The sequence below is a fragment of the Telmatospirillum sp. J64-1 genome, from assembly GCF_006980715.1.
GTDB classification, from domain to species: domain Bacteria; phylum Pseudomonadota; class Alphaproteobacteria; order Rhodospirillales; family Magnetospirillaceae; genus Oleiliquidispirillum; species Oleiliquidispirillum nitrogeniifigens.
The window spans coordinates 112,280-165,306 of record NZ_SBHN01000003.1 but is presented as its reverse complement, the minus strand read 5'-3'; the positions used below and the strand labels follow the sequence as shown (position 1 = coordinate 165,306).

Here is a 53,027-nt window from a genome sequence, read left to right as displayed (position 1 = left end):
GTCGCCGCTGGCAAGATGGTCTTCCCCTTTATCGATGTGGCCCGCCTGGCCGCCGATCCCTTCGCCGGGCTGACCCCGCGCGAGCGGGAATTGCTGTCTTCGCTGGCGGGCGGGCTGACCAACCAGCAGATGGCGCAGCAGCTCGACATCTCGCTGAACACGGTTAAGTTCCACCTGAAGAATCTCTACGACAAGCTGGGCGTCTCGAACCGCGCCCAGGCCGTGGCGTTCTATCTCAAGGGACGCGACGGACGGTGAAATCCGGGTAGGGGAGGCCCTGCCCGCAAGAGAGAGGGTGCCGACACCCAAGGGTGTTGTGTCTCGAGGGGCCGTTTTCCCATGATGCAGAAAAGCAAAGAAAGCGGGAGAGGCATGAGCATCGTCCAAGAGGATCTGGCGGTGGCGCCCGGCCTCACCTGGGGCTTGCGCGCCGTGACCGAAGCCGCAGCCCGTGCCGCCTGGGATTGTATCGGCCAGGGCAACAAATGCCAGGGCGACCGCGCCGCCATCGACGCCATGGGCGACGGCTTGGACCGGCTGGGCATCAACGGCCTGCTGGTCATCGGCGAGGGCAGCCAGGAGGAATCCCCCCGGCTGTACAGCGGTGAACGCATCGGCGATCCGGCCCAGCCGCCCCGCTACGACATAGCCGTCGATCCGGTGGAAGGCACCAGCTATCTCGCCAAGGGCATGACCAATGCCATGGCCGTCATCGCTATGGCCCCGCATGGCAGCCTGTTCGATCCCGGTCCCGCCTTCTACATGGAAAAATTCGCCGGGCCGCCGCAGGTGCGCGGCCTGATCGACCCGGACTCGCCGGTCGAGGAAAAGCTGAACGTGCTGTCCCGGACGCTTGGCAAGAAGGTGGGCGAGCTAACCATCTATGTGCTGGAAAAGCCGCGTCACCGCGACCTGGTGGAACGGCTGCACCGCGCCGGCGCCCGTGTCGCCCTCTATCCCGCCGGCGACGTGGCCGGGGCGGTGATGGCGGCCATTCCCAATTCCGGCATCGATGCGCTGATGGGCACGGGCGGTACGCCCGAAGGCATGCTTTCGGCCTGCGCCATCCGCGCCATGGGCGGCGAATTCCTGGGCCGTATCGACCCGCAGCTCGCCAGCGAGAAGCTGGCCGTGCTGGAGCAGGGGATGGACATCCAGCGCTGGTGGCGCTGCGAGGAATTGGTGACGTCCGACCAGGTGCATTTCTGCGCCACCGGAATCACCACCGGTCTGCTGCTCGAAGGCGTGGAACGCTGCCAGGACAGCGAGAAGACCCATACCATGATGGTCAGCGGCACCACCGGCGAGCGCCAGTTCCTGACCACCTATCACCGGCTGCGCAAGGCTGGGGCGGACTAGGCCGGGCCTTTGGCCTGTCGGAATGCTGGCAAAGCCGGTGCCGCCCGCAGAAAACGTCACCCCCGCGAAGGCGGGGGTCCATGTTGGGGATCGCAAAGATATAAGCCGCGAAATATGGATGCTGCGGCTCCATGGACTCCCGCTTTCGCGGGAGTGACGAGGAAAGGGGTTTGTCGGCATCCTGCCCGGCCTTTGCCCTGCCAGTCTCTTCGAGACGTCGCTTTGCGGCTCCTCAGGGCGAAGCTAATTTATGCTTTCTCATCAATCCTATAAACCTGATGCGGAAGAGCCCCGCGGGGGCCTCTCGGTGCATGCGCCTGCAGAGGCTCGAAACTGCTCTAACCATCTTTGACGCGAATGTTATATAAGGGCACCGCGCCTTCTGGAGGAACGGATGCCCCTCAACCCGAACATCACCCGGCCCATCATCTTGGGAATCGTCGGCGATTCCGCTGCGGGAAAGACGACCTTGACCGCAGGGGTGGCCCAGATTCTGGGGCAGGAGCGCGTCCTCACCATTTGCACCGACGACTACCACCGATACAGCCGTGCCGAACGCGAACAGAATGGCATCTCGGCCCTTGATCCGCGCGGCAATTACATCGACATCCTGGAACAGCACATCCGTGCCCTGCGCAACGGCGAGCCGATCCTGAAGCCGGTCTACGACCACCGGGACGGCACGCTGGGGCGGCCGGAATATGTCGAGCCCAAGGAATACATCATCCTGGAAGGGCTGCTCGGCTATTCCTCGCGGGCGATGCGCGATTGCTACGATGTGAAGGTCTATCTGGAACCGGACGAGAATCTGCGCGTCAAATGGAAAGTGCAGCGTGACACGGCCAAGCGCGGCTATGGACTGGAGGAGGTTCTGCGCTCTTTCGAGCGGCGGAAGTCCGACAGCATCAATTTCATCAGGCCCCAGCGCACCTTCGCCGACATGGTGGTCAGCTTCCATCCGCCGGAACACAACCTGGATGAAAGCGGAGCCCGCCTGAATGTGCGCCATGTCCTGCGCCCCACCTTGCCCCATCCCGACCTCACGCCGATCCTGGACGCGGGCGCGAAAAGTGGGTTCCGCATGGACTTATCGCGCGATGTTGATGGAAAGCCGGTCGATGTTCTTGAAATTTCCGGCGATATCGACGACAAGCGCGCAAAGGCGATGGAAGAGCTCCTGTGGAGCCTTATCCCCGAAGCAGGGCATCTGCGTGCCAATCTGGGCCAGTTCACCGATAACGAGAACCGGACCGGCATCAGCCACCCGCTCGCCTTGTCGCAGCTATTGATCACCTTTCACCTGGTGAAGGCCGCCCTTGGACACTATGCGATCTAAAAAGGATCAGATCTCGATGACAGCCCAGCTTGCCACGGCTCCGTCTCAGGCCAGCCATGCCGAATTGGCCAATGCCATCCGCTTCCTTTCCGTGGATGCGGTGGAAAAGGCCAAGTCCGGCCATCCCGGAATGCCCATGGGCATGGCGGATGTGGCGACGGTTCTGTTTACGCGCTTCCTGAAATTCGACGCCAATCATCCCCGCTGGGCCGATCGCGATCGCTTCATCCTTTCCGCCGGCCATGGCTCGATGCTCCTCTACTCGCTGGCCTACCTGACCGGCTACGAGGATATCAATATCGAGCAGATCAAGAATTTCCGCCAGCTCGGCGCCCGTACCGCCGGTCACCCGGAATTCGGTCATGTCTCGGCGGCCGAAACCACCACCGGGCCGCTGGGCCAGGGTATCGCCAATGCCGTCGGTTTCGCCCTGGCGGAAAAGATGCTGGCCGCCCGCCACGGCTCGGACATCGTCGACCACTACACCTATGTCATCGCCGGTGACGGCTGCCTGATGGAAGGTATCAGCCAGGAAGCCATCTCGCTGGCCGGCCATCTGCGCCTGAACAAGCTGATCGTGCTGTGGGACGACAACCATATCTGCATCGACGGCGACACCGAGATGGCCGTCTCCGACGACCAGCTGATGCGTTTCCAGGCCTCCAACTGGGATGTCTGCCGCGTCGACGGCCATGATCCGGAAGCCATCGCCGCCGCCATCGATGCCGCCCGCAAGTCCGACAAGCCCTCGCTGATCGCCTGCCGCACCACCATCGGCTATGGCGCCCCGACCAAGGCCGGTTCGGAAAAGACCCATGGCGCGCCGCTGGGGGCCGACGAGATCGCCGGTATGCGCGAAAAGCTGGGCTGGCCCCATGCGCCCTTCGAGGTGCCGGACTCCATCCTGACCGCCTGGCGCCTGGCCGGGTCGCGCGGGGCCGATGCCCGCCGCGCCTGGGAAGGCCGGGTCGAAGCCATGCCGGCCGAGGCCAAGGCCGAATTCCTGCGCACCCTGTCCGGCCGCCTGCCCGCGGGCTGGCAGGACAAGCTGACCGCCTTCAAGAAGAAGGTGTCGGAAGAACAGCCGAAATGGGCGACCCGCAAGGCCAGCCAGGAAGTGCTGGAAGTCCTGACTGCCGCCATTCCGGAACTGGTGGGCGGCTCGGCCGACCTGACCCATTCCAACCTGACCATCACCAAGTCCACCCGCTCGGTCACCCCGACCGACTTCTCGGGCCGCTACCTGCATTACGGCGTGCGCGAGCACGGCATGGCCGCGGCGATGAACGGCCTGGCCCTGCATGGCGGTTTCGTGCCCTATGGCGGCACCTTCTTCGTCTTCTCCGACTATCTCCGTCCGGCCTTGCGCATGTCCGCCCTGATGGGTCAGCGGGTTCTCTATGTGTTGACCCATGATTCCATCGGGCTGGGCGAAGATGGGCCGACCCATCAGCCGATTGAACATCTTGCGTCCCTGCGCGCGATGCCCAATGTGCTGGTTTTCCGCCCCTGCGATGCGGTCGAGACGGCTGAATGCTATGAAGTGGCGCTGTCGAACGAAGGCGGTCCGAGCGTCTTCGCCCTGTCGCGCCACAACATCCCGACCGTGCGTCAGGACCATGTGGAAGAGAATCTGTCGGCACGGGGTGCCTATGTGCTGTCCGAACCCGACCAGCCGCGCCAGGTGACCATCCTGGCGACCGGGACCGAAGTGCCTGTCGCCCTGGTCGCCCAGGCCATGCTGCATGAAGTCGGTATCGCTACTGCCGTTGTTTCTATGCCTTGTTGGGAACTGTTCGCGCAGCAGCCGACCGATTACCGTCGCAAGGTTCTGGGGTCTGGCCTGCGCATCGCCATCGAGGCAGGCAGCACCTTCGGGTGGGAGCGCTGGGTCGGCGACGAAGGCGCCGTGGTCGGCATGAGGAGCTTCGGGGCTTCCGGCCCGGCCGAGCAGCTCTACGCCCATTTCGACATCACCGCCCAGTCGGTTGCCGATATCGCGATGGCCCGCCTGGGTAAGGCCAAATAAGGGAGAGAAATTCAGATGGCACTCATTTCGCTTCGCCAACTGCTCGACCATGCGGCTGAGAACGGCTACGGGATTCCGGCGTTCAACGTCAACAACATGGAACAGGTCAAGGCGATCATGGAGGCCGCGGCGGCCACCGACAGCCCGGTCATCCTGCAAGGCTCGGCCGGTGCCCGCAAATATGCCGGCGAACCCTTCCTGCGCCACCTGATCCTCGCCGCCACCGAGGCCTTCCCGCATATCCCGGTCTGCATGCACCAGGATCACGGCACCTCGCCGCAGGTCTGCATGCGCTCCATCCAGTCGGGCTTCAGCTCGGTGATGATGGACGGCTCGCTGATGACCGACGGCAAGACCCCGTCTTCCTATGAATACAATGTCGACGTCACCGCCAAGGTGGTCGACATGGCCCATGCCTGCGGCGTGTCGGTCGAGGGCGAACTGGGCTGCCTGGGCTCGCTCGAAACCGGCCAGGCCGGCGAGGAAGACGGCGTCGGCGCGGAAGGCACGCTCGATCACAGCCAGATGCTGACCGATCCCGAGCAGGCCGCCGATTTCGTCGCCAAGACCAAGGTGGACGCCCTGGCCATCGCCATCGGCACCAGCCATGGCGCCTACAAGTTCACCCGTCCGCCGACCGGCGACATCCTGGCCATCGGCCGCGTCAAGGAAATCCATGCCCGCATCCCCAACACCCATCTGGTGATGCACGGCTCGTCCTCGGTGCCGCAGGAATGGCTGCAGATCATCAATAATTACGGTGGCGACCTGGGCCAGACCTATGGCGTGCCGGTGGAAGAGATCGTGGAAGCCATCAAGCATGGCGTCCGCAAGATCAATATCGACACCGACCTGCGCATGGCCTCGACCGGTACCATCCGCAAATTCCTGGCTGATCATCCCAAGGAATTCGATCCGCGGAAGTATCTGAAGGAAACCACCAAGGCCATGTCGGAAATCTGCAAGGCCCGCTACGAAGCCTTCGGTGCCGCCGGCTGGGCCAGCAAGATCCGTCCGCTGTCCCTGGAAACCATGAGCGAACGCTATGTCTCCGGCGACCTGGAACCCCAGGTCACGGCCATGGCCGCCCAGTAAGTCCGGGCACAGGCGAACAAAACGAAACGGCGGCTCCGCAAGGAGCCGCCGTTTTGCTTTTCTGGTCTGCTTGAACATCCTTGTCTCGTCGCTCCCGCGGAGGCGGGAGCCCATGTCAGGTCCAGAAAGGAGCCGTGACATGGATTCCCGCTTTCGCGGGAATGACGAGTGAAATGTGGATACGGGCAGGGCCCAGAGATACCTTACTCGGTGACGAAGCGCGGACCCTGGCGGCTGGCCTGCTGGCCGGCCTGGATCTTGTTCCAGACCTTCTGGGCGATGTCCCGGTAGGCCTGGGCATGCGGGCTTGAGGGTTTGCTGACGACGATCGGCTCGCCCCGGTCCGAGGTGCTGCGGATATCCACATGCAGCGGCACTTCGCCGAGGAAGTCGCAGTTCAGGCGCTTGGCTTCGGTCTGGGCGCCGCCATGGCCGAAGATATGCTCCTCATGGCCGCATTTGGGGCAGACGTGGTAGCTCATGTTCTCGATGATGCCGAGAATGGGCACGTCGACCTTGCGGAACATGTTCAGACCCTTGCGGGCGTCCAGCAGGGCGATGTCCTGCGGGGTCGAGACCACCACCGCGCCGGCCAGCGGCACGCGTTGGGTGATGGTGAGCTGGGCATCGCCGGTGCCGGGCGGCATGTCGATGACCATGACGTCGATCTCGCCCCAGCGCACGTCGCGCAGCATCTGCTCCAGCGCACCCATGACCATCGGGCCGCGCCAGACGATGGGGCTGGCCTCTTCCACCATGAAGCCCATGGACATGACCTTGATGCCATAGCCTTCCAGCGGCAGCATGGTCTTGCCGTCCGGCGAGGTCGGCTGTTCGCCCGACAGGCCCAGCATGCGCGGTGCCGAGGGGCCGTAGATGTCGGCGTCGAACAGGGCGACCTTCAGGCCCAGCTGCGACAGGGCCAGGGCCAGGTTGATCGAGGTGGTGGACTTGCCGACGCCGCCCTTGCCCGAGGCGACGGCGATCACCGACTTGACGGTGGGCAGCAGGCTGTCGGGCTGGGCCGCGCCGTGGCTATGGCCGTGGCCGCCGCCATGGCCGCAACCCGGGCCGTGCTGGTGTCCGCCCTGTTGCTGCTGTTGGCCGCCGCCCTGGCGCTGGGCGGTCAGCACGGCCGAGGCGGTCAGCACGCCCGGTAGGGCATCGACGACCTTTTCGGCCTGTTTGCGCAGTGGTTCGAGATGAGGGCCGCGCTGGGGATCGACCTCGATGGCGAAGGCGACATGCCCGTCCTTGACGGCCAGTCCCTGCACCATCCCAAGGCTAACGATATCTGCCTTTTTATCGGGGTCCAGAACCCCACGCAGGGCTGTAAGGACCTGTTCTTCCGTGACCTGCGCCATGCTTGAAAACTCCTTGCCTTTTCACATATCCCCTGGACGCTTTGGTGTTATAGGCTTCCCTTCTTTGCGGGGAGCTTTAGTGTATGAAGCGCGGATGGCACTCTAGCTGACCGTGATATAGGGCGCAGCACCAATTTTGCTGTGGATTTTGCTATGGTGCTAAGCTCAGACTTGTAAAAAAGTGTCCGGTCTCTCTGACGGGACACTCAATGAAAGGGAAGGATACTCGATGCCTTGGACTCCTCAAGGCGGGGGCGGCGGCCCCTGGGGTAGCGGCGGAGGTAATAGCGGCGGCGGTGGCCCGTGGGGCCGCCCCGGCGGCGGTGGTGGCGGCGGTGGCGGCGGCGGTCCGCAGCCGCCGGATATCGAAGAGCTGATCCGCAAGAGCCAGGACCGCTTCAAGCGCCTGATGCCCGGCGGCTTCGGCGGCGGCCGTGCCCTGGCGCTCGTGGCGCTGATCGGCTTGGCCCTGTGGGGGGCGACCGGCTTCTATCGCGTCAACCCCAGTGAACAGGGTGTGGTCCTGCGCTTCGGCAAGTGGGTGGATACCACCGGTCCCGGCCTGCATTACCATTTGCCGTCTCCCATCGAGACGGTGATCAAGCCCAACGTCACCCAGACCAATCTGGTGCAGATCGGCTATCGCGCCCAGGGCGGGGAAATCCCGCGTCCCGGCATGCGCGCCGCCGGCGTACGCGACGTGCCCGAAGAAAGCATCATGCTGACGGGTGACGAGAACATCGTCGATATCGATTTCTCGGTCTTCTGGGTCATCAACGATGCCGGGCAGTATTTGTTCAACATCCGCGATCCGGACGGCACCGTGCGTGCCGCCGCCGAATCGGTGATGCGCGACATCATCGGCCAGACGCCGATCCAAAGCGCCCTGACCGCCGGCCGTGCCGAGATCGAAATCGCCACGCGCGACCGGCTTCAGGCATTGCTCGACGAATACGGTGCCGGGGTGACGATCACCCAGGTCCAGCTGCTGAGCGTCGACCCGCCTGCCCCGGTCGTGGATGCGTTCAACGACGTGCAGCGTGCCCGCGCCGACCAGGAGCGTCTGCGCAACGAGGCCGAGGCCTATCGCAACGACATCATCCCGCGTGCCCGAGGCGAAGCCGAACGGATCGTTCAGGAGGCCGAGGCCTACCGCGAGCAGATCGTCAACGCGGCGGAAGGTGACGCCCAACGCTTCCTGTCGGTCTACCAGGCTTATGTCGGTGCCGAGGACGTGACGGCCCGCCGCCTGTATCTGGAGACCATGGAAGAAGTCATGCGCGGCACCAGCAAGATCATCATCGATCCTGCCGCCGAGAACGGCGGCCGGGGCGTGGTGCCCTATCTGCCCTTGCCTGAATTGCGGCCCCGTCAGGGTCAGCCGCCGGCTCCGGGCCAGCAGGCCCAGGGTCAACAGCAGCCCTCGCCGACGGCGGCGCTGGCTCCCGGAGGTGCCCGATGAACAAGATGTTCGTTCTCGGCGGCCTGCTGGTCGTCGGCGCAGTCGTCGCCGCTTCGGCGCTGTTCGTCGTGCGTCAGCCGGAACAGGCGTTGGTCCTGCGCCTGGGTGCGCCGCGCGCGGTCATCACCGAGCCGGGCCTGCACGTCAAGGTGCCCTTCATCGAAGACGTGCTGGTCTACGAGAAGCGCGTCCTGTCGCTGGACCTGCCGGCCGAGCAGGTGCTGCTGGCCGACCAGCGTCGCATCGAGGTGGATACCTTCACCCGCTTCCAGATCGAAGACCCGCTGCGCTTCTATCAGACGGTGCGCAACGAGGACGTGGCCCGTGCCCGTGTCCGCGATCTGGTCTCCGGTTCGCTCCGCCGTGTTCTCGGTGGCGTGATGCTGCAAAGCGTCCTGTCGGGCGAACGTGTTGCGATCATGAACGAGATCCAGCGCCAGGTGACGGCGGAAGCCGATGGCCTGGGCATCAACGTGATCGACGTGCGTATCCGCCGCGCCGACCTGCCGGAGGAAACGAGCCAGGCCATCTTCGCCCGGATGCAGTCCGAGCGTGAGCGTGAAGCCCGCGAGGCCCGCGCCCAAGGTCAGGAACGCGCCCAGCAGATCCGCGCCCGCGCCGAACGCGAGCGCACCGTGCTTCTGGCCGAGGCCCAGCGCCAAGCCCAGATCCTGCGCGGTGAAGGCGAGCGCAACGCCAACGCCATCTGGGCCCGTGCGGCGACGCAGGACCCGGAATTCTTCAACTTCTACCGCTCGCTGCAGGCCTACCGCACGGTGTTCAACGACGACAATACGTCGCTGATCCTGTCGCCTGACGGCGAGTTCTTCCAGCATTTCGGCATCTCGCCGCGGAACGGGGGAGAAGGTCCCCTGACCCAACCCACCGGCGGACGCTGATCCCTTGACTTCGACCCCTTCCGGCCTTCCGGGAGGGGTCTTTTTCCTTCCCTGTCTATGACTTTGTTCCTTACAGCCCTTTTTCTTGCGATCACCTTGGAAGGCCTGCTTTATGCTCTGTTCCCCGGCGGCATGAAGCGCCTGCTGGTACAGATCATGGCAGCCCCGCCGCAAACGCTGCGCTGGGGCGGCGTTTGCATGGCTATGCTGGGCGTAGCCATGCTATGGCTGTTACGTGGCGGGGCGCCGTGACAACGGCGGTCGGATGCGGCCGAAGAATCGAGTGTTTTTTCCCTTTGCTTGAAGCGCAATGGGCACAAGACTAAATTTGGCCGACTGGTAATGCCGGAAAAACAGAAAGCCCGGTAAAGTGCGAGGGAGAGTATCGGTGAGAGAAGCAAGATACAGAAAGCAGGCTCAAGCCCGTGTTGCCGCCGCGCCTGTGCCGCGTCTGGCACTCTGGCTGCTTAGCGGCTTGGTCGCCCTGGCACTGCTTTTGACGGCCGTGCAGGTGCAGGCGCGCCCGGCGCCGGAGAGCTTCGCCGATCTGGCGGAGCGCCTTCAGCCGGCGGTGGTCAATATTTCGACCACGCAGACCATGCAGGGGCCCGAGCGCATGCCCGAGACGCCCCAATTCCCGCCGGGTTCTCCCTTCGAGGATTTCTTCCGCGAATTCTTCGAGAACCAGCCCGGCGGCCGTCCGGACGCGCCGCCGCGCCGTTCCACCTCGCTCGGGTCGGGGTTCATCATCGATCCCGAAGGCTATGTGGTGACCAACAACCACGTCATCGCCGATGCCGACGAGATCAGCGTCATCCTGCATGACGACACCGTGCTGAAGGCCGAGATCGTCGGGCGTGATGCCAAGACCGATCTGGCCCTGCTGAAGGTCAACAGCAACAAGGAACTGCCCTCGCTGCAATGGGGCGATTCCGATGCCACCCGCGTCGGCGACTGGGTGTTGGCCATCGGCAACCCCTTCGGCCTGGGCGGCACCGTCACCGCCGGCATCGTCTCGGCGCGCGCCCGCGACATCAATGCCGGTCCCTATGATGATTTCATCCAGACCGACGCCTCCATCAACCGCGGCAATTCCGGCGGCCCGATGTTCAACATGAACGGCGAGGTCATCGGCATCAACACCGCCATCTTCTCGCCCTCGGGCGGCAGCATCGGCATCGGCTTCGCGGTGCCTTCCGCCCTGGCCAAGCCGGTCATCGACGACCTGCGCGAACATGGCCGGGCGCGGCGCGGCTGGCTGGGTGTGCGCATCCAGTCCGTGACCGAGGAAATCGCCGAGAGCCTGGGCCTGGAGGATGCGCGCGGCGCCCTGGTCGCCAGCGTCACCGAAGGCGGCCCGGCGGAGCAGGGCGGCATCCGTGCCGGCGACGTCATCCTGCAATTCGCGGGTCGTGAAGTCCCCGACATGCGCCGTCTGCCGCGTATCGTCGCCGAAACGCCCATCGACCGCAGCGCCGAGGTGGTGGTGTGGCGCGACGGCCGCCGCCAGACACTGAATGTCGTGGTCGGCGAACTGCGCGAGGAAGACGAGGAACCGGTCGTCCGCACCAGCGAACAGGCCCCCCGTTCCGAACCCGGACAGATTTCGGTTGCCGGGTTGGGCATGAGCGTTGCCACGGTCACGCCGCAGATCCGCGAGCGCTTCTCGCTGGCCGAGAACGCCAACGGCGTGGTGGTGGTTGCCGTGGAATCGACCGGTGCCGCCGCCGAAAAGGGCATCCGCCCCGGCGACCTGATCCTGGAAGTCAGCCAGGAACAGGTGACCGCACCCAATGACGTGGTCAGCAAGATCGAAGCCGCCCGCAAGGCCGGGCGCCGTTCCGTCCTGCTGCTGATCGAGAACGAGCGGGGCTTGCGCTTCGTCGCCCTGCGCGTCGACAACGAACCCCAGACCCAGCCCGGTCCCCAGCCGCGCCCGCAGCGCAACTGAGGTCGGCTGAGTTCGTAAAAGAAAAGCCCCGGCAGCGATGCCGGGGCTTTTTTACATTGCGCGCAATCCTTTTTCTTCGTCACTCCCGCCAGCTTTTGGTAAGCCACCAAGACACAAGGACACCAAGGCTTTGGTCAGGAGGCTGACAAAGTCGATGCCGTCCGCAGAAAAGCGTCACCCCCGCGAAGGCGGGGGTCCATGTCGGGGGGCGTGAAGATATAAGCCCCTAAATATGAATGCTGCGGCTCCATGGACTCCCGCTTTCGCGGGAGTGACGAGGAGTAAGGCGTTTGTCAGAAGTCTGACCAAAGCCTTGGTGCCTTGGTGTCTTCGTGGCCCCCAGCATTATGAGAGCGTCACTGTGACGATGTGCTGCGGACGGTCGTTGTCTACTCGACGAAGTCTTCGGCCTTGTAGCCCTGGGCGTAGAGCAGGGCGGTCAGGTCGCCGTGGTCGATGCGGACGCGGGCCTCGGCCGAGACGATGGGCTTGGCGTGATAGGCGACGCCCAGCCCGGCGGCGCGGATCATGTCCAGGTCGTTGGCGCCGTCGCCGACCGAGGCGGTCAGCGCCAGCGGGATCTTGCGTTCACTGGCGACACGGATCAGGGTTTCCAGCTTGGTGGCGCGGTCAAGGATGGGCTCGGTGACCTCGCCGGTCAGCTTGCCGTCCCGGATGACGAGGTCGTTGGCGAGATCCATGTCGAAGCCGCAATGGGCGGCGACGCGCGCGGTGAAATATTTGAAGCCACCCGAAACCAGCACCGCATAGGCGCCGTTGGCGCGCATGGTCTGGACCAGCTTGCGGGCGCCGGGCATGTATTCCAGCCGGGCGAAGGTCTTGTCCAGCGCCGAGACGTCCAGTCCCTGGAGCAGGCCCACGCGCTCGCGCAAGGCCGCCTTGAAATCCAGCTCGCCGTTCATGGCGCGCGCGGTGATGGCTGCTATATGCTCCTTCAGCCCGGCATAATCGGCCAGTTCGTCCAGCGTTTCGCCGACCACCATCGTGGAATCCATGTCGGCCACCAGCAGGCGCTTGCGCCGGCCTTCGGAAGCCTGGGCCACCACATCGAAGGGCTGGCCGTCCAGCCGTCCGCGCACGGCGGCCTCGGCCTGTTCGGGCGCCAGCATGGCGAAGGGAATGTCGCAGGCGATGCCCCGGTCCAGCCAGGAAGGCTGCGCGGTATCGGCTCCCAAATCGTTGAGGGCCGCGCGCGCTGCGGCGGCGATGCCGTCTTCGAGCCCGCCGGTGGCGGGGTTGGCGATCAGGGTCAGAACATAATCCATCGGAGCATCCTACCGTCTCGGTCCCGGTTGCTTTACGGTGTGGCGGATCGATTGGCAAGAGCCGAAGGACGAGGGAAGAGAATGAGGCGCAAGGCGGTGGTGATCGCGGGGCCGACGGCCAGTGGAAAGTCGGCGCTGGCATTGCGCGCCGCGGCTGAATTCGGTGGAACGGTCATCAATGCCGATTCCATGCAGGTCTATGGCGTGCTGCGTGTGCTGACGGCGCGTCCGTCGCCCGAGGACGAGGAAACGGTCCCCCACCGCCTGTACGGCGTGCTGCCGCCTTCCAAAGTCTGCTCGGCCGGGCGCTGGCAGGAAATGGCGCGGGCCGAGGTCGAGGCGGCCTGGGAGGCGGGCAGGGTGCCGGTGATCACCGGCGGCACCGGCCTCTACATCCGCAGCCTCGTCGAGGGCCTGTCGCCTATTCCCGACATTCCCGAAGACATTCGCGCCGAGGCCCGGGCGCTGTTCGAGCGTTCGGGCAACGAGGCCTTCCACCGCCTGCTGGCGCAGCGCGACCCGGTGATGGCGGCCCGCCTGCATCCCGGCAATTCGCAGCGCCTAGTGCGCGCCTGGGAAGTGATCGAGGCGACGGGACGGTCGCTGGCGGAGTGGCAGGAGGAGCCCAATCTGGGCGGGCTGGACGCCGATGTGCTGACCCTGGTGCTGGCGCCCGAGCGCGAGGCGCTTTACGCCGCCTGCGACGGGCGCTTCATGAAGATGGTGGAGCAGGGGGCGCTCGACGAGGTGGCGGCGCTGGCGGCGTTGCGCCTCGATCCTGCCTTGCCCGCCATGAAGGCCCTGGGCGTGCCGGAATTGCTGGCCCATCTGCGCGGGGAGATGAGCCTGGAACAGGCCGCCGCTGCCGCCCAGCTCGCGACCAGACGCTATGCCAAGCGGCAGCTGACGTGGTTCCGGAATCAGATTCCTGACGCAAAAATGGTACAAACGCAATTTTCGGAAAGAATGTGGGGTGATTTCTTTTCCTTTATTCACCGGTTTCTGTTGACCCAGTAACCATGAAAGACTAGCTTGTCGCCTCCGCCCTTGCTGTTGGCGCGGAGGATGACGCGTGTTCGCGAGTATGTTCAAAGAAAGGGTGCAATGATGGCACAGGAGACGTTGACCGGCGCTGAAATGGTCCTCAAGGCTCTGACCGATCAGGGTGTTGAGGTAATTTTCGGGTATCCCGGCGGCGCCGTACTTCCCATCTATGACGAGATCTTCAAGCAGAACAAGATTCGTCACATCCTTGTTCGCCACGAGCAGGCCGCTGTTCATGCCGCGGAAGGTTATGCGCGTTCCACCGGCAAGGTCGGCGTGGTTCTCGTGACGTCGGGCCCTGGTGCGACCAATGCGGTGACCGGCCTGCTGGATGCCATGATGGATTCCATTCCGGTGGTCTGCCTGACCGGTCAGGTGCCGACTCATCTGATCGGCAACGACGCCTTCCAGGAAGCCGATACCACCGGTATCACCCGTCCCTGCACCAAGCATAATTATCTGGTGAAGGATGGGAACGCACTGGCCCGGACCATCCACGAGGCCTTCTATGTCGCCCAGACCGGCCGTCCCGGCCCGGTGGTGATCGACCTGCCCAAGGACATCCTGATGGGCAAGGGCAGCTATGAAGGCCCCAGCAAGGTCCAGCACAAATCCTACCGTCCGCAGATCAAGGGCGACCTCAACCGCATCGAGGAAGCGGTGGAGATGCTGTCCAAGGCGCGTAAGCCGCTGCTCTATTGCGGCGGCGGCGTGATCAATTCCGGCCCGGCGGCCAGCCAGTTGCTGACCCAGTTCGCCAAGATGACCAATTTCCCGGTCACCCTGACGCTGATGGGCCTGGGCGCCTTCCCCGGCAGCGATCCCCAATTCCTGGGCATGGTCGGCATGCACGGCACCTACGAGGCCAACTGGGCCATGCATGACTGCGACGTGATGGTCTGCATCGGCGCCCGCTTCGACGACCGTGTGACCGGCCGCCTGAACGCCTTCGCTCCGAATTCCAAGAAGATCCACATCGATATCGACCCGTCCTCGGTCAACAAGAACGTGCAGGTCGATTGCGCCATCATCGGCGATGTCGGTCATGTGCTCGAGGACATGATCAAGGTGTGGAAGTCGCGCCAGGCCAATGTGGACGCGGCGGCGCTGGATGCCTGGTGGAAGCAGATCGGCGAATGGCGCGCCCGCGATTGCCTGCGCTACCAGCAGGGCGACCAGATCATCAAGCCGCAATACGCCCTGCAGCGCCTGAATGAACTGACCAAGGGCCGCGAGACCTATTTCAGCACCGAAGTCGGCCAGCACCAAATGTGGGCCGCCCAGTTCCTGACCTTCGACAAGCCCAATCGCTGGCTGACCTCGGGCGGCCTGGGCACCATGGGCTACGGCCTGCCCGCCGCCATGGGCGTGCAGGTCGCCCATCCCGACGCCCTGGTCATCGACGTGGCCGGCGAGGCCTCGATCATGATGAACATCCAGGAAATGAGCACCCTGATGCAGTATCGCCTGCCGGTGAAGGTGTTCATCCTGAACAACCGCTACATGGGCATGGTGCGCCAGTGGCAGGAATTGCTGCATGGCGGCCGCTATTCCGAAAGCTATTCGGAATCCCTGCCTGATTTCGTCAAGCTGGCCGAAGCCTTCGGCGCCGTGGGCCTGCGCGCCGACAAGGTCAGCGAGGTGGACGACGTCATCAAGGAGATGATCGAGGTGAACCGCCCGGTGATCGTCGATTGCGCGGTCGACCAGACGGAAAACTGCTTCCCGATGATCCCGTCGGGGGCGGCCCATAACGAAATGCTGCTGGGTCCGGCGGATCAGGTGGCCAAGCCGATCTCCGAAGACGGCATGGTTCTGGTCTAACGGCCGCGACTCAGGGGGACTAAGCTGTGATGATGCAGAAGGAAGAAATCGTTCGCCATACCTTCTCGGTTCTGGTGAACAACGAAGCGGGCGTGCTGGCGCGGGTCATCGGCCTGTTCTCGGGGCGCGGCTACAATATCGACAGCCTGACGGTGGCCGAGGTCGATGTGCATGAGAAGCTCTCGCGCATCACCATCGTCACTTCCGGCACGCCGATGATCATCGAGCAGATCAAGGCGCAGCTGGGCCGTCTGGTGCCGGTGCACAAGGTCCGCGATCTGACGGTGGAAGGGCCGCATGTGTCGCGCGAACTGGCCCTGGTCAAGGTGGTTGGAAGCGGCGAGAAGCGGGTGGAATCCCTGCGCATCGCCGATATCTTCCGTGCCCGCGTGGTCGATTCGACGAATGAATCCTTCGTCTTCGAGATCGTCGGCGCGACCGAAAAGCTCGATGCCTTCATCAATCTGATGGAACCGCTGGGTTTGGCGGATGTGTCGCGGACCGGCGTCGCCGCCATCGCCCGCGGCCCGAAGCCGCTGTAAACCGCCTTTCCCCGCGGCGTCGCGCCTTGCGCGCGGCGCCGCAAAGGGGTAGGAAAAACAGCGACGGATTTAAGCTCAAGGGCCGGTCTCGGCCTCGGTATAAAGAAAAGGCCGCATCGGCCGGGTGAAAGGAAGAGTTCTCTCATGCGCGTCTATTACGATCGGGATGCCGACGTCAATCTGGTCAAGTCCAAGAAGGTCGTCATCGTCGGCTACGGCAGCCAGGGTCACGCCCATGCCCTGAATCTGCGCGATTCGGGTGTGAAGGATGTGGCCGTGGCGCTGCGTCCCGGTTCGCCTTCGGCCAAGAAGGCCGAGGCCGAGGGCCTGAAGGTCATGTCCCCCGCCGAGGCCGCCAAGTGGGGCGACCTGGTGATGATCCTCACCCCCGACGAGCTGCAGGCAGAGCTGTACAACGACCATCTGCGCGACAACATGAAGGAAGGCGCGGCCCTGGTCTTCGCCCACGGCCTGAACGTCCACTTCAAGCTGATCGAGCCCCGTGCCGACCTGGACGTGTTCATGATCGCCCCTAAGGGCCCGGGCCATACCGTGCGCGGTGAATACCTCAAGGGCGGCGGCGTGCCCTGCCTCGTGGCCGTGGCGCAGAACGCCTCGGGCAACGCGCTGGAACTCGCTCTCTCCTACGCCTCGGCCATCGGCGGCGGCCGTTCGGGCGTCATCGAGACCACCTTCCGCGAAGAATGCGAAACCGACCTCTTCGGCGAGCAGGCGGTGCTTTGCGGCGGCCTGACCAAGCTGATCCAGGCCGGCTTCGAAACCCTGGTCGAAGCGGGCTATGCCCCGGAAATGGCCTATTTCGAGTGCCTGCACGAAGTGAAGCTGATCGTCGACCTGATCTATGAAGGCGGCATCGCCAACATGCGCTACTCGATCTCCAACACCGCGGAATACGGCGACTACGTCACCGGCCCGCGCATGGTGACCGACGAGACCAAGGCCGAGATGAAGCGCGTGCTGGAAGACATCCAGTCCGGCCGCTTCGTGCGCGACTGGATGCTTGAGTGCAAGGCCGGCCAGCCCTCCTTCAAGGCGACCCGCCGCCGTCAGGCCGAGCATCCGATCGAGGAAGTGGGCGAGCGTCTGCGCGGCATGATGCCGTGGATCGCCAAGAACAAGCTGGTGGACAAGTCCAAGAACTAATCCACCTTCCGATGAAGGGGGTGCCGCGGCATCCCCTTTTTCGTTGCAGCATGGCCGGGGATGGTTGAGCTACAACCACATCTGCGTCGTGAGAGCCCTTTGCGCTTTGTTCCCGGCCTCGATCCCGCTTCACCGAGGGAAGGTGGCGGGGGTTAAGCGGAAACGGCCGCAAGCTGGAAACTGGTGTTGACAAGCGCCGCCAATCCATCCTCACTATAGAGGTGTTGGGGCAGCGTTTTTTCCTGTTTCTGGCGGTCCCAACCAATGGCAGGCGGAGAATATGGCCGGAGCACGAATGAAGGAGTTGGCGCAACACCATGCCGGATGGCGTGTGGTTCGCGCGCGCGCCTTCGCGCTGGCTCTCAACCTGCTGCCGAACAGTGACCGGGCCCTACGACTTAGGTGCCCCTGAACGTCGCTTTTTTCACCGCCGGTGCTGCCGGGACGGGTGGGAAGGCGTTCAGGGGGGAAGTTCAAGCCTTGAGTCGGAACGTTTTCTAAGGGACCCGTCACATGACTGACAGCATGGATAAAAACCGCGTCATCATCTTCGACACCACCCTGCGCGATGGCGAGCAATCGCCGGGCGCCTCCATGAACTTGGAGGAGAAGCTCAAGATCGCCAAGGTGCTGGAGGATATGGGCGTCGACGTGATCGAAGCCGGCTTCCCCATCGCCTCGAACGGCGATTTCGAGGCCGTCAACGAGATCGCCAAGACCGTCACCAACGCCACCATCGCCGGTCTGGCCCGCGCCACCAAGGCCGATATCGAGCGCTGTGCCGAGGCCATCAAGCCGGCCGCGCGGGGCCGCATCCACACCTTCATCTCCACCTCGCCGCTGCACATGAAGTACAAGCTGCAGATGGAACCGGAGAAGGTGCTGGCGAAGGTCGTCGAGAGCGTCTCCTATGCCCGCAATTTCACCGATGACGTGGAATGGTCGGCCGAAGACGGCTCGCGGACCGAACACGATTTCCTGTGCCGCTGCGTCGAGGCCGCCATCAAGGCCGGTGCGCGCACCATCAACATCCCTGATACCGTGGGCTATGCCGTTCCCGACGAATATGCCGCGCTGATCCGCATGCTGTTCAACCGGGTGCCCAATATCGACCAGGCCATCATCTCGGTCCATTGCCACAACGACCTGGGCTTGGCCGTGGCCAATTCGCTGGCCGCCGTGCAGGCCGGTGCCCGCCAGGTGGAATGCACCATCAACGGCCTGGGCGAACGCGCCGGCAACGCCGCCATGGAAGAGATCGTGATGGCGCTGCGCACCCGCGCCGATCACATCCCCTATACCACCGGCATCAAGACCGAGCACATCACCAAGGCCTCGCGCTTGGTGTCCACCGTGACCGGCTTCGTGGTGCAGCCCAACAAGGCCATCGTCGGCGCCAATGCCTTCGCCCATGAATCGGGGATCCACCAGGACGGCATGCTGAAGAACGCCCAGACCTACGAGATCATGACCCCCGAATCGGTGGGCCTGACCCGCTCGACCCTGGTCATGGGCAAGCATTCCGGCCGTGCCGCCTTCAAGTCGAAGCTGAAGGAACTGGGCTACGAACTGGGCGAGAACGCCATCGAAGACGCTTTTGTGCGCTTCAAGGATCTCGCTGACCGCAAAAAAGACGTATTCGACGAAGATATCGTGGCTTTGGTCGATGACGAGGTGCTGCGCAGCAACGACCGCATCCGTTTCGTTTCGCTGGAAGTGGTCTGCGGCTCCAAGCATCGCCCGCCGCGTGCGACGCTGGAACTGGAAGTCGATGGCGAGACGAAGCAATGCGAGTCCACCGGCGACGGCCCCGTCGATGCGACGTTTAACTGTATTAAAGAACTCGTGCCGCATAATGCCCGCCTGCAGCTCTATCAGGTCCATGCCGTGACCCAGGGCACCGATGCGCAAGCCGAGGTGACGGTGCGACTGGAAGAAGACGGCAAAACCGTCAATGGCCAGGGCGCCGATACCGATACTCTTGTCGCTTCTGCCCGTGCCTATGTGACGGCTCTGAACAAGTTGTTGGTGAAACGCGAGAAAACCGCTCCACAGGCGCTCTCAGCCTGATATAACGGCTGCGACGCAACATTGACCTTGGTGGACAATGCCGGAGGAAAAGCTCCGGCATTGTTGCAACCATACGAACGTAGGTGAGGACGAATGTTTTCCAGAGTGACGGGTTGGATGTCGGCGGACATGGCGATCGACCTCGGGACCGCGAACACCTTGGTCTATGTAAAAGGCCGCGGCATCGTCCTCAACGAGCCTTCGGTGGTCGCCATCGCCGAGGAAAAGGGCAAGAAGAAGGTCCTGGCCGTTGGTGACGAAGCCAAGATGATGCTGGGCCGCACGCCGGGTTACATCCAGGCCATCCGCCCCTTACGCGACGGGGTCATCGCCGACTTCGAAGTCGCCGAAGAGATGATCAAGCACTTCATCCGCAAGGTGCATAACCGCCGCAGCTTCGCCAGCCCGCTGGTCATCGTCTGCGTGCCGTCGGGATCGACCGCCGTCGAGCGCCGCGCCATCCAGGAATCGGCCGAAAGCGCCGGTGCCCGCCGGGTCTTCCTGATCGAAGAGCCGATGGCCGCCGCCATCGGTGCCGGTCTGCCGGTGACCGAGCCCACGGGCTCGATGGTCGTCGATATCGGTGGCGGCACCACGGAAGTGGCCGTCCTCTCGCTGGGGGGGATCGTCTATTCCCGTTCGGTGAGGGTCGGCGGCGACAAGATGGACGAAGCCATCATCGCCTATATCCGCCGCAACCATAACCTTCTGGTGGGTGAGGGCTCGGCCGAGCGCATCAAGAAGGAAATCGGTTCCGCCTGCCCGCCCGAGGATGGCGAGGGCCGGATCATGGAAATAAAGGGCCGCGACCTGATGAACGGCGTGCCCAAGGAACTGGTGATCAGCGAACGCCAGATCGCGGAAAGCCTGGCCGAGCCGGTCGGAGCCATCATCGAGGCGGTCAAGGTGGCGCTGGAACATACCGCCCCGGAACTGGCCGCCGACATCGTGGACAAGGGCATCGTGCTCACCGGCGGCGGCGCCCTGCTGGCCAATCTGGACTTCGTGCTGCGTCATGCCACCGGCCTGCCGGTCTCGATCGCGGATGATCCTTTGTCTTGTGTCGCCTTGGGTACCGGGCGTGCCCTGGAAGAAATGCCTAAACTCAAGAATGTACTTTCGACCATGTACTGAGCCCCCGCACGGGACCCTAAGTACTGATCCTGTCGCAAGGATCATGGCGGCGGCGCCAAGGTGGCGCCGCCCGTGATGGAGGACTGGCTTGAAGCAGCACTCCGGCTCTCCCGTCGGGCGGCTGGCCCATTTGCGCCTTCTGGTGCAGCGCTTCGCCTTTCTCGCCCTGGTCGGCGCGGCTTTTGGGCTGATGCTGTTGGGTAAGGCGGATATGGTCTTGGTCGAACGTATGCGCATGTCGGTGGCCGATGCCCTGGCTCCGGTTCTGGACGTCATGGCACGGCCGGCGGCAGGTATCGCCGATATCGTCGAGAATGTGCATGAACTGGCGAATCTGCGGGCGGAGAATGCGCGCCTGCGGGAAGAGAACGCCAAGCTCCTGCACTGGCAGACCGTGGCCCGGCGGCTGGATGCGGAAAACCGCATCCTGGCTGAGAAGCTCAACTACCTGCCGGACCCCGAAGCCGCCTATATCACCGCCCGCGTGGTGGCCGATACCGGCGGCACCTTCGTTCACTCCATGCTGATCAATGCCGGTGCGCGCAACGGCGTGCGCAAGGGGCAGGCGGTGATGTCGGGCGAGGTGCTGGTGGGCCGCATCGCCAGTGTCGGCCAGACCTCGGCGCGCGTCCTGCTGCTGACCGACCTCAATGCCCGCGTTCCCGTGGTCATCGAATCCTCGCGGGTCAAGGCTATCCTGTCCGGCGACAACAGCGACCGTCCACGCCTGAGCTATCTGTCGGGCGACCCGCTGGCCGGGCCGCCGTCGGTGGCGCCGGGCGAGAGAATCGTCACCTCGGGCCATGGCGGCGCCTTTCCGCCGGGCATCCCGGTGGGCGTGGTCGCCTCGGTGACGGACGGCGTGGCGCGCGTGCAGCCCTTCATTCATCGCCACGAGCTTGAATTCGTCACCGTCGTCGATTACGGCCTGGGCGCGGTGCTGCCGGGCTCGAACGGCGCCGAGGATACCCGGCGCGGCGGGAGTACCTCCTAGTGAAGCCCGGCCTGCTCCACCGCATGGACCTCTGGGCCCGGCATCTGTTGCCGGTGGGGCTGACGCTGTTCCTGCTTCTGATGACGCTGGTGCCCAGCCGGGTGCCGGGGATGTCGGGCCTGATGCCCGCCCTGGTGCTGATGGCGGTCTTCTACTGGGCCATCTACCGCCCCGATCTGCTGCCCGCTCATGGCGCTTTCCTGATAGGATTGCTCCAGGATGTGGTGGACGGCACGCCCATCGGCGTTACCGCCCTGGTGCTGCTGCTGGTGCATGGCGTGGCGGCGTCGCAGCGCCGCTTCTTCCTGGGTAATACCTTCATCGTCGCCTGGTGGGGCTTCGCCTTGGTGGCGGCGGTGGCGAGCCTGCTGACCTGGGGCCTGGTCGGCGTGCTGCATGGCTGGGGGCAGCCGAGGGCGGTGCTGTTCCAGTATTTGATGACCTTGGCCACCTATCCGGTGGTGAGTTGGATTCTGGCGCGCCTGCACGTGACGTTCTTGCGCGACGCTTGACGGATGCCGTGGACCCGAGAGGCCGATGAACCGCGATAACGACCGCGCAAAGCTGTTCAGCCGCCGTGCCGCCATGCTGGCGGGCGGAAAGCTGGCGCTCCTCTCGACCCTGGTCGGCCGCATGTATTACCTGCAGGTGGTCGAAGCCGAGCGCTATCATATGATGGCTGAGGACAACCGCATCTCGCTGCGCCTGCTGCCGCCGCCGCGCGGCCGCATCGTCGACCGCAACGATGTCGCCATGGCCGTCAACCACCAGAACTACCGGGTGCTGGTGGTGGCTGAGCAGACCAGCAATCTCGACGCGACGCTGGATGCCTTGTCCAAGATCGTGCCCATTTCCGAAAGCGAACGGGCCCGTATCTTCCGTGATGTACGCCGCCGCCGGCGTTTTGTTCCCGTCACCGTGCGCGAAAATCTGAGCTGGGAGGATGTGGCCCGCATCGAGGTCAACGCCCCCGACCTGCCGGGCGTGCAGATCGACGTGGGCCTGTCGCGTTTCTACCCCCTGCACGAACTGGGCGCGCATATCCTCGGCTATGTCGCCGCCGTCTCGGAGCAGGACCTGACGGGGGACCCGCTGCTGGAACTGCCGGGCTTCCGCATCGGCAAAGCCGGGGTGGAGCGCATCTACGACCTGCCCCTGCGCGGCAAGGGCGGCACCAGCCAGGTCGAAGTCAATGCCGTCGGCCGCGTCATCCGCGAACTGGCCCGCGACGAAGGGCAGCCGGGCAGCGAGTTGCGGCTGACCCTGGACCTCGACCTGCAGGCCTATGCCGCCCAGCGCCTGGGCGAGGAAAGCGCCTCGGTCGTGGTGATGGACATCCATAACGGCGACATCCTGGTGATGGCCTCGACGCCCAGCTTCGACCCCAACGCCTTCAATCGCGGCCTGACCACCCAGGAATGGAAGGCGCTGATCTCCAATCCCAAGGCGCCGCTGACCAATAAATCCATCACCGGACAATACGCCCCCGGCTCGACCTATAAGATGATCGTCACCATGGCGGCCATGGAGGCGGGCGTCATCACCCCGGAACAGACGATCTACTGCCCCGGCCATATGTCGCTGGGCAATGCCCGCTTCCATTGCTGGAAGCATGGCGGCCATGGCGCCATGAACATGAAGGACGCGCTGAAGCATTCCTGCGACGTGTGGTTCTATGAAGTGGGGCGGCGCCTGGGGCCCGACCGCATCGCCGAAATGGCTAAGCGCTTCGGGCTGGGCGAGCATACCGGCATCGACCTGCCGACCGAGCGGCCCGGCGTCATCCCCACCCGCGCGTGGAAGAGGGGGGCGCTGGGGCAGGCCTGGTATCCGGGCGAGACGCTGGTCAATTCCATCGGCCAGGGCTTCGTGCTGACCACGCCCTTGCAGCTTTGCGTCATGACGGCGCGTATCGCCAATGGCGGCCATGCCGTCGTGCCTCATGTCGCCCGCGACATGCTGGTGGATGGGCAATTGGTGCCGCGCCCGGCCAAGGAGGCGCCGCCCATCGGGGTATCGCGTCAGGCCCTGCTGCAGGCGCAACGCGGCATGAATGCCGTGACCAACGAAGCGGGCGGCACGGCCTATCGCGCGCGTATCGGCATCGAGGGCATGGAAATGGCCGGCAAGACCGGTACGGCCCAGGTGCGCCGGATCACCATGCGCGAGCGCGAGGGCGGGGTGAGGCGCAACGAGGACCTGCCCTGGAACCAGCGCGACCACGCCTTGTTCGTGGGCTACGCCCCTGTCTCGGCGCCGCGCTGGGCCATCGCCGTGGTGGTCGAGCATGGCGGCGGCGGTTCGGCGGTGGCGGCTCCGATCGCCCGGGACATCATGCTGGAATTGCAGCGCCGCGAGCGGATGCGCAACCAGCCCATCGCCGCTGTCCCCGAGCAGCAGGCCGATGCCTCTTCGCTCCGGCACGACCATGTCCATGACGGCCAGTGCTGCGGCGGCAGCGCGCCGGAGGAAAGCGCATGAACAACTTCAGCCCCCAGCGCGTGCGCTTCAATCCGCATCGCATGACCCTGCGCGAGAAGTTCTGGCAGATGAACTGGATGCTGATCGGTCTGATCACGATCTGCGCCAGCGTCGGCTTCATCATGCTCTATTCCGCCGCCAATGGCAGCATCGACCCGTGGGCCCAACGCCAGATGGTGCGCTTCGGCATCGGTTTTGCCATGATGGTGACCGTGGCGCTGGTCGATATCCGAATATGGATGCGCTACGCCTACAGTTTCTACATCGTCGCCATGGTGCTGCTGGTGGCGGTGGAAGTGGTGGGCTCGGTGGGCATGGGGGCACAGCGCTGGATCGACCTGGGCATCGTCCAGCTTCAGCCGTCCGAGGTGATGAAGATCTCCCTGATCCTGGCTCTGGCGCGGTATTTCCACGGCGCCACGATCCAGGAGGTGGGACGGCCGCTTTTCCTGCTGCCGCCTCTCGTCATGGTCTTCGCGCCGGCCGTACTGGTGCTCAAGCAGCCCGATTTGGGGACGGCCCTGATGCTGATCGCCGGTGGCGGCGCCATCTTCTTCCTGGCCGGGGTCAGGATGTGGAAGTTCGGCCTCGTCCTGGCGGCGGCAATCGGCAGCGTGCCCATCGCCTGGCAGTTCCTGCGCCAGTACCAGAAGAACCGCGTGCTGATCTTCCTCAACCCCGAGGCCGATCCCCTCGGCACGGGCTATCACATCACCCAGTCAAAGATCGCGCTGGGGTCCGGCGGGCTGTTCGGCAAGGGCTTCCTGCAGGGTACGCAAAGCCATCTCAACTTCCTGCCCGAGAAGCAGACCGACTTCATCTTCACCATGCTGGCCGAAGAGACCGGCATGGTGGGCGGCTTGTTCCTGCTGGGGATCTATGTGCTGATCCTGGCTTACGGCTACGCCATCGCCTTGCGCTCGCGCAGCCAGTTCGGCCGCCTGGTGGCTTTGGGCGTGACCGTGACCTTCTTCCTCTACGTGTTCATCAATATCGCCATGGTCATGGGCCTCATTCCGGTGGTCGGCGTGCCGCTGCCGCTGATCTCCTATGGCGGGACGGCCATGCTGACGCTGATGATCGGTTTCGGCCTGATGATGAGCGTCTACATCCACCGCGACGTGGTGATCGGCCGCCGTGGATCGAGCGAGGAAGGATGATGATAAAATTATGACCTTCGTCATTTTTTGCCCTTGACCGCCCTGCCTGGGCTTGGTACATACCCAGCCCTCGACGGGGCGCAACGCCAGACGGCGGAACGGCCCGGAGAGACAAAGCTTCATCGCTTTGGGCGTATAGCTCAGTTGGTAGAGCAGCTGACTCTTAATCAGCGGGTCCAAGGTTCGAGTCCTTGTGCGCCCACCAAGTTACAAAACCCCGGAAGCCTAGTGTTTCCGGGGTTTTTGTTGTCTGCCATTAAGCGCGAGGTGGTCCTGCCTGCGCTGCGGTTTGCAGCTTTTTCTCCTGGCGGTTTGCAAACCTGTTCATTTTGAGTTCCCGTCCACCTTGTTCCGGCGGGCTTCATCAAGCCGGGAAATGGCGATGCGGGCCTTGCGTTTCTTGGCGGTGTATTTTCTCACCATCTGCACTGTTTCATGGCCTGTGATGGCGGCAATGGTGTCCCAATCGCAGCCCAGTTCGTGCAGGATCGTGGCCGAGGTATAGCGTAGCCCATGCGTCGTCACGCCGCCGGCTTCCAGGCCCGTCGTCAGGCCTTCAACGGCTTGGTAGGCATTGATCATCACATGCCGGAAGTGGTCGACCTTGAAGCCTCGGCCGGTTTCCGTGGTCAGCAGCATTCGGCTCATGGCCAGCGGAATAGCCTTGCCCAACTTTTCAAGCGCGGCGATCCGTTCGGCCTGGGCGACATCCCAGGCCTCAAGAGCCGCGCTCAGATCCGCTGATTTTGGCACCCAAACTCTGGCGCCAGTTTTTTCTTGGGCAATGGCAATCGTGCCATCCGAACCAATATGGCTGCGCTCCATGCTAATGATATCTTCGCCGCGCTGCCCCGTGGACAGGCCGATCTCGAACGCAGTTCGCTCGACAGTGCCCAGCTTCCAATGGGCGCGGAAGAGGGCAATCTCTCCTTCTTCCCAGGGGCGATGCCCGTCCCCAGTCTTCAATTTTTTTGGCCGCGCGGCTGGGTTATAGGCTAGTCCGTAAACTTTGGGCCGATCCACGGCAAAGGTCAGCAGCAGGCGCAGTACGGAAACAACGTAATTGGCAGTGCGGGGGGTCTCCTGGAAGGCATCGCGCAAATTAAGCACCGCCTCACGATCAATGCCGGAGACGCGGTTCCGGCCCCATTCTTCTTTGATGATGTCGAGATAGCGGGAGTAATCCGTGCGTGTCTTTGGGGAGAGGCCTTTGAAATCTTGCGAGCGCTTGTAATGCTCGATTAGAGCGGCCACGGTGCCGGGAGCGGCCCCTACGGCTGGTTTTTCGGCTGCCTGAGCGTTCAATTCGGTGAGGCGGGTGATGAATTCTGCGCAGGCCGGGTCGTCCGGGAGCCTGATGCCTGTCGCCCGGTGGTAATAGTAAATCCTGATGGTGCCATCGGCTTGGCGCTTTCGGACCTTGTTCACGCCTCTGAGCTTGATCGTGATCAACCTTCTCTCCTAGTTCGTCACGCCCGCCGCGCCGCCTGGCGCACGAGTTCCGCAAAGCCGCCAGGGAAGGCGGCGTGGAATGTTCCCTTCTTCAGGCCCAGGGCTTTGCGTAATTCGCCTGCGCTGGTTACCGCGCCACTGGAAACAAGGAGAAGCGCACGCTGCTTTACTTCGTTGGTGACGACAGCCGGTCGGCCAATGATGCGGCCTTGCTTTCGTGCGGCGTCCAGGCCCGCCTTGGTTCTTTCGATGATGAGGGCTCGCTCGAATTCAGCGAGGACGCCGCAGATCCCGAACACCATGCGTCCCAAGGCCGTGGCGGTGTCAAAGCCCTCTGTTAGGCTGCGGAGTTGGATGCCGCGATCTGCGAAACCCTCGGCCATCTTGACCAGCTCGCTCAGGCTCCGGCTCAGCCGATCCAATTTCCAGACGATGACCACGTCGCCGTCCCGCAATCCATCCAGCATCGCCTGGAGACCGGGCCTACAGATGGTAGCGCCGCTCATCACATCCGAATAGATGCGCTCGGCCTTTGCTGCCTCTAGGGCATCTGTCTGAAGGTCGATGTTTTGTTCGTCGGTAGAGACTCGGGCGTATCCGATCAGCATGGGCACTTATGGGCTTGGTGGCTCGGCAGGCTAGCTTTCTTCGGCCTGGAAACTGGAGGGCTCGTTGCGGTGGATGCGGATGATCTGATCCTGGTCGCGTCCGCCGATCATCTCGCCATCCAATGCGGCGCGGTCCTGGGGGCGCAGGTTGCGCCACTTCTGGATGTCATAGTCACCCTTGAGAATGCCGCGCGGGGAACCCTTTTCGCTGTGCCCCACGCTGTACCCGTTCTCGGCAAGCCAACGCTCCGCCGCCCACATGGCGCCGAATGGTGTGCCGTCGTAGGGGAAAATCTTCTCGAACATGTCAGCGCTCCTCAGTCTGCAAAGGGGACATCAGTATGATTTGCCGCCGGCAGCAGCGCGGGCCGCTGGCTTGTGGTCGGCGCGCTGGGCGTTGAAAGCCATCTTCTCTTCGACGGCGCCGCCGAGGTCCAAGCCGAGGGCGCCGGCCAGATCGGCGATGCGGATCAGCGCGTCGGCCAACTCGACCTCGATCATGGGCCGGTGCGGAAGCTTGTCGTCCATCAGGCCCTTGCGGTGGCCTTCCATGGCCTCGCTGATTTCGGAGTGGATCAGGCACAGCTTGGCGGGGACAACGTGTCGGTCGCCGTGAATGTCGGTATTCGCCCACCATCCGGCGGCGGTGCTGGCGCCGTGCGCCGCGCTCACCACGGCGTTGATTTTCGATTTCAGTTCCATGGTCATTCTCCGGTCTGCAAAGGGGAGGACTGGTGGTAGGCGTCCCACTCGGCATCCCATTCCTTTCGGCACGCTGCCAGATCGGCCTCGTACTCGGCGTCGGTTTGGTAGGCGATGGCCCTGGCGGTATGTCCGTCAATCATTCGCAGCTTCATGGCGTAGGGGAGGAGGTTGACGCCGTCTTGGTCATAGTCGGCGGCAATGACCCACCCAAATTTCTCCATCCGCTCCTTCAAGGAAATCGGCTCAGACATTCTTGTCCTCCTCGGCCTGCGAAGGGGAGGGCAACGCGGCCCTATCCAAGCGCTCGATCTCGGCCACGATCAGAGCGGCGGCGCGGATCAGATCGCGGCGCTTGTTCTTGGGTTTCCACCAAGTCAGCGGCCACGGCCACAGCATGTCGTACCAACGCGGCGCACGGGGGCCGTCGAAGGTGGCTTCGAGCGCGTAGGTGCAGGCCGCCGCAACAAGCTGTCCAGCGTCGTACTTATCGTCATGCTGTAGAGTCCACCCCTCAACATCGATCTGGCGGCGGCGCTCGGCGGCGATTTCGTCAATAACGGTCATTGCTGTTCTCCGGTCTGCAAAGGGGACGGCAAAATCTCTTTGCCGTTGGCGTCGAAAAAGCACGGTTCCATGAAGTCGCCGTCGTCGCAGATGTTGCAAAGAGATGTCCTCACGGTGGTAGCCTCTGGCGGATCGAGGGGATTTCTGCCCCACTCCCCTTCCTGTCCGCAGCCCAGGCAGATGGCTTTCAGCGTCTCGGTCATTCGTCTTCCTCCGTCCGCAAGCCGGATGGCATCAGAAATCATCGTCGCTGAGGTCGATGTCGTCGGGTTCGTCCGCGTCGAACGCCACCCGCGCCTTCGCTGCGTAGAGGCGGAACAGAGTTTCTTCAAAGCTATTGAGGCTACCCGCGAAGAGCGTCTTCTCAATGTCCCTCCCTTCGACGTGAAGGGACGCAATGCCTCCGTCTTCTCGGACCAACAGGGAGAACGCGCAGCTGTACCGATCCTTGCTGGGTTTCGCGTCCATGTAGATCCAGCGCCAACCACGGGAGGGCTCGCCGATGATCATGGTGGGGCGCTGCCACTTCTCGCAGCCGTTATAGTCGCGCGCCCATTCGGCCAGATCCTGGTAAAGCTTGGTGATTGTGATTTCGCCTGGGATGGCTGCGGTCAGCAGCTTCTCCATATCCTGCTCAAGCTGCTCTTTGCCGGCGGCGAGGAGCGAGGCATTCACCTTTCGCCGGACGATCTCCAGGACGGTGTGGTTGTAGCCAGCAAGCCCCAGCTCGTCGAAATCGACGGAAAGTGAATCCTCAATAGCGCTCTTCAGCGACTTGCCGAAGTCGCCATAGGAGCGGAGAGCGTCACCAACAATGTCATCAATGGTCTTGCTGATCTTGGCTTCGATGATCTCGTTGAGCTTGCCGCTGGCAATCATGCCGCCGACGGCGGCGGCAACGGCCTGTTCGAATTCCTTCATGGTCTTAGTCCTTGTTGGGAGATTGGAAAGGGGAGGCCAGCAGGTCAGCAACATTGCCGCGCCGGTAGTCGCGCCACGGGTCGTCTGCGTAGCGACCATTCACGCGACGTCGCACCTCGTAGTCGCCGGGCGTCTTCAACCCTGACTCTTCTGCCTCTTGCAGCAACTCAACGAAGCGGCGTTGCCACTCCGCCGGCATGTGTTGCAGGGCTAAACGCGGAATGACCAGATACGGGCTGTAGGACAAACCGAACCAGTCGTGGACCGGCGTATCGCTCTTGGTTGGGTCGGGCATCATTGTTCTCCGGTCTGCAAAGGGGACATCATGCCGCCCCCGCGCGACGCCGGGTCCGAGGTCTGACGGCCCAGCTTTCGTTCGCGGGTGATGGCGCGGTGATGCCGTTGATGCGGTCAATTGCTTCGTCCAGCAGCTTGCGGTCGTACTTTCCGTCATGGTCGGGCTTGGGGAATTCTCCGGCCTCGACCTTGCCGTCGAACGTGTTGGGCGATACTCCGCAATAGAAGGAGGCCCACTCCCGCGTCAGGCGCCGCGGCAGCGCATTGCTGGGCCAGTTGTTCGGGGGCTTGGGCATGTTGCCTCCTATTCCTTCTGTGTGAGAGCCGGGCCTTCCGGCCAGAGCATCCCGAAGCTGTACGTCGCATGGGCGCGGGCGAAGGGCAGAAGGGCGTCCAGCAACTCCTGGACCTGCTGCCGCAGCGGGGCAATTTCCGCCTCGATCTGCTCCTGGGCGAGGATGTGGTAGCTGTGGCGCAATTCTTCTTCGTTCATGCCGCCACCTCGCGGGGCTTCGTCAGGTCCTCCAGATCGATCTGGCCAAGATCGTGGCGCGGCTTGCTGAGTAAGGCCTCAACCGCATCCTTGTTGCCGAATCTGAGGGTGGGCAGCACGTAGCCGGGCGGAGCCATGGCGATGAAGTAATTCTTCAGCTCGGCCAGCGTCATGCCGGTGAGTTCGCCATCGATGCCGGCTGCGCGTATGAGCCTGATCAGTTTGTCCTTGCGGATGCCGTCTAGATCATCGGGGCGCAGGCCGAGGCCCAGGCGGGCTTCGTTTCCTACCATATCCATGCTGGCGGCGATGGCGGTAGCGACCGGGCGATCGCCAAGTTCTGGATTGTAGCCGTTGAAGCTGCCGATGCGGGCCGCGACGAGGGCCGAGAACAAGGTCATCACCTCGCCATCCTCCATCTCGGCCAGGATCTGCCAAGCGCGCACCTCGTCAAGGCCGCCCTTGCTGTACTCGGCGCGGACGCCGTGGTGGTCGATTCCGAAGCGCTTGGCCGCTTTCTTGAAGGGTTGCAGGGCTTCTTCGATCTTGCGTCGCACCGAAGCGGCCAAGACCAGGTCATCGCTTTCATGGGGCTCGGCAGAAAGGTGGACGGCGGAATCACCGCCGATCAATGCGAGGCAGGTAAGCCGCATGGCGGTCAGGGGCATTGTCGAGACCACCTGCTGCAGGGCCTCTGTCTTCCTCCGCCGGGCATGGCACATGTGGGTTTTCGTGAAAGGTTCTTGTTCTCGCGGGGCTTTAGGGGCTGGTGTGCCGGTGCTGCCTGCGCTACGCCGGTGTTCCTTGCGCAGCACAAGGGCTGTATGGATCTTCACCTTGCCGCTATATTCCACTTCGATGACGGCGCCGCATTCAGGATCGGCCGCAGCCTTGTCGTATTTCCATTCGTAGAAGGGATGCCCCTTGGGCACCACTTCTACCCAAGCGAAAGTTTTGGCCAATTCGACGCGCTTGGCCTCAATGGCGGCTGTTTGAAGTTTGTTGAACTGGGCGGTATCTGCGAAATATCTCCGTTCGGAATTGTCTTCATCCTCGACGTACTCGCCTTGGTACTGGGATAGATCGAAGAAGGCGATATCGGTGGGGATCGCTTGGGCGACCAGGGCGGCCTTAAGCTGGGTGGTGGTGGTGAAGCGGCCAGCCTTCATTTCCTTGAGGGTGCCGGCCTGCATATGCGCGGGGCAATAGGCGGCCAGCATATTTCCCGCCTCGACGCTAATCTCTCCCTGGCGCAGGGCTTCCTGGACGGAGGGATGCAGATCATTGATCAGGCGCAGGCGTTTTTGGACGGTGCGGGTGACCATGCCCACGGTCTTGGCGATCTCGGCCGGACTAGCGCCTTCCCTGGCTAGAGCGGCGAAGGCCTCGGCCTCTTCCATGGGCGTCATGTCTTTGCGCGCCACGTTTTCGGTCAGGGCCAGCTCGAGAAGCTTGCGGTCATCGCAAGGATCGATGACGCGGATCGGCATCGGCCAGTCCGGAGGCTGCGTGCCGCTCTCGATGACCTTCCCGGCAGCGCGCCAGCGACGCTCGCCCGCGATGATTTCGTAATGGCTGGCGATTTGCCTGTGCGGCCTGACCAGCAGGGGCAACAGGACGCCTTCGACGGCGATGGATTCAGCTAATTCGGTCAGCGCCTGATCATCGAAGCGCTTGCGCGGATTGAGGGGGCTGGCGTGAATTTGGTTGTGGGGGGCGGTGCTTTCTTGCGTTGTCGCGGGGGAGGTGGAAAGAGCGCGGCTTATGGTGCTTTCGTTGACGCCGTATTCTTCGGCCAATTGTGCGTGTGTCAGGTTATCGTCGGTGGCCTTACGGGCGCGGATCTCGGCGATCTGGGCGGGGGAAAGCTTTGGGCGCGGTGCCATGATGCTCAGGCCTCCTGCGAATGGCGTTCGTGGGCGTAGCTGGGGATGTCTCCGGCAAGCCCCGCGATCTGACGGGCGATCTGGTCAGCCTGGCGCCCTGCGATGTCGCGCAGGAGGGGCATGGAGCCGTTGGCCTGGACCAACTGGATGTTGTCCAGGCAGGCGCTGGCGGCATCGGCGTCGCCGCGGGCCAGGGCCATGCGGGCGGAACGGAGGTTGCGCGAGAGCATGCGGGCGGTGAGGAGGTTCTGCATGGTCATGCCTCCTCGACAGTGGCGTTGACGACTTCGGTTTCGGTGTCGATTTCCAGCCCTTCATCAAGTTCGTCGTCATCCAGCATTCCTCGGGCGATCTCCTCGGCCTCTGCGGCGGAGGATGCCTCTACGGTCACGGAATACTCGACGGTTTGGGTGTGATCGACGGTCAGGGTGACGACGAAGCGGCACTCGCCCTCGGCATCAGGCTTGCCCTTGCCCCAGAGGGGATCGACTGTCTCGCGGATCATCCGGCCAGCGGCGCCATAGGGCATGTCCATCATGGCTTGTAAGTCGAGGCCTGCGGTGTGCGTGTTGGTCGCCATCACGCGGCCTCCATTGCGGCGTTGCCGCATTGGTCGCTGATGATGTGCGGAGTTGCGATGGCCTTGGCTTGCGCCCCGAGCTTGCGGATCAAGGCCTGCGACCAGCCCTTGCGGCGCAGATCTGCCTCGGTGCATTCGCCGCCGGTGCGGCGGGTGATGGCGATAATGTCCAGCGCCATCGCCTGAGCGGACAGGCGCAGGACCATGTTTTCCGCCTCTTGGGCAGAGACGGTGACGCGGTGCTGTGTCAGGTCGGGGCCGACATTGCGATGGCCGATGGCGCGGAAAAAGCTGGCCGGGGCGGCGATGGACACCAAGCCCGGATAGGGCAGGGTGATGGTGATATAGGCCCGGGCGGGCGATTTCAGGTGAATGGTGGTGGGCATGGCCGGTCACTCTCCCTTGGCCTCGGCTATGGCCGCTTCGGTTATCGCCAGAATGTCAGTGATGTCGCCAATCCGGGGATCTGCACCGGTCTCGGCGAAACAAGCGGCGCGACTACGGATCTCTTCCAGCGCCGCCAGCAGCATCGGCGCGGCGGTGCCTCGGTTCAGCAGGTGCGCCACCACTTTGGCTTGGCCTTCCGCCGCTTCATGCATCCGGCAGACGGGGAAATCGAGGCTGATGCACTTGCCCCCATCGGAAGCAATGGTCCTGTTGGCCGCCTTGCGCACCACCTGACCCTCGGCGTAATAGCGCCCATCCATGGGCGTATGTTTCTGCTTTTCCATCTTCCCCTCCGTCTTTCCCCCGGCCCCTGACGCTATCGCATCAGGGCCGGGGGAAGTGTGGTGGCGCCGGTATTGGCGCTGATCAGCGGGTGGCTGATGGGGTAAATCATGCGGGGTATATTTCTCCCAGTCAAGGCAAAATCGGGGGAAATATACTCCATTGTAGGTGCGCCGGATTAGTCAGCAAAAAACCCGCCGCGATCTCTCGCGGCGGGTCGAACCATCAAGGGGGGATGGACGCCCGAGGGCGCGGTCAGGAGGTAATGACCTGGAGGGGGCGGTTCAAGCGGGCAAAAAGAAACCCCGCCGGGGCGGGGTTGAAGGGGATTGAAATGCTGGCCACCTAAGCAGCTGCCTCATCCCCAAACTCAGCTTCACGTACGTCATCAGTGAAGTCGAGGACCAGCTGGATAGGCTGCTGATCTGCATGCTCTTCGTTATAAGAAGCCACATCTCGGCTTAACTGAACGCAATCTCCAACGATCTGCTGGCGTCGTTGGGAGAAGGCCATTTCCATATGCTTGCGCGGGGCAGTTTTCATATCAGCCCAAAGAGTGATCTGCTTCCCGCCCTGGTTCACGCGGACTGCATGCTTTGATCGCACTCTGCGCCCGCGCTTATCCTTGTGATACTCTTCACGAAGCGCTCGAGACAAATCTTCCGCGCATTGTGCAATCACATCAGCAGGCTGCGGGACCCATAGCTTATTACGCACGGCCCAAGCGGCTACGTCGCGAGCTGTAGCAGGAAGTGGCTGCCCATCTTCCTCATACAATCGCCATATCTTCTGCATTTGCTCTGTATAGGTAGCCATTAATGCCTCCCTAGAAAATGAGAAGTGTGTCCCCATCCATCTGTCAGAGCAGATGACGTTATTATGTGCCTTACCTTTACTATATACTTCCTGAAATTTGCATAGGGGATTTCACCCCTATACTGCAATTGGCCAGCCACTATTCCTGGATGGGTTTCGTTTGCTCTGGCGAAGTTCACTATTTTGGCCTCTGCATACAGAGGGCGAACTCTAGCAATGAAACTCTCTAATTTGACCCGGGGAACGCAGAAGTCTCCGGCAGCCGCATCAGCGGCCCTCTCAGCTTCGGAAAGCTCAGAGTCCTCTCGTCCCTCTTGCAGTTCGGTGTCAATTATATCTTGTTCTTTCCCATCTCCTCTAAGGACATGCTCGATTTCATGCCGAAGAACAAACCAGAAATTATCGATCTTATCGAGGCGCAAAGAGAGGCCAATTACAGGACTCCTTCCACCATCCATCCAGAGGCAAACGCCATCAATCTTAGATCCGGGCATCGGCTCAACAACAACTAGCCTCACCCCACACTCGGCCAGGACCTTAGGAATATGGCGGATCTCTTCAGGGTTGGGAATCATCCCCCTGAGGACATCTAGGGCCTCATGCAGCGCCTTTTGCGAATACGGAGGAACCTGTAGAACAGACGCAAGCTGCCTTACTCTGCATAGCCACGCAATCTGGAGTATAGAGATGTCTTCGCCATGATTTCGCCGAGCCGCATGCGCGAAATCTAGGTTGTCATTAACAGATGTTATTTTGAAGAACTCCAGGACCCTAGTTTCGACAACATCAATATTATCTGATGCCTCAATCCACCCTCTTTTTATCATTTCTCGTACAGGAAAACGCTCGCGCAGCTTTGCTTCTCGCGCAATACGCTCAGACGCGGGCTCAGCCTTGTAGAGTTGATAGGCGGTTTCTAGGTTCATCCAATACTGCGCGCTGGTCCCAAGCGCAGCAGCAAACTCTTTGGCCGTTTCAGGAGTTACGCTTCGCTTGCCAGACATGATTTCGCTCACGAGGCGAGGGGGCCTGCCGATGATCTGGGCAAATTCGATCTGAGTCCAGCCACGGACTTCTAGTTCGTCGCGAAGGAATTCTCCTGGTGGAAATACTTCCGCAGGCTGCCGGTCGCTCATTTCTCTCTCCCGACCATCTTAATGATAGTCTTCGATAGCAAGTACACGTATCTTCTTGTTGTTTTTGTCGCCAACGATCTCGACAATCAGGCGCCATTGATTGTTGATTCTCATCGAGTTTTGCCCAGCCCGTTGCCCTAGAAGTTTCTCATATCTCAGGCCTCTGGCTGCCAACAGATCGCGCTCGTCTGTAGCCGCCCGAATGGCTTGGAGGGCTTTGCGGTAACCGCGCACGATGTTCTGTGCGAACCCTCCCGTAAAATGAGCATCTACCTCCAGCCGATCGAGGCTATCATCGGCAAACTCGACGTCCATGGGCACCTATGTAGATTGTTGACGCATGGTATGCAATACCAAATTTACACCTAGTGTAAAGATGGAATTTTCTCAGAGTCAAGCGGCACGCCTATTTCCCTCAATTCAACCTCACCCCCACCGGCACCGTCCCGTCCTGCAGCTCCTCGATCGCCGCGCGGATTCGCATCCACACCGCAAAGCCCTTGTCGTCGCGCGCGGCTTTCATCGCTTCGATATGCTCACCGGCCACGCTCAGAGCCTCCTCTCCGTGCTGGTGGATCAGGAGGGCGGCAGAGCGGTAGATGTCGAGGGAGGAGATCATACCTGGCGCCCCACCCAGACCACGCGGCCAAGAATCGAGAGCGATGTGGGAGAAACGGTCTGTGACGGGTAACGGGGATTGTCACTAATCACGTCAATCGAGCCGCCTTCGAGGCGCACCATGATTCGCTTGACCAGCAACTCGTCGCCATAGCGCAGGACGTAGATGCCATCGCGTGATGGGGTGGTTTTGGTGCGATCCACAAGCACGTGGTCCCCGTCGTGCAGCGTCTCCCACATCGAGTCGCCGGACACCCGGATAAGTGCAAGCTTGGTGATAGGCGCCGTAGTAACGCCGCGCAGCCACTGATATTCAAAGGGCTGGAAGCCAAGCGGCTGGCCATCATCCTCCACTAAGGCGCCCGGTCCGGCAGAAGCGCGGATATCGAAGCGTGGGAGAAAGGCGTACTCGGTGCCGCAGACGTCGAAGACCTCTGCATGCTCACCAAACTCCCGACATTCGACCGGCACCTTATAAGGCTGGCCTGAATGAATGAGAGCGGCAGGGGTGTCTTCGCCCGTCAGGTCCGCGACAGAGCTCCCTAGTGCCTTGGCAAGCTTCGCGAGCGTGTCCCCACGAGGATTCCGGCTTTTGCCGGAAAGGATGTTCTTTACGGCGCTGGTATTGACGCCAGCCCGCTCGCACAGCTCGCGCCCAGACAGCCCCAGAATCTTGAGGCGTCGAGACAGTTCCCGTTGGAGGTGAGTTTGTTCTTTAGGCATCGCGGGGGAATTATACCCCAAGCCTAAGGGGTTAGGCGCGGGAGAAAAATACTCTTGCATTCGGGGTATATTTCTCCCACTATTGAGGAATGAAAACTCGTAATAGCGTCATCGCCGCCATTGAGCGGTTTTGTCAAAAGCATCGCATCTCTGAGAGGGATTTCGGCGTTCTGGCTGTGAGGGATCACAAGTTCATGCGCCGTCTCCGGTCAGGCGCGGGCATCACCCTGACCACGATCGAACGCGCTGAAGCGTTCATTCGTGCGGTTGATGCGGGAGAAATATGCCTCACGCCGGAGACGGCCGCCTGATGCTTTCCCACCTCTCATCCCGCCATCCTGAACAAGGAACACCTCCGATGAATGACCGTGAAAAGGTCGCAGATGGCTTGATGGCTGGTGTCCCGGCTCATTACAAGCGCCCGGAAAACCCCTTGGTCGATGCAGTCCTTCAGGAGCGTTATCACGCCCGTTGGATTCTGGGGCAGGTCATGATGTCGGCGCTGTTCCAAGGCGGCATGGTGGTGATTTCTGAGGCGACCCTGCGGCGTCTGGTTGAGGCTGGGGACCCTGAGGCCGCCGCGCAGATGTGGCCGGAGGGCTAAATCTATGCGATCCGCTGCCACTCTGACAGGGACTCCGGGGCTTCGTAGCTGGTGCTGCGGTCCCAACGGTCGTAACCGGTGCTGTGCGTATAAACATCGTCGGCCGCGAGTATTGGGCTGCCATAGGTGCCTAGCGCTTCTTCGCCGATGCCAAGGACGAAGCGAGCATAGCCCGCTTGGCGAATCCAAAATGTCCCAACCCGAGACCGGTAAATCCAGACCATTGCGCCTCTCTAAAATGTCTGGTGTTGCAACCTCCACTTTAGGAGAGGCGAGGCCGGGCGTCGAGCCCGGCCCCGCGTCATCCTCTATCGTCATCGGCTGTGACATCCAGCGACGCGGTGTCGCCTGGGCGGCTTTTGCCGTCTGCCCCGCCCCGGATCAGCCGCAGGCGGGATAGGGCTGTTTGCAGGTCGACTTCCAGGCGCTGAAGCTCGGCGAGGGTTCCCGCGTCAAAGGGCGGGATGTGTCGATCCAGTTTCATGCGTGAAGCATCCACCATCTGAGGGTGTAAGAAAATGCCAATGAACGCTATGCGATACCGCAAGGATGGGAGCGCCTATATCGACCTGGGGGCGATTAGTGGCGTGTTGAAGGAAGTCAAGGCGGCCTTGGTGATTTGGCTCGCGCCCTACGAGGCCAAGGTTCTGGCGCGGATTTTTCATGGCGTCGAGGTCCGCACCGCCGAGGGATGGAAAAAGCCCGGGGGCAACCTGCCTCAAAACATCCATCAATATGCCATGGGCCTTTACTGGGGGCGCCCCTTCGTGGAGGCGGTGATGGCCCCCGTGCTGGGTCGAGAAACTCAATCTTTCGCCCTGAGACTGGAGAGGGTCCGCCGTGAGCTGGAAATCGTCGAATCCGAAGCCCTGGCCATGGATGCGTATCTTCTCGGCCTGGATGAGCGCTTGGCATCTGTGGCGGGCCGGTCGGCTGCTGAGGCAGGCCATGATCCTGTCGCTGTCGGTGCGGGAGCAGGGGCGACGCGCGGAAAGGCACGCCGCCAGGGCCGCATTCTGGCGGGCGCGGGGCAAGGGATCGCCCTCGCGCTGATGCTTGGGCTGGCAATGGGGTCGGCCATCCAATGGGCCGTATCCGATGAGGGCGGCTTGGATGCACGCCATGTCCGCGTTGCATCTGCCCGCCTTGTCCGCAGCGTCCGGATGGAGGGGTAAGCGTGAGACGTATTCGCGGAGTTTCCTACGATCTTCATGGTGTCGCCATTCCCCCGTTGGAGCGGGCCAAGGCGGCCTTGCCGGGGCGGGTTTCGGAGAGCCGGTCGCGCGGCCTCTGCCTCGACGGCCGTCCGATCGCCACGGCGGATCTGATACGCCGCGCCAATGAGGCTTTGGCGGGCGCTGGCCTGGAGCAGATCGCTTATCCCGGCGTGTCTCCAATCCTGGGGAGGGTGGCATGAGCCCGGAAGAGGCGGCGGCCGATGTCGCGCTGATGCTGCTGGGCATCCAGGCCTGCCTTGCGGTGCTGGTGGTGATTGTTTCGATCCTCTGGGAGAGGCGCCCATGAAGGGGGGTGGTCTATCGCGCGGGCGCAGGTTGTCCGATGCCCAGGAGGCCGAGATGCTGCGCCTTTACGCCGACGGTAAGGGATGGAACAGGGCGCGTTTGGCAAAGCGCTACGGGCTGCGGGTGCAGGCGATGAGCGGAGTGCTGCACCGGGCGCGGGAGCGGTTGCGTCGGCGTGACCCGCTGTTCGAGGTCCATTCTGCCACTAGGGTCGGCGTTGGTCAGGGGCATGGCGGAATCGACCCTGATGACCGCTCGACCTGGCAAGACGTGGATGACGGGTTGTGGCCGCTCGATGTCGCATCCTGTCGTGGACTGGCCTGCTCCGTCATCCGCCAAGCACTGCACGATGCAATGGGCTTGGGGGCGGTTAATCGTTGGGACGCTCGGTCAGCCCAGGAGTGGTTCAAGGATGGTGGGCGGGATTTCCGGCAATGGTGTTGGTCTGCCGACCTGGACCCGGATGTGGTTCGGAGCAATGCCTTGCGGCTGATTGCCCAGGCGGAATTGCGAGGAAATACTCATGCCGACGTCACCGCCGTCTGACCATTCCTGCGAGATTGCCGGTTGCGGCCAGTTTGGCGGCCATGGCCTTAAGCAGACGGATGGCACCTATCGCTGGCGCTGCCGGGAGCATCTTTGGCCGGATTTCTTCGCCGCCAGGGATGCGCTCTTGCCTGTGCGTGAGCGTGTCGTCCCCACGCCCGGAGCCCTGCCCAAGCAGGGGGCGCTGCTATGAGTGAGGCCATAGTTCATGTCAAGGCGGCTCGGACTGCGGAGGTCCCGGTTATCGCCCGGATTGAGGCCCGGTTCGCGGGAATAGCCGATTTCAAACGTGGATCACTGATCTGCCCCTTTGACGCGGTTGTCGAGGCCGACCTTTGCGCCTCCTGGCATGAGGGCCAGAGCATGGCCAAGGCCGTGCAGGAGCGCGAGCTGATCCTGTTCCGAAGGGAAAACTGATCATGTGGCATTTGCCGGAAGTGGCGGCCGCGCTGGCGCGTGTGCCGCGCCCTGACGCCCGTCTCCGACGGGTCGTGGCGCGAATGGCATTCGCGGTCGCGGCGGCGGTGTTGACGGGGGGTGCCATCTTAACCTGGAGGCTGGGGGCTGCGGCCAATCTCCTGGCGCTGGCATCAATGCGCGGTGCGGGGCGGCTGCGGGGCTGGGCTTATGAGACACATCGCCGGGCGGGTGCGGCATGAACGTCGTCTATGTCTGTGCCTTAGGGCTGCTCTTCGGGTGGCTGTGGGCACTTTTCCGCATAGCTGGAGGCGGCAGAGGCATTTGTTCCCGAGGCGGGAATGGAACAGATGGTGTCTGTCGTGATGCCCTCAAAATTCAGGAGGACGGCTCTGAAGGCGTAAATCGGGATATAAAGCGGTGCGGCGGTAATGGTGGTAACGAGCGCAACCAGCGCTATCACACAGACTTTCATTATTTTATTAGGAGAGGGCCATTCCTTCCTAATCATATTCAACATCCAGGGTCTTATCACGATGGCAAAACCCATGGTGATCAAGGACGCCGCAAGGCATTGAGCAGCGATCTGGATCGTGGCGAGAAAGAAAATGGCGAAGCCTTGCGAATCGCTCACATTGCTCAACCCATTAAGGGCCGCCAGGATGAGGGCGCCAAGACCAAGAACCGCGCCTTTCGCGATCTGAAAGGCCCGGGTGAAAAGCTCTTCTACGGCTCTTGCAAAGCTCTCCGTCTGTTTCTGTTGAGGGTTTTCCGTTGGAAGAAGGGCTGTCATGGCTGGTCTCTTGTTGGGAAAAGAAAGCCCCTTAGACGAAACGGCGCCACGCCAATAACTCCCTATCTTGGGAGTAGACAATCATGAGTTATGACAGGTCCGTCCCGCCGCATTCCTATGCCGCCGAACAGGCCGTGCTAGGCGCGCTGTTGAGCAAGCCTGATCTAATGGATGCGGTGGTTGATATCCTGCGCGCCGAGCATTTCGCGGATCCCGCCCATGCCGATATCTACGCCGCCGCCTTGCATCTGTGGCAGGGGGGCAAGCCGGCTAGTGTCGTCGTGCTGTCGCGGCATTTCGAGACAGTGGGCGGGTTGGAGGCCTTGGGCGGCAAGGATTATCTGGCGCAGCTCGTCGGCGCCGTGCCGGTGCTACGCGCCGCAACCGTGGCCGAGCAGGCCGCCCACCTGGTCGATCTGTGGCATCGCCGCCAATTGATCGAGATTTGCCGCAGCACCGAGAGCGAGGCCTATGGCTATCGCGTCGATGGCTCGGCGCGCGAGCTGCACGAGCGCCACGAAGCCGCATTGTTCGATCTGGCCGCTGCCGGGAGCGGCGCAGGCGAGCTGCGCGGCTTTGGCGATTGCGGGCGCGATGCGTTGATGCAGTGGGAGGCGGCCTATAAGCGCGGCGATGGCGTGATCGGGATTTCGACCGGCCTGCCCTCGCTCGACCGCCAGATCGGCGGCCTGCGCGAGACCGACTTAATCATCCTGGCCGGGCGCCCATCGATGGGCAAGACGGCGCTGGCCACCTGCATTGCCTGGAACAGCGCGGCGGCGGGCCACCCCGTGGGGCTGTTTTCGCTGGAGATGTCCGGCGGGCAGGTGGCTGGGCGCATCGTCTCGGCCCAGGCCCGCGTGCCGCTGATCCGCGCGCTGCGCGGCGAGATATCCTCCGACGAAATGGCCCGCTTGGTTGCCGCGCAGGATGCGCTGCGGGAATTGCCCATCTGTGTCGATGACCGCGCGGGGCTGACGGTGCCCGCGATCCGTGCTGCCGCCCGGCGCATGGTCCGCCAGAGGGGCGTCAAGCTGATCGTCATTGATTACCTGGGCTTGATCGAAGCTGTCGAGCGTAACGGCAACAAGGCCGTAGAGGTGGCCGAGATCACCAAGGGGCTGAAAGGCCTAGCCAAGGATTTGAACGTGCCCGTGCTGGTTTTATCCCAGCTTTCGCGTGCCGTTGAGGCGCGCGAGGACAAGAGGCCGATGCTTTCGGACCTTCGCGATTCCGGGTCCATCGAACAGGACGCAGACGTCGTCATGTTCGTGTTTCGCGAGCAGTACTATCTGGAGCGCTCCGAGCCGAGCCGTCGGTCCGGAGAGAGCGACGAAAAATACAATGACCGGTACGCCGCATGGCAGTCGCGCTGCGATGAAGTGTGGAACACCGGCGAAGTGATCGTGGCGAAGCAGCGCCAAGGCCCAGTCGGTACCGTACGCCTGGCCTATGATGCGCCCTTCACCAGGTTCCGCGAGTTAGAGGGAGGGTGAGATGGCTGATTGGTTCCGCTCCTGGCATGGAGCGCCGACAGATCCGAAGCTTGCCGTCATTGCCCGCAAGGCAGGTGTGCCGCGTCCCGTTGCGGTCGCATGCTGGTGGATATTGCTCGATCATGCGTCTCAGGCTGCCGTGCGCGGCGATGTCTCCGGTGCCGACCCGGAAGTGATCGCCGCCGTCTTGGACGTGGATGAAGAGCAAATCCAGGCGGTAATTGAGGCCATGCGCCGTAAGGACATGATCGGAGAGGATGGGCATCTTGCCGCCTGGGATCGGCGGCAGATGGACAAGACTTCGTCCACCGCCCGTGTTCAGAAGCACCGCCAGGGCAGGCAGCATGAAGCGGCGAAATCCCCGATGAAACTGGATGAAACGCAGTGTAACGTTTCAAGCGTTCCATCACCGTTACATGCGTTTCATGAAACGCAGATGAAACGCGATGAAACGCAGGATCCTTCCCCCCCTTGTGCCCCCCCTTCTTCCTCCCTGCACCCTCCATCATCCCCCCCTATAATCCCCCCCATCCCGGCCCAGGATGGCGGCGAATTGCCGATTGATCGTGTTCGTCGCGTGGTCTGGAGGCTGGCCGGGATCGATGGCGAGGCCAAGCTGGCCAGTGCCTCGAAACAGGGGTTGGCCGAGGTCATGCGTTGGTTGAAGGCTGGCTTTTCTCCGGAGGATTTGGAGGCTCTGGTCGTCAGGGCCTTCGATGCGGCCGAGCAGAAAGGGGAAAAGATCCGCAATCCCTGGGCCTATCTCGACAGGGTTGTCGAAAGCGAAGCAGACCGCCGCGCAAGTCCGGAGGAGCCGGTTCCGGTCGGCCCCGATTGGCGCAAGCGGATCGAGGGGTGGCTCGGCAAAGGGAGGTGGCTGGGGCAATGGGGGCCCGAACCTGATCAGCCGGATTGCTGGGTTCCGCCTGAAATCCTGGCCGAGTTCAAGCTCGACCGGGCAGCATAAGGGGGATGGGCGTGGCTCGGAAAAATATTGATGTTGAGGATTTCCTTCATTGGGCGCTTGCCAAGCAGAAGGCTGGTGGTTCGGGCAACCTCGACAAACTGGAACGGCGTGCTTCCGGAATGCAGGTTTATGAGTCGAGCTGTGACGGTGTGGTAGCCCTGGAACGGATCGGCATTCTCGGTACTCGCATCGATGGCGGTGCTGGAGGTTATGACGTGCATCCTGATGCTGCACTGGCTTCCCAAGTGGTTGATGCCTTGCCCGGTGCGGTACGCGGATTGGTTCGTCAGCATGCTCTGGCGGGCACGCGCCCTGACTGCATGATCAATGCCCGCACCAGGGCGGTGCCGCTCGAGGGGTGGATGGAATTCTATTCTGGCTGGTGTGCCCCCGCCTCCCGATCATGGGGCTTTGTCGATGGCCAGCGGATCGGCGTGCCAACGTGGGACCGGACGGTTTCCAAGAAGTGGCCAGTGCGGACAGACATCGTATGGATCGATACACCCGAAGAAATTCAGGCTGCCAGGAGGGTTTATCTGGTCTGGATCAACACCCTATTCGAATTGGCGAAATGGTTTCAGCACAATGATTCAGTTCTAAAAAGCCATTCAGTTCAAAGCCCTAGGGCATCGTTGGCACCTTGGGTCAAAACTGGGAGTTGACGGGGGCAAATGGGTTGACATAGGGTCAGAAGGCTTCGAAAAGCGCCCGCCGGGGGAGACCCCAGCGGGCGTTTCTGTTTCGGACGTTTCCTCCCTGTTGCCTGCAGCGCCCGCCCGGTCTGACCTTGGCGGGCGCTGGCTTTTTAGCTCTGCCGCTGAGGTGGCGGGGCGCGGGTCCCTCCTGGGCTTGGCGCGTATGCGGGTGGCAAAGGCGCGGGAGTGCGCCAGTTTTTCACGGTTTCCATATGGTTGACACGTTGACGCCGGTTGTCGGATCGGCGGGGAGTTGACGCCCATGCAGCAACTCATGGGGCAGGCCGAGTTCGCCCGGCTGCTGAGCAGCAGCTACGGTGTGAAGATGACGCGCCAAGCGGTGAGCAAGTCCAACGTCATCCCGAAGCAAGCCGGCAAGATCCCGGTAGCTCGCGCCCTGGCAGCCCTGGAGGCTGCGGGGAAGCTGACGCTGGAAAGGCAGGAGGCTGAGGCGGCGCCAGAATTGCCGCTTGCCGCATCATCCGCCCCGGCGTCAGCACCGAAGCTGACGGGTGAACGAGGCTATTACGCGGAGAAGGCCCTGACAGAGGCCGTCGACCGCGAGATCAAGGAGCTGAAGCTTGCCGAGCTGAAGGGCGAGTTGCTGCGGGTCGCCGATGTGACCGAGGCGATGGTCAGCGCCGGAAAGCGTATCTGCGACAAGCTGGGCGGTCTGGTGGTGCTGGCGGATGAACTCTCTTCGGCCGCCATAGCTGGTGGCGTTGATGCTGTCCGCGAGGTTCTGCGCCGTGAGTTGCGGATCCTGCAGATTTCCATGGCTGAGGACATGAAACTGATGGCCGAGGAGGCCGGGCGCGAGGAGGGCGAGGAGGATGACGCCACGTAAGGCCCTGTCAGTGGTCGCCGCCGCCCTGGCGCTGGGACTGGCGCCGCCGGCAGATGTCGCCCCTTCTGCCTGGGCGGCCGAGAACCTGGTGGTGCCCGATGGCCCCAAGGCAGGAGCGAAATGGGACCCGGCAACTACGCCATACCTGATCGAGATTATCGACCTGATGGGTTCGACCAGTCTGGCGACGAGGGTTGTCGTTCGCAAATCGGCGCAGGTGGGCTTCACCGTCGTCGGGCAGGCGTGGCTTTGCTACATCATCGACGTGGCCCCGGCGAAGACGCTGATGGTTTTGCCGACGGTTCCCGTCGCCCAGGATTTCGCACGAGAAAAACTGAACCCGACCATCGAGCAATCGCCTGCGGTGCGCAAGAAGGTGCGCAAGCAAGTCTCGCGCTCGACCGGCGGTTCGACATCTCTGAACAAGAGGTTCCCCGGCGGCTCGATCGTCATCACGGGAGCCAATTCCTCGGCTGATCTGCGCTCGAAGACGGTCAAATATGTCTTTGCCGACGAAGTCGATGACTGGCCGCTGGACCTGGACGGGCAGGGCGATCCGATGGCCATGGCCGAGGCCCGCCAATCGGCCTTCGAGGCGACTGCCGACTGGAAGCGCCTGGAGGGATCGACGCCCAAGATCAAAGGCGCAAGTCGCATCGACGAGGCTTTCGAGGCTGGGGACCAGCGCTATTGGCAGGTGCCGTGCCCCCATTGCGGGGAATACCAGAAGCTGACCTTCTTCCCCGATGCCGAAGGCAAGGGCGGTCTGCGCTTCAACAAGGAATTCCCGCACAATGCTTGGTATGCCTGTCGCAATCCCGAATGCGGTGTCGGGGTCATCGAACATCACCACAAGCGGGCAATGGTGGCAGCCGGCAAATGGGTGCCCGAAGCCCCCGGTCCAGGGCGGCATCCAAGCTTCCACATTGACGCACTGATCTCGAACCTCACCACCTGGGACAAGTTGGCAGCGGGTTTCCTGGCCGCCAAGGACGATCCGGTCAAGCTGAAGGCTTTCTACAACCTCCGCCTCGGACTGGCCTGGGAGGAGCGAGGGGAAGCGCCGGAATGGCAGCGTCTCTATGCGCGGCGCGGCAGCTATGCACGTCGCCAAGTCCCGCCAGGTGGTCTGATCATCACCACCGCCTGCGACGTCCAGGGCGACGGCATCTATTACGAGGTCGTCGCCTGGGGGGCAGGTGAGGTGTCCTGGTCCATCGACGCAGGTTTCTTGCCCGGGGTAACGGATGATCCCGACAACCCGGTCTGGCGCGACCTGGATGCCCTGGTGGCGCGGCGTTACCCCGACGCCTATGGCAATGCCTGGCCTGCGGACGCCTTTGGCATCGACTCGGGCTATAACAGCGAGGTGGTCAAATCCTGGGCTCGGCGCCATCACGGCGTCTATGCCCTGAAGGGCGAGGATGGCTGGTATCGACCGGCCCTCGGCACACCCTCGGTGGTTGATATCACCCTGGGCGGCAAGAAAAAGCGCCGTGGCGCCAAGGTGTGGCCGGTGGGGACTTGGCCGTTGAAGTCGAAATGGTACGCGCTGCTGCGCAAGCCGGGTATTGCCGAGGGTGAGGCCGAAGACCCGCATGGATACTGTCATTTCAGCCAGTTCCATGATGAGGCGTATTTCAGCCAAGTAACCTCGGAATACCTCAAGGAAGTCGAAAGCAAGGGCCGCAAGGTCAGGCAATGGATGGCCCGTGGACAAAACCACTTGCTCGACTGCCGCATCTACAACATGGCCCTGGCGGCTCATCTGGGCATCCCGGACATGACACCCGAGCAATGGGCGGCGCTGCGACAGGTGCGGGCTGTCCCCAAGCCCGGCGCCCAAGGCGATCTTCTGGCAGAAAACAAACCGATCCCGGCAGACGAAGAAAAGCCTGTTCGGAGGGACGAGCCCCCGGCACCGGCAAAAGACGCATCCCTGGCCGATCTGCTGGCCTGATAAAGCGGAGGACAGCACATGGCTGATGATCTTCAGGCCCGCATTGACAGGCTCGAGGCGGCGCTCGATGCCGTGCTGATGGGTGACCGTGTCGAATCGGAAGCCTATGACGGCCGCCAAGTCACTTACAGCAAAGCCAATGTGGCCGATCTGCGGGCCCGCATCCTGGAACTAAAGGCCAGGAAGCGCGGGCGTGTCTCCATTCAGCCGAGGTTCTGACCATGGGTTCATTGGTTGATCAATGGGGCGGGCCGATGAAGGCTTCGGCCCAGACCACCGCCTATGCGGCGGCAGACCGCTTCAGCCAGGAACTATCATCCTGGTCGCCCTCGCTGCGGGGGCCTGATTCCGAATGGCTGCCGGAGCGCGATACCGTCACCGCGCGCGTCCACGACATCGCGCGCAACAATGGCTGGGCCAGCGGTGCCCTGCAACGGTACATCGACCAAGCGATCGGCGCGGAATTCCGCCTCCTCTACCGTCCCGACGCGGCAGCATTGGGAGTTTCGCCGGAATGGGCGCGGGATTTCGCCCGTGAGGTGGAACATCGCTTCCGTCTTTGGGCAGAGGACCCGCGTTTCCCCGTCGATGCGGGGCGGCGGCTGACCCTCTCGGCCTTGCTGGGATTGTTGTTCCGGCATCGCTTGGCTGACGGCGAAGCCCTGGCCGTGGCCCATTGGCTGCCGCGCCCTGATTCGTCTTATGCCACCGCAATCCAGGTGATCGACCCAGACCGACTTTCGACACCTGCAGGCATGATCGACGGGCCTGTTCTGCGCGGCGGGATCGAGATGGACGGCTTCGGTGCGCCTTTGGCTTTCCATATCCGGGGCGCCCATCCTGGTGATGCCTATGCGGGCGCGGAAGAGGTGATGCGCTGGCAGCGAATCCCCCGTTCTACTCCATGGGGGCGGATGCGCGTGCTGCATTTCTTCGAGCCGGAACGGGCTGGACAGACGCGAGGCAAGTCCCTGCTGGCCCCGGTGCTGGAAAAACTGAAGATGGAAGACCGCTACGGTCGGATCGAGCTTCAGGCCGCCCTGGTTAACGCCATCTTCGCTGCGTTCATCGAAAGCCCCTTTGATCAGGGCTTGATGGAGGATTTGCTGGCCAAGGAAGGCAGGCCAAACCCTACGGCGGCTGATCATCTGAACGTTTATCAGCGCGAGCGCGGACATTTTCACAAAAAGCGAAACCCGACGCTGGACGGGGTTCAAATCCACAGCCTGTTCCCCGGCGAAAAGTTCAACTTCGCCGCCGCGACCAGGCCCAACCAAGCCTTCGCCGAATTCGAGCGATCGGTGTTGCGCTATATCGCCGCCGGTATCGGCCAGAGCTACGAGCAGCTCGCCCAGGATTGGAGCCAGACCAACTATTCCTCGGCCCGCGCGGCCCTGCTGGAAAGCTGGAAGTTCCTGGTTGCCCGTCGGCAGCATTTCGCCGCCGCCGTGGCGCGCCCGATTTTCGCGCTCTGGCTGGAAGAGGAGTTCGACCGGGGCGAGATCGACCTGCCCCGGAACGCGCCGGGCTTCTGGGAAGCATTCCCGGCCTGGACGCGCTGCCGCTGGATTGGACCTGGGCGAGGCTGGGTGGATCCGGTCAAGGAAGCCGATGCCGCTGGAAAGCGCATGGATTACCAGCTTTCGACACAGATGGACGAATGCGCCGAGCAGGGCCGGGATTTCGAGGAGGTCCTGGAGCAGCAATCCTATGAACGGGCTCTCAGGGCCAGCTACGGCCTGCCCGAGCCCACTTCGCCGGGTGTGACCGAGGATATGGGGAATACTGATCCGGACGAAGAAGACGAGGAAGGCGCCCCGACGCGCCAGGGGCGGGATGTCGGCTCTCGCCTGACAAATTATGAGACGCGCATGGCCGATCTTCAGCGCCGCGCGCTCGCCAGACCCAGGAGTATGTAACCATGGCTTTCGATTATCCCCGCCTCCTTGGGCGATTGGTCAATCGGCCGCTGCTGGTGACGCCGGAGAAGGCGCAGATCCTGCTGGGCGTGGTTGCCCCGCGTGCAAAGATGCATGGCGTCCTGGTGCGAGAGGACAACGAGCCGGTGATGCTGTCCGATCTGTCGGCCAATGCGCTGACCGGGGACCGCCGCGAGCGCAAAATCTACCGCATGGTCGAGAGCGTGGCAGTCATTCCCGTAGAAGGGAGCCTCGTTCACAAGTTGGGCACGTTGGATCCATATTCAGGGATGACCGGCTATGACGGCATCGCCACCAAGCTCAACATGGCGGCGTCCGACCCCGATGTCCGGGCGATCCTGCTGGATGTGGACAGCCCCGGCGGCGAGGTGTCGGGCTGCTTCGACCTGGCCGATCAGGTTCATCGGGTCCGGGCGTCCAAGCCGGTCTGGGCGGTGGCGACGGAATCGGCCTATTCGGCGGCATTCGCCCTGGCCAGCCAAGCCGAGCGGGTTTTTGTGCCGCGTACTGGCGGGCTGGGCTCTGTCGGCGTCGTCTGCATGCATGCCGATTTCTCCAGAGCATTGGAAGAAGCTGGCGTGACGGTCACCCTGATCCATGCCGGCGCCCATAAAGTGGATGGCAATCCCTATGCCCCGCTGCCGGATGAAGTGCGTGACCGTGTGAAGGCGGATTGCGAGGCGGTGCGGGTGTTGTTCGCCGACACCGTGGCGCGCGGACGCGGCCTGGATACCAAAGCCGTGCTGTCGACCGAGGCCCGCTGTCTCAATGCCGGCGAATCGGTCGAGGCGGGCTTCGCCACCGACATCGGAACCTATGAGCAGGCCATGACGGCGCTGCTTGATCACCTGGCCGGCCCAGGCCGGACCACAGGCGCGGCAGCCGCCGCGCGCAAAACAGCCAAAGGAAAGAAGACTACCATGGCCAAGCGAGCGAAGGCGGCGAACCGCGCTGCCGAAGACCAGACCGAGGACAAGGAAAACGCCGAGGTCGAGGAAGACGAAGACCCCGAAGCTGAAACTGACGAGCAGGAAGAAGAGGCCGAAAGCGAAGAAGACGAAAAGGATGCCGTGGCCAAGGCCGTGGCCAAGGACCGTAAGCGGACTGCCTCGATCATGGGGCTGGCGGAAGCCAAGGGGCGCGAAGCCTTGGCCGGGGAACTGGCTGCCAGCGGGCTGTCGGTCGATCAGGCCCGCCGCGCTTTGAAAGCGGCGCCCAAGGGCGGCGGCCTGGCCGGTGCCATGGCCGGCCTGGGAAATGTCGAGTTGGGCCATGGCGGTGCCGAGGCCCGTGGCAATGGCTGGGGCGCGGCAGCACAGCGTGTTTTCGGCTCCAAGAAGTAAGGATCTGATCAATGGGCACTCTTACCGAACCTCGTCATGCCGGCGGATATCTCGTCTCCGAAGCCAACGGCAGCCGCTCGCGCGAATCCGTCATCTTCGCTGCAGGTCATGCCGTTCCCGCTGGGGCCGTCCTGGGCCGTGTGACGGCTACCGGCAAGTATGTGCCGGTCAGCCCGGCTGCCGAGGACGGCTCGGAGAAGGCGGCGGGCATCTCTCATGCCGCCGTTGATGCCACCGATGCCGACGCCCCCGGCGTGATCACCGCGCGGGACGCGGAAGTCAATGCCGCCGAGCTGGAATGGCCCACCGGCACCACCACACAGCAGATCGCCGATGCCCTGGCCGAATTGGCCGAGGCAGGCATCATCGCCCGCTAAGGAGGCCCGCCCTATGGCGACCCTGGATATTTTCCGCCAAGATGCTTTCTCGATGATCTCGATGACCGAGGCCGTCGAGAAAGCCCCCTACAAGCCCGGTTTTCTGGGCTCCATCCCCGATTTGATCGTGCCCAAGCCGGTTCGCACCGAATCGGTGGCCATTGAAGAGCGCGAAGGCGTTCTGTCGGTGATCCAGACCAGCGAACGCGGGGCACCTTTGGCCCAGCGTGGTACTGAGCGCCGCAAGGTTCGGGATTTCCGTACGGTGCGCATCGCCAAGGGCGACCGGCTGACTGCCAGCGAATTGCAGAATATTCGCGCTTTCGGCAGCGAAAGCGAATTCATGCAGGTCCAGGACGAGGTGATGCGCCGCCTTGGCGGTCCCACCGGCCTGCGAGCCGAAGTCGAGCTGACCCATGAACACATGCGCCTGGGCATGGTCCAGGGCAAGATGCTCGATGCCGATGGCTCGGTGATCTATGACTGGTTCCAGGAATTTGGGATTCCCGAGCCCGCCGAGATCGATTTCGACCTCGACAATGCCAGCCCCGAACCGGGTGTGGTGCGCAAGAAATGCACCCAGGTGGTCCGTGCGGTGATGCGCGGCCTGGGCGGCGTGGTGGCCCCGGGTTTCCAGATCATCGCCCTTTGCGGCGATGCCTTCTGGGATGACCTGACGGCGCATTCCGAAGTCCGGGAAACCTACCTGAACCAGCAGGAAGCCGCTGATCTGCGCCAGGGCAATGCTTTTGGCGTGCTGAATTACGGCGGGATCACCTTCATCAACTATCGCGGCACCGACGATAATTCGAAGGTGGCGGTGGGCGCGGACAAATGCCGCTTCTTTCCTTCGGTCCCTGGCGTTTTCGAGATGGCGATGGCCCCGGCTGAGACCTTCGATTTCGTCAATACCCCCGGCCAATCGGTCTATTCCATGATCGTCTGGGACAAGGACCGCAATGCCTGGGTGGATATCGAGGTCTATTCCTACCCGCTGTTCATCTGCAAGAGGCCCGCTGCCCTCCAGCGCGCCAAGCGCACCTGATCGACGGTCACAACGTGATGCGAAAAGGCGGTCTTCGGACCGCCTTTCGCGTTTTTATGGGAGGGGCCGATGTCGCAGCGGATGATCGACCGGCTGTTTGCCAGCAAGAATCTGGCTGAGGACGCCGTTTACACCCCCCTCGACGGCGAGGGGTGTCCGGTACGGGTAATCCGCAAGCGGCCAGCTGCGGACGATCCGATGTTGTCCGTGGGGGTGCGGATGTCGGCGGCACAGCAGGAAGCGGCTGCGCGGTTCGACGTCCGTGTTTCCGAAGTTGCGAGGCCGCGCCGCGGTGACCGGATCATCCAGAATGGGCGGTCGTGGCCGGTCATCGGCACGCCTGTCCTGGATGATTTGGGGCTTGTCTGGACGGTCGATGTGGGAGTGCCCGTCGATGCCTGATCCTGTGCCATGCCGCGAACAGATCCTGACGGCTGTCGTGGACGCTTGCCAGCGGGCCGCCAGCGATGTCCCCGGTCTTGTGGTCGAGCGGGAGCGTGATCAGCCCGTAGTATCGGATGAGATGCCGCGTGTTGTCGTGTTCGAGGGGGCGGAAGACAGTTTCGCCGATTTCACCGGCGAGGACGGCTTTATCCTGGATGTGGATCTGGAAATCTATGTGACGGCGTGCAGTCAGGCGGCGGCCCTGCAGAAGGCCGGATTGCTGCGCGCGGCGCTGATACGCCGGGTGATCCCCGATCTTGCGGGCGGGCTTGCCCGAAACTGCACGTTGTCGCCTGAGCCCGCGCCGCAGCGTGGGAGCTGGGACAGCGCCGCCCCTGTCGCCGGCATCGTACTGTCATTCAAGGTCGAGTACGCGACCGCCGAGAACGATCCTTTCACCTTTGCTTGAAGGAGGCCCCTATGGCCAAGCCCCGCAGGACCGGCGCAGTGCCGGTCCAGCGCCTGCGCGCGCCCGTGATGGGTGGGTCGCGCAGCCTTGAACAGGCCGAAGCGATGGCGCGGAATGCGGCGCCTGCGGCCATATCCGAAACCGCGCCGGGCAAACCGGCTGAAACCGAGGCGCCCGCAGCGGCGGCCGGACAGGAGTAAGCAACGATGTCCTATCGTACCGTAAACCAGCAGTTCGCCGCCAAGATCGAGGCGGAATCGGGCATCGAGGAAGAGATCGATCCGGTCGCCGATGCCGTGAAGGTGCGTTCGCCTATCCAGTTCACGGCGGATTTCGAGCGTATCGAAACCGATTATGTCACCGGATCTCTTTCGCGTTCGGAAAGCGAAACCGGCGGCGGCGGCGGATCGACTCAGCCCAGCGTGTTTCTGCGCGGTTCGGGCGAGCCCGGCGTGCCGCCGGATTATGGCAAGCTGATCCGTGCTTGCGGTTTCTCGGAAACCATTACGGCTTCTGCCATCACCGGCACGGCGGTGGCGGCCGAAGCCAAGTCGATCACCTTGGCCGCTGCCGCCTCGGAGGTGGATGACATCTATGTCGGCATGCCGGTCCTGCTGGTCGGCGGCGCCGGGCAGGGCCAAATTCGCGTGATTGCCGCCTATGACGGCGCGAGCAAGACGGCCACCGTCAACGCGCCGTGGGAGGTCACGCCCGATGCCACCACCGAATACGAGATCCCGGCCAATGTGTTGTATCGCCCGGTCAGCGCGGGGACCGAAACCATCACCATTCATACTTGGCAGCACCACAACACCGCCGGCCAGCCAAGCCGCCGGCGCCGCTTGATGGGTGCTGCGGGGACCTTCAGCCTTACCGGCGCCCCGCGCAGCCTAGTCGAG

Annotated in this window: 64 protein-coding genes and 1 tRNA gene (2 of these 65 running past the window's edge); 40 read left to right on the top strand and 25 right to left on the bottom strand. The window is 62.9% G+C overall.

Annotated elements, in window-relative coordinates; translation table 11 throughout:
- The 5 genes from EPD66_RS04535 to fba form a co-directional block, all read left to right on the top strand.
- Positions 1–258, top strand: partial view of a response regulator transcription factor gene (locus EPD66_RS04535; RefSeq protein WP_142847288.1) — the end only. It extends 372 nt beyond the left edge of the window; 258 of the gene's 630 nt are visible here — the last part of the coding sequence; its start codon lies beyond the left edge, outside the window; its stop codon occupies positions 256–258.
- Between the two features lie 114 nt (positions 259–372).
- Entirely contained in the window at positions 373–1,359 is a 987-nt protein-coding gene (gene glpX / locus EPD66_RS04530; RefSeq protein ID WP_142847287.1) for a class II fructose-bisphosphatase, read from the top strand.
- Positions 1,360–1,753: 394 nt separating this feature from the next.
- A complete protein-coding gene (locus tag EPD66_RS04525) occupies positions 1,754–2,695 on the top strand; it encodes a phosphoribulokinase (RefSeq protein WP_142847286.1) in 942 nt (313 codons plus the stop codon).
- Positions 2,696–2,711: 16 nt separating this feature from the next.
- On the top strand, positions 2,712–4,724 hold the full coding sequence (tkt, locus tag EPD66_RS04520) for a transketolase (protein ID WP_142847285.1): 2,013 nt from the start codon (positions 2,712–2,714) through the stop codon (positions 4,722–4,724).
- 15 nt (positions 4,725–4,739) lie between these two features.
- Positions 4,740–5,819, top strand: coding sequence for a class II fructose-bisphosphate aldolase (gene fba / locus EPD66_RS04515; protein ID WP_142847284.1), 1,080 nt, complete (start codon positions 4,740–4,742; stop codon positions 5,817–5,819).
- A gap of 203 nt (positions 5,820–6,022) precedes the next feature.
- Here the strand turns inward: fba and apbC are convergent, their stop codons facing one another.
- Complete coding sequence (gene apbC, locus EPD66_RS04510; RefSeq protein ID WP_142847283.1) at positions 6,023–7,183, bottom strand: iron-sulfur cluster carrier protein ApbC; 1,161 nt, start codon at positions 7,181–7,183, stop codon at positions 6,023–6,025.
- A gap of 229 nt (positions 7,184–7,412) precedes the next feature.
- On the opposite strand from apbC, the gene hflK reads away from it, so the two are divergent.
- The 4 genes from hflK to EPD66_RS04490 all read left to right on the top strand — a co-directional run bounded on the left by hflK (position 7,413) and on the right by EPD66_RS04490 (position 11,495).
- The gene (gene hflK / locus EPD66_RS04505; RefSeq protein ID WP_142847282.1) at positions 7,413–8,645 is read left to right on the top strand and encodes an FtsH protease activity modulator HflK; all 1,233 of its coding nucleotides are present in this window, start codon (positions 7,413–7,415) and stop codon (positions 8,643–8,645) included.
- Positions 8,642–9,544 (top strand): protease modulator HflC, encoded by a 903-nt coding sequence (hflC, locus tag EPD66_RS04500; protein WP_142847281.1) that lies wholly within the window; start codon positions 8,642–8,644, stop codon positions 9,542–9,544. The genes hflK and hflC overlap by 4 nt, the downstream gene beginning before the upstream one ends.
- 57 nt (positions 9,545–9,601) lie before the next feature.
- Positions 9,602–9,796, top strand: coding sequence for a DUF2065 domain-containing protein (locus tag EPD66_RS04495; protein ID WP_142847280.1), 195 nt, complete (start codon positions 9,602–9,604; stop codon positions 9,794–9,796).
- A 136-nt stretch (positions 9,797–9,932) separates the two neighbouring features.
- On the top strand, positions 9,933–11,495 hold the full coding sequence (locus tag EPD66_RS04490) for a DegQ family serine endoprotease (protein WP_370511861.1): 1,563 nt from the start codon (positions 9,933–9,935) through the stop codon (positions 11,493–11,495).
- A gap of 389 nt (positions 11,496–11,884) precedes the next feature.
- On the opposite strand, the gene serB is transcribed toward EPD66_RS04490, so the two are convergent.
- The gene (gene serB / locus EPD66_RS04485; RefSeq protein ID WP_142847279.1) at positions 11,885–12,781 is read right to left on the bottom strand and encodes a phosphoserine phosphatase SerB; all 897 of its coding nucleotides are present in this window, start codon (positions 12,779–12,781) and stop codon (positions 11,885–11,887) included.
- An 81-nt stretch (positions 12,782–12,862) separates the two neighbouring features.
- Here serB and miaA point away from each other — a divergent pair, with 81 nt between their 5' ends.
- The 11 genes from miaA (at position 12,863) to EPD66_RS04430 (ending at position 25,399) form a co-directional block, all read left to right on the top strand.
- Complete coding sequence (gene miaA / locus EPD66_RS04480; RefSeq protein WP_142847278.1) at positions 12,863–13,798, top strand: tRNA (adenosine(37)-N6)-dimethylallyltransferase MiaA; 936 nt, start codon at positions 12,863–12,865, stop codon at positions 13,796–13,798.
- 87 nt (positions 13,799–13,885) lie between these two features.
- Positions 13,886–15,649, top strand: coding sequence for an acetolactate synthase 3 large subunit (locus EPD66_RS04475; RefSeq protein WP_370511860.1), 1,764 nt, complete (start codon positions 13,886–13,888; stop codon positions 15,647–15,649).
- Positions 15,650–15,681: 32 nt separating this feature from the next.
- A complete protein-coding gene (gene ilvN / locus EPD66_RS04470; protein ID WP_185961257.1) occupies positions 15,682–16,191 on the top strand; it encodes an acetolactate synthase small subunit in 510 nt (169 codons plus the stop codon).
- Positions 16,192–16,335: 144 nt separating this feature from the next.
- A complete protein-coding gene (gene ilvC, locus EPD66_RS04465; protein ID WP_142847276.1) occupies positions 16,336–17,355 on the top strand; it encodes a ketol-acid reductoisomerase in 1,020 nt (339 codons plus the stop codon).
- Positions 17,356–17,880: 525 nt separating this feature from the next.
- Entirely contained in the window at positions 17,881–19,425 is a 1,545-nt protein-coding gene (locus tag EPD66_RS04460) for a 2-isopropylmalate synthase (protein WP_142847363.1), read from the top strand.
- 93 nt (positions 19,426–19,518) lie between these two features.
- The gene (locus EPD66_RS04455; protein WP_142847275.1) at positions 19,519–20,559 is read left to right on the top strand and encodes a rod shape-determining protein; all 1,041 of its coding nucleotides are present in this window, start codon (positions 19,519–19,521) and stop codon (positions 20,557–20,559) included.
- Positions 20,560–20,647: 88 nt separating this feature from the next.
- Positions 20,648–21,553 carry a rod shape-determining protein MreC gene (gene mreC / locus EPD66_RS04450; protein ID WP_142847274.1) on the top strand — a complete coding sequence of 302 codons (906 nt, stop codon included), beginning with the start codon at positions 20,648–20,650 and terminating at the stop codon, positions 21,551–21,553.
- Positions 21,553–22,065, top strand: coding sequence for a rod shape-determining protein MreD (mreD, locus tag EPD66_RS04445; RefSeq protein WP_142847273.1), 513 nt, complete (start codon positions 21,553–21,555; stop codon positions 22,063–22,065). Before mreC ends, mreD begins: the two co-directional genes overlap by 1 nt.
- A gap of 25 nt (positions 22,066–22,090) precedes the next feature.
- Positions 22,091–24,034, top strand: coding sequence for a penicillin-binding protein 2 (gene mrdA / locus EPD66_RS04440; RefSeq protein WP_142847272.1), 1,944 nt, complete (start codon positions 22,091–22,093; stop codon positions 24,032–24,034).
- On the top strand, positions 24,031–25,194 hold the full coding sequence (rodA, locus tag EPD66_RS04435; RefSeq protein ID WP_142847271.1) for a rod shape-determining protein RodA: 1,164 nt from the start codon (positions 24,031–24,033) through the stop codon (positions 25,192–25,194). The genes mrdA and rodA overlap by 4 nt, the downstream gene beginning before the upstream one ends.
- A gap of 129 nt (positions 25,195–25,323) precedes the next feature.
- A tRNA-Lys gene (locus tag EPD66_RS04430) sits at positions 25,324–25,399 on the top strand.
- A gap of 119 nt (positions 25,400–25,518) precedes the next feature.
- On the opposite strand, the gene EPD66_RS04425 is transcribed toward EPD66_RS04430, so the two are convergent.
- The 21 genes from EPD66_RS04425 to EPD66_RS04325 form a co-directional block, all read right to left on the bottom strand.
- Positions 25,519–26,646 (bottom strand): tyrosine-type recombinase/integrase, encoded by a 1,128-nt coding sequence (locus EPD66_RS04425; protein WP_142847270.1) that lies wholly within the window; start codon positions 26,644–26,646, stop codon positions 25,519–25,521.
- A 17-nt stretch (positions 26,647–26,663) separates the two neighbouring features.
- On the bottom strand, positions 26,664–27,254 hold the full coding sequence (locus tag EPD66_RS04420; RefSeq protein WP_142847269.1) for a recombinase family protein: 591 nt from the start codon (positions 27,252–27,254) through the stop codon (positions 26,664–26,666).
- A 30-nt stretch (positions 27,255–27,284) separates the two neighbouring features.
- On the bottom strand, positions 27,285–27,560 hold the full coding sequence (locus EPD66_RS04415; protein WP_185961250.1) for a hypothetical protein: 276 nt from the start codon (positions 27,558–27,560) through the stop codon (positions 27,285–27,287).
- 30 nt (positions 27,561–27,590) lie between these two features.
- The gene (locus EPD66_RS04410) at positions 27,591–27,956 is read right to left on the bottom strand and encodes a hypothetical protein (RefSeq protein WP_142847061.1); all 366 of its coding nucleotides are present in this window, start codon (positions 27,954–27,956) and stop codon (positions 27,591–27,593) included.
- Between the two features lie 2 nt (positions 27,957–27,958).
- A complete protein-coding gene (locus EPD66_RS04405) occupies positions 27,959–28,210 on the bottom strand; it encodes a hypothetical protein (protein ID WP_142847268.1) in 252 nt (83 codons plus the stop codon).
- The gene (locus tag EPD66_RS04400; protein WP_142847267.1) at positions 28,203–28,523 is read right to left on the bottom strand and encodes a hypothetical protein; all 321 of its coding nucleotides are present in this window, start codon (positions 28,521–28,523) and stop codon (positions 28,203–28,205) included. The genes EPD66_RS04405 and EPD66_RS04400 overlap by 8 nt, the downstream gene beginning before the upstream one ends.
- A complete protein-coding gene (locus tag EPD66_RS04395; protein ID WP_142847266.1) occupies positions 28,520–28,726 on the bottom strand; it encodes a hypothetical protein in 207 nt (68 codons plus the stop codon). Before EPD66_RS04395 ends, EPD66_RS04400 begins: the two co-directional genes overlap by 4 nt.
- A gap of 31 nt (positions 28,727–28,757) precedes the next feature.
- Positions 28,758–29,444 carry a hypothetical protein gene (locus EPD66_RS04390; protein WP_142847265.1) on the bottom strand — a complete coding sequence of 229 codons (687 nt, stop codon included), beginning with the start codon at positions 29,442–29,444 and terminating at the stop codon, positions 28,758–28,760.
- 4 nt (positions 29,445–29,448) lie between these two features.
- Entirely contained in the window at positions 29,449–29,742 is a 294-nt protein-coding gene (locus tag EPD66_RS04385) for a hypothetical protein (RefSeq protein ID WP_142847264.1), read from the bottom strand.
- A 25-nt stretch (positions 29,743–29,767) separates the two neighbouring features.
- On the bottom strand, positions 29,768–30,037 hold the full coding sequence (locus EPD66_RS04380) for a hypothetical protein (protein WP_142847263.1): 270 nt from the start codon (positions 30,035–30,037) through the stop codon (positions 29,768–29,770).
- A gap of 8 nt (positions 30,038–30,045) precedes the next feature.
- On the bottom strand, positions 30,046–30,234 hold the full coding sequence (locus tag EPD66_RS04375; RefSeq protein ID WP_142847262.1) for a hypothetical protein: 189 nt from the start codon (positions 30,232–30,234) through the stop codon (positions 30,046–30,048).
- The gene (locus EPD66_RS04370; RefSeq protein ID WP_142847261.1) at positions 30,231–32,120 is read right to left on the bottom strand and encodes a ParB/RepB/Spo0J family partition protein; all 1,890 of its coding nucleotides are present in this window, start codon (positions 32,118–32,120) and stop codon (positions 30,231–30,233) included. The genes EPD66_RS04375 and EPD66_RS04370 overlap by 4 nt, the downstream gene beginning before the upstream one ends.
- 5 nt (positions 32,121–32,125) lie before the next feature.
- On the bottom strand, positions 32,126–32,374 hold the full coding sequence (locus tag EPD66_RS04365; RefSeq protein ID WP_142847260.1) for a hypothetical protein: 249 nt from the start codon (positions 32,372–32,374) through the stop codon (positions 32,126–32,128).
- 2 nt (positions 32,375–32,376) lie between these two features.
- Positions 32,377–32,700 carry a hypothetical protein gene (locus tag EPD66_RS04360; protein WP_142847259.1) on the bottom strand — a complete coding sequence of 108 codons (324 nt, stop codon included), beginning with the start codon at positions 32,698–32,700 and terminating at the stop codon, positions 32,377–32,379.
- A complete protein-coding gene (locus EPD66_RS04355; protein ID WP_142847258.1) occupies positions 32,700–33,086 on the bottom strand; it encodes a hypothetical protein in 387 nt (128 codons plus the stop codon). Before EPD66_RS04355 ends, EPD66_RS04360 begins: the two co-directional genes overlap by 1 nt.
- A gap of 6 nt (positions 33,087–33,092) precedes the next feature.
- The gene (locus EPD66_RS04350; RefSeq protein ID WP_142847257.1) at positions 33,093–33,431 is read right to left on the bottom strand and encodes a hypothetical protein; all 339 of its coding nucleotides are present in this window, start codon (positions 33,429–33,431) and stop codon (positions 33,093–33,095) included.
- A 343-nt stretch (positions 33,432–33,774) separates the two neighbouring features.
- A complete protein-coding gene (locus EPD66_RS04345; RefSeq protein WP_142847256.1) occupies positions 33,775–34,245 on the bottom strand; it encodes a hypothetical protein in 471 nt (156 codons plus the stop codon).
- Entirely contained in the window at positions 34,245–35,381 is a 1,137-nt protein-coding gene (locus EPD66_RS04340; protein ID WP_142847255.1) for a transcriptional regulator, read from the bottom strand. The genes EPD66_RS04345 and EPD66_RS04340 overlap by 1 nt, the downstream gene beginning before the upstream one ends.
- An 18-nt stretch (positions 35,382–35,399) precedes the next feature.
- Positions 35,400–35,696 (bottom strand): type II toxin-antitoxin system RelE/ParE family toxin, encoded by a 297-nt coding sequence (locus tag EPD66_RS04335; RefSeq protein WP_142847254.1) that lies wholly within the window; start codon positions 35,694–35,696, stop codon positions 35,400–35,402.
- A gap of 100 nt (positions 35,697–35,796) precedes the next feature.
- Complete coding sequence (locus tag EPD66_RS04330; protein WP_142847253.1) at positions 35,797–36,000, bottom strand: hypothetical protein; 204 nt, start codon at positions 35,998–36,000, stop codon at positions 35,797–35,799.
- Positions 35,997–36,782 carry a helix-turn-helix transcriptional regulator gene (locus EPD66_RS04325; RefSeq protein WP_142847252.1) on the bottom strand — a complete coding sequence of 262 codons (786 nt, stop codon included), beginning with the start codon at positions 36,780–36,782 and terminating at the stop codon, positions 35,997–35,999. Before EPD66_RS04325 ends, EPD66_RS04330 begins: the two co-directional genes overlap by 4 nt.
- A 29-nt stretch (positions 36,783–36,811) precedes the next feature.
- Between EPD66_RS04325 and EPD66_RS04320 the strand changes: the two genes are divergently transcribed.
- Both EPD66_RS04320 and EPD66_RS04315 read left to right on the top strand, forming a co-directional pair.
- On the top strand, positions 36,812–37,033 hold the full coding sequence (locus EPD66_RS04320; protein ID WP_142847251.1) for a hypothetical protein: 222 nt from the start codon (positions 36,812–36,814) through the stop codon (positions 37,031–37,033).
- 47 nt (positions 37,034–37,080) lie between these two features.
- The gene (locus EPD66_RS04315) at positions 37,081–37,326 is read left to right on the top strand and encodes a hypothetical protein (protein ID WP_142847250.1); all 246 of its coding nucleotides are present in this window, start codon (positions 37,081–37,083) and stop codon (positions 37,324–37,326) included.
- A 301-nt stretch (positions 37,327–37,627) separates the two neighbouring features.
- Here EPD66_RS04315 and EPD66_RS04310 read toward each other — a convergent pair whose 3' ends face one another.
- The gene (locus tag EPD66_RS04310; RefSeq protein WP_142847249.1) at positions 37,628–37,810 is read right to left on the bottom strand and encodes a hypothetical protein; all 183 of its coding nucleotides are present in this window, start codon (positions 37,808–37,810) and stop codon (positions 37,628–37,630) included.
- 49 nt (positions 37,811–37,859) lie between these two features.
- On the opposite strand from EPD66_RS04310, the gene EPD66_RS04305 reads away from it, so the two are divergent.
- The 4 genes from EPD66_RS04305 (at position 37,860) to EPD66_RS04290 (ending at position 39,588) form a co-directional block, all read left to right on the top strand.
- Positions 37,860–38,501, top strand: coding sequence for a hypothetical protein (locus EPD66_RS04305; protein WP_142847248.1), 642 nt, complete (start codon positions 37,860–37,862; stop codon positions 38,499–38,501).
- Between the two features lie 2 nt (positions 38,502–38,503).
- Positions 38,504–38,743, top strand: coding sequence for a hypothetical protein (locus EPD66_RS04300; RefSeq protein ID WP_142847247.1), 240 nt, complete (start codon positions 38,504–38,506; stop codon positions 38,741–38,743).
- A 103-nt stretch (positions 38,744–38,846) separates the two neighbouring features.
- Entirely contained in the window at positions 38,847–39,395 is a 549-nt protein-coding gene (locus EPD66_RS04295; RefSeq protein WP_142847246.1) for a hypothetical protein, read from the top strand.
- Entirely contained in the window at positions 39,373–39,588 is a 216-nt protein-coding gene (locus EPD66_RS04290) for a hypothetical protein (protein WP_142847245.1), read from the top strand. The genes EPD66_RS04295 and EPD66_RS04290 overlap by 23 nt, the downstream gene beginning before the upstream one ends.
- Positions 39,589–40,074: 486 nt before the next feature.
- On the opposite strand, the gene EPD66_RS04285 is transcribed toward EPD66_RS04290, so the two are convergent.
- Positions 40,075–40,605 (bottom strand): hypothetical protein, encoded by a 531-nt coding sequence (locus EPD66_RS04285; RefSeq protein ID WP_142847244.1) that lies wholly within the window; start codon positions 40,603–40,605, stop codon positions 40,075–40,077.
- 83 nt (positions 40,606–40,688) lie between these two features.
- Here EPD66_RS04285 and dnaB point away from each other — a divergent pair, with 83 nt between their 5' ends.
- The 14 genes from dnaB to EPD66_RS04215 form a co-directional block, all read left to right on the top strand.
- Positions 40,689–42,101, top strand: a complete 1,413-nt coding sequence (dnaB, locus tag EPD66_RS04280; RefSeq protein WP_142847243.1) for a replicative DNA helicase — start codon at positions 40,689–40,691, stop codon at positions 42,099–42,101.
- Position 42,102: 1 nt separating this feature from the next.
- Positions 42,103–43,068 carry a hypothetical protein gene (locus tag EPD66_RS04275; RefSeq protein WP_142847242.1) on the top strand — a complete coding sequence of 322 codons (966 nt, stop codon included), beginning with the start codon at positions 42,103–42,105 and terminating at the stop codon, positions 43,066–43,068.
- A gap of 11 nt (positions 43,069–43,079) precedes the next feature.
- Positions 43,080–43,730 (top strand): hypothetical protein, encoded by a 651-nt coding sequence (locus EPD66_RS04270; protein WP_142847241.1) that lies wholly within the window; start codon positions 43,080–43,082, stop codon positions 43,728–43,730.
- A gap of 295 nt (positions 43,731–44,025) precedes the next feature.
- Positions 44,026–44,610 (top strand): hypothetical protein, encoded by a 585-nt coding sequence (locus tag EPD66_RS04265; protein WP_142847240.1) that lies wholly within the window; start codon positions 44,026–44,028, stop codon positions 44,608–44,610.
- Entirely contained in the window at positions 44,597–46,570 is a 1,974-nt protein-coding gene (locus EPD66_RS04260) for a phage terminase large subunit family protein (protein ID WP_142847239.1), read from the top strand. The genes EPD66_RS04265 and EPD66_RS04260 overlap by 14 nt, the downstream gene beginning before the upstream one ends.
- Positions 46,571–46,588: 18 nt before the next feature.
- A complete protein-coding gene (gene gpW, locus EPD66_RS04255; RefSeq protein ID WP_142847238.1) occupies positions 46,589–46,789 on the top strand; it encodes a gpW family head-tail joining protein in 201 nt (66 codons plus the stop codon).
- A gap of 2 nt (positions 46,790–46,791) precedes the next feature.
- The gene (locus EPD66_RS04250) at positions 46,792–48,489 is read left to right on the top strand and encodes a phage portal protein (protein ID WP_142847237.1); all 1,698 of its coding nucleotides are present in this window, start codon (positions 46,792–46,794) and stop codon (positions 48,487–48,489) included.
- A gap of 2 nt (positions 48,490–48,491) precedes the next feature.
- Positions 48,492–49,853 (top strand): S49 family peptidase, encoded by a 1,362-nt coding sequence (locus EPD66_RS24330; protein WP_221930873.1) that lies wholly within the window; start codon positions 48,492–48,494, stop codon positions 49,851–49,853.
- An 11-nt stretch (positions 49,854–49,864) separates the two neighbouring features.
- The gene (locus tag EPD66_RS04240; RefSeq protein ID WP_142847236.1) at positions 49,865–50,230 is read left to right on the top strand and encodes a head decoration protein; all 366 of its coding nucleotides are present in this window, start codon (positions 49,865–49,867) and stop codon (positions 50,228–50,230) included.
- 13 nt (positions 50,231–50,243) lie between these two features.
- Positions 50,244–51,275, top strand: coding sequence for a major capsid protein (locus EPD66_RS04235; RefSeq protein ID WP_142847235.1), 1,032 nt, complete (start codon positions 50,244–50,246; stop codon positions 51,273–51,275).
- 69 nt (positions 51,276–51,344) lie between these two features.
- Complete coding sequence (locus tag EPD66_RS04230) at positions 51,345–51,677, top strand: hypothetical protein (RefSeq protein WP_142847234.1); 333 nt, start codon at positions 51,345–51,347, stop codon at positions 51,675–51,677.
- Complete coding sequence (locus tag EPD66_RS04225; RefSeq protein ID WP_142847233.1) at positions 51,670–52,128, top strand: hypothetical protein; 459 nt, start codon at positions 51,670–51,672, stop codon at positions 52,126–52,128. Before EPD66_RS04230 ends, EPD66_RS04225 begins: the two co-directional genes overlap by 8 nt.
- 11 nt (positions 52,129–52,139) lie before the next feature.
- Positions 52,140–52,328, top strand: coding sequence for a hypothetical protein (locus tag EPD66_RS23975; RefSeq protein ID WP_185961248.1), 189 nt, complete (start codon positions 52,140–52,142; stop codon positions 52,326–52,328).
- 6 nt (positions 52,329–52,334) lie between these two features.
- A protein-coding gene (locus EPD66_RS04215) for a hypothetical protein (RefSeq protein WP_142847232.1) crosses the window boundary here: on the top strand, positions 52,335–53,027 show its 5' portion. Its footprint extends 483 nt past the window's final position; only the first 693 of its 1,176 coding nucleotides appear in the window; the start codon lies at positions 52,335–52,337; its stop codon lies off the right edge, out of view.

Excerpts from the sequence above, each read along its gene's own strand:
- EPD66_RS04360 (WP_142847259.1), bottom strand. The coding sequence starts at position 32,700 with ATGGCGACCAACACGCACACCGCAGGCCTCGACTTACAAGCCATGATG.
- EPD66_RS04455 (WP_142847275.1), top strand. The coding sequence starts at position 19,519 with ATGTTTTCCAGAGTGACGGGTTGGATGTCGGCGGACATGGCGATCGAC.
- EPD66_RS04260 (WP_142847239.1), top strand. The coding sequence starts at position 44,597 with ATGACGCCACGTAAGGCCCTGTCAGTGGTCGCCGCCGCCCTGGCGCTG.
- EPD66_RS04240 (WP_142847236.1), top strand. The coding sequence starts at position 49,865 with ATGGGCACTCTTACCGAACCTCGTCATGCCGGCGGATATCTCGTCTCC.
- EPD66_RS23975 (WP_185961248.1), top strand. The coding sequence starts at position 52,140 with ATGGCCAAGCCCCGCAGGACCGGCGCAGTGCCGGTCCAGCGCCTGCGC.
- EPD66_RS04330 (WP_142847253.1), bottom strand. The coding sequence starts at position 36,000 with ATGATCTCCTCCCTCGACATCTACCGCTCTGCCGCCCTCCTGATCCAC.
- miaA (WP_142847278.1), top strand. The coding sequence starts at position 12,863 with ATGAGGCGCAAGGCGGTGGTGATCGCGGGGCCGACGGCCAGTGGAAAG.
- EPD66_RS04405 (WP_142847268.1), bottom strand. The coding sequence starts at position 28,210 with ATGTCTGAGCCGATTTCCTTGAAGGAGCGGATGGAGAAATTTGGGTGG.
- EPD66_RS04460 (WP_142847363.1), top strand. The coding sequence starts at position 17,881 with ATGGATAAAAACCGCGTCATCATCTTCGACACCACCCTGCGCGATGGC.
- EPD66_RS04525 (WP_142847286.1), top strand. The coding sequence starts at position 1,754 with ATGCCCCTCAACCCGAACATCACCCGGCCCATCATCTTGGGAATCGTC.
- ilvC (WP_142847276.1), top strand. The coding sequence starts at position 16,336 with ATGCGCGTCTATTACGATCGGGATGCCGACGTCAATCTGGTCAAGTCC.
- EPD66_RS04265 (WP_142847240.1), top strand. The coding sequence starts at position 44,026 with ATGCAGCAACTCATGGGGCAGGCCGAGTTCGCCCGGCTGCTGAGCAGC.
- EPD66_RS04320 (WP_142847251.1), top strand. The coding sequence starts at position 36,812 with ATGAAAACTCGTAATAGCGTCATCGCCGCCATTGAGCGGTTTTGTCAA.
- EPD66_RS04290 (WP_142847245.1), top strand. The coding sequence starts at position 39,373 with ATGCCGACGTCACCGCCGTCTGACCATTCCTGCGAGATTGCCGGTTGC.
- gpW (WP_142847238.1), top strand. The coding sequence starts at position 46,589 with ATGGCTGATGATCTTCAGGCCCGCATTGACAGGCTCGAGGCGGCGCTC.
- EPD66_RS04370 (WP_142847261.1), bottom strand. The coding sequence starts at position 32,120 with ATGGCACCGCGCCCAAAGCTTTCCCCCGCCCAGATCGCCGAGATCCGC.
- EPD66_RS04385 (WP_142847264.1), bottom strand. The coding sequence starts at position 29,742 with ATGATGCCCGACCCAACCAAGAGCGATACGCCGGTCCACGACTGGTTC.
- serB (WP_142847279.1), bottom strand. The coding sequence starts at position 12,781 with ATGGATTATGTTCTGACCCTGATCGCCAACCCCGCCACCGGCGGGCTC.
- hflK (WP_142847282.1), top strand. The coding sequence starts at position 7,413 with ATGCCTTGGACTCCTCAAGGCGGGGGCGGCGGCCCCTGGGGTAGCGGC.
- EPD66_RS24330 (WP_221930873.1), top strand. The coding sequence starts at position 48,492 with ATGGCTTTCGATTATCCCCGCCTCCTTGGGCGATTGGTCAATCGGCCG.
- EPD66_RS04475 (WP_370511860.1), top strand. The coding sequence starts at position 13,886 with ATGATGGCACAGGAGACGTTGACCGGCGCTGAAATGGTCCTCAAGGCT.
- fba (WP_142847284.1), top strand. The coding sequence starts at position 4,740 with ATGGCACTCATTTCGCTTCGCCAACTGCTCGACCATGCGGCTGAGAAC.
- EPD66_RS04295 (WP_142847246.1), top strand. The coding sequence starts at position 38,847 with ATGAAGGGGGGTGGTCTATCGCGCGGGCGCAGGTTGTCCGATGCCCAG.
- EPD66_RS04345 (WP_142847256.1), bottom strand. The coding sequence starts at position 34,245 with ATGGCTACCTATACAGAGCAAATGCAGAAGATATGGCGATTGTATGAG.
- EPD66_RS04410 (WP_142847061.1), bottom strand. The coding sequence starts at position 27,956 with ATGGAACTGAAATCGAAAATCAACGCCGTGGTGAGCGCGGCGCACGGC.
- ilvN (WP_185961257.1), top strand. The coding sequence starts at position 15,682 with ATGCAGAAGGAAGAAATCGTTCGCCATACCTTCTCGGTTCTGGTGAAC.
- rodA (WP_142847271.1), top strand. The coding sequence starts at position 24,031 with ATGAACAACTTCAGCCCCCAGCGCGTGCGCTTCAATCCGCATCGCATG.
- glpX (WP_142847287.1), top strand. The coding sequence starts at position 373 with ATGAGCATCGTCCAAGAGGATCTGGCGGTGGCGCCCGGCCTCACCTGG.
- dnaB (WP_142847243.1), top strand. The coding sequence starts at position 40,689 with ATGAGTTATGACAGGTCCGTCCCGCCGCATTCCTATGCCGCCGAACAG.
- EPD66_RS04395 (WP_142847266.1), bottom strand. The coding sequence starts at position 28,726 with ATGACCGAGACGCTGAAAGCCATCTGCCTGGGCTGCGGACAGGAAGGG.
- hflC (WP_142847281.1), top strand. The coding sequence starts at position 8,642 with ATGAACAAGATGTTCGTTCTCGGCGGCCTGCTGGTCGTCGGCGCAGTC.
- EPD66_RS04310 (WP_142847249.1), bottom strand. The coding sequence starts at position 37,810 with ATGAAACTGGATCGACACATCCCGCCCTTTGACGCGGGAACCCTCGCC.
- EPD66_RS04250 (WP_142847237.1), top strand. The coding sequence starts at position 46,792 with ATGGGTTCATTGGTTGATCAATGGGGCGGGCCGATGAAGGCTTCGGCC.
- EPD66_RS04415 (WP_185961250.1), bottom strand. The coding sequence starts at position 27,560 with ATGTTCGAGAAGATTTTCCCCTACGACGGCACACCATTCGGCGCCATG.
- EPD66_RS04400 (WP_142847267.1), bottom strand. The coding sequence starts at position 28,523 with ATGACCGTTATTGACGAAATCGCCGCCGAGCGCCGCCGCCAGATCGAT.
- EPD66_RS04420 (WP_142847269.1), bottom strand. The coding sequence starts at position 27,254 with ATGCTGATCGGATACGCCCGAGTCTCTACCGACGAACAAAACATCGAC.
- EPD66_RS04375 (WP_142847262.1), bottom strand. The coding sequence starts at position 30,234 with ATGAACGAAGAAGAATTGCGCCACAGCTACCACATCCTCGCCCAGGAG.
- EPD66_RS04305 (WP_142847248.1), top strand. The coding sequence starts at position 37,860 with ATGCGATACCGCAAGGATGGGAGCGCCTATATCGACCTGGGGGCGATT.
- EPD66_RS04390 (WP_142847265.1), bottom strand. The coding sequence starts at position 29,444 with ATGAAGGAATTCGAACAGGCCGTTGCCGCCGCCGTCGGCGGCATGATT.
- mrdA (WP_142847272.1), top strand. The coding sequence starts at position 22,091 with ATGAACCGCGATAACGACCGCGCAAAGCTGTTCAGCCGCCGTGCCGCC.
- EPD66_RS04230 (WP_142847234.1), top strand. The coding sequence starts at position 51,345 with ATGTCGCAGCGGATGATCGACCGGCTGTTTGCCAGCAAGAATCTGGCT.
- EPD66_RS04495 (WP_142847280.1), top strand. The coding sequence starts at position 9,602 with ATGACTTTGTTCCTTACAGCCCTTTTTCTTGCGATCACCTTGGAAGGC.
- EPD66_RS04380 (WP_142847263.1), bottom strand. The coding sequence starts at position 30,037 with ATGCCCAAGCCCCCGAACAACTGGCCCAGCAATGCGCTGCCGCGGCGC.
- EPD66_RS04285 (WP_142847244.1), bottom strand. The coding sequence starts at position 40,605 with ATGACAGCCCTTCTTCCAACGGAAAACCCTCAACAGAAACAGACGGAG.
- EPD66_RS04275 (WP_142847242.1), top strand. The coding sequence starts at position 42,103 with ATGGCTGATTGGTTCCGCTCCTGGCATGGAGCGCCGACAGATCCGAAG.
- EPD66_RS04365 (WP_142847260.1), bottom strand. The coding sequence starts at position 32,374 with ATGCAGAACCTCCTCACCGCCCGCATGCTCTCGCGCAACCTCCGTTCC.
- EPD66_RS04335 (WP_142847254.1), bottom strand. The coding sequence starts at position 35,696 with ATGGACGTCGAGTTTGCCGATGATAGCCTCGATCGGCTGGAGGTAGAT.
- EPD66_RS04350 (WP_142847257.1), bottom strand. The coding sequence starts at position 33,431 with ATGGAAAAGCAGAAACATACGCCCATGGATGGGCGCTATTACGCCGAG.
- EPD66_RS04325 (WP_142847252.1), bottom strand. The coding sequence starts at position 36,782 with ATGCAAGAGTATTTTTCTCCCGCGCCTAACCCCTTAGGCTTGGGGTAT.
- EPD66_RS04235 (WP_142847235.1), top strand. The coding sequence starts at position 50,244 with ATGGCGACCCTGGATATTTTCCGCCAAGATGCTTTCTCGATGATCTCG.
- tkt (WP_142847285.1), top strand. The coding sequence starts at position 2,712 with ATGACAGCCCAGCTTGCCACGGCTCCGTCTCAGGCCAGCCATGCCGAA.
- EPD66_RS04355 (WP_142847258.1), bottom strand. The coding sequence starts at position 33,086 with ATGCCCACCACCATTCACCTGAAATCGCCCGCCCGGGCCTATATCACC.
- EPD66_RS04225 (WP_142847233.1), top strand. The coding sequence starts at position 51,670 with ATGCCTGATCCTGTGCCATGCCGCGAACAGATCCTGACGGCTGTCGTG.
- EPD66_RS04315 (WP_142847250.1), top strand. The coding sequence starts at position 37,081 with ATGAATGACCGTGAAAAGGTCGCAGATGGCTTGATGGCTGGTGTCCCG.
- EPD66_RS04340 (WP_142847255.1), bottom strand. The coding sequence starts at position 35,381 with ATGAGCGACCGGCAGCCTGCGGAAGTATTTCCACCAGGAGAATTCCTT.
- apbC (WP_142847283.1), bottom strand. The coding sequence starts at position 7,183 with ATGGCGCAGGTCACGGAAGAACAGGTCCTTACAGCCCTGCGTGGGGTT.